58 protein-coding genes, 3 tRNA genes, 1 other RNA gene and 1 pseudogene (1 of these 63 running past the window's edge) are annotated in these 55,955 nt (G+C 54.3%); 28 read left to right on the forward strand and 35 right to left on the reverse strand.

The window, feature by feature from the left end; all coding sequences use genetic code 11:
* Window positions 1-288 (forward strand): annotated as a pseudogene (locus ACP5H1_RS01010) (zinc ribbon domain-containing protein); the annotation flags it as partial.
* A 98-nt stretch (window positions 289-386) separates the two neighbouring features.
* A tRNA-Cys gene (locus ACP5H1_RS01015) sits at window positions 387-475 on the forward strand.
* An 8-nt stretch (window positions 476-483) separates the two neighbouring features.
* Here the strand turns inward: ACP5H1_RS01015 and ACP5H1_RS01020 are convergent.
* The 4 genes from ACP5H1_RS01020 to ACP5H1_RS01035 form a co-directional block, all read right to left on the reverse strand.
* Window positions 484-1,494, reverse strand: a complete 1,011-nt coding sequence (locus ACP5H1_RS01020; RefSeq protein WP_427970764.1) for an ABC transporter ATP-binding protein — start codon at window positions 1,492-1,494, stop codon at window positions 484-486.
* A complete protein-coding gene (locus ACP5H1_RS01025; RefSeq protein WP_427970766.1) occupies window positions 1,448-2,278 on the reverse strand; it encodes an ABC transporter permease in 831 nt (276 codons plus the stop codon). The genes ACP5H1_RS01020 and ACP5H1_RS01025 overlap by 47 nt, the downstream gene beginning before the upstream one ends.
* Window positions 2,279-2,284: 6 nt before the next feature.
* Window positions 2,285-3,496: a substrate-binding domain-containing protein gene (locus tag ACP5H1_RS01030; RefSeq protein WP_427970768.1), complete on the reverse strand. Its 1,212-nt coding sequence runs from the start codon at window positions 3,494-3,496 to the stop codon at window positions 2,285-2,287.
* Window positions 3,497-3,563: 67 nt separating this feature from the next.
* A complete protein-coding gene (locus ACP5H1_RS01035) occupies window positions 3,564-3,734 on the reverse strand; it encodes a CopG family ribbon-helix-helix protein (RefSeq protein ID WP_427970770.1) in 171 nt (56 codons plus the stop codon).
* Window positions 3,735-3,884: 150 nt separating this feature from the next.
* Between ACP5H1_RS01035 and ACP5H1_RS01040 the strand changes: the two genes are divergently transcribed.
* A tRNA-Met gene (locus ACP5H1_RS01040) sits at window positions 3,885-3,992 on the forward strand.
* Window positions 3,993-4,058: 66 nt separating this feature from the next.
* Here ACP5H1_RS01040 and nuoN read toward each other — a convergent pair.
* The 11 genes from nuoN to ndhC are packed head-to-tail and all read right to left on the reverse strand — an operon-like array spanning window position 4,059 to window position 14,390.
* On the reverse strand, window positions 4,059-5,498 hold the full coding sequence (gene nuoN, locus ACP5H1_RS01045; RefSeq protein WP_427970772.1) for an NADH-quinone oxidoreductase subunit NuoN: 1,440 nt from the start codon (window positions 5,496-5,498) through the stop codon (window positions 4,059-4,061).
* Between the two features lie 6 nt (window positions 5,499-5,504).
* A complete protein-coding gene (locus tag ACP5H1_RS01050; protein ID WP_427970774.1) occupies window positions 5,505-7,565 on the reverse strand; it encodes an NADH-quinone oxidoreductase subunit L in 2,061 nt (686 codons plus the stop codon).
* A complete protein-coding gene (locus tag ACP5H1_RS01055) occupies window positions 7,565-9,133 on the reverse strand; it encodes a complex I subunit 4 family protein (protein WP_427970776.1) in 1,569 nt (522 codons plus the stop codon). Before ACP5H1_RS01055 ends, ACP5H1_RS01050 begins: the two co-directional genes overlap by 1 nt.
* A gap of 7 nt (window positions 9,134-9,140) precedes the next feature.
* On the reverse strand, window positions 9,141-9,455 hold the full coding sequence (locus ACP5H1_RS01060) for an NADH-quinone oxidoreductase subunit K (protein WP_427970778.1): 315 nt from the start codon (window positions 9,453-9,455) through the stop codon (window positions 9,141-9,143).
* A complete protein-coding gene (locus ACP5H1_RS01065) occupies window positions 9,452-9,949 on the reverse strand; it encodes an NADH-quinone oxidoreductase subunit J family protein (protein ID WP_427970780.1) in 498 nt (165 codons plus the stop codon). Before ACP5H1_RS01065 ends, ACP5H1_RS01060 begins: the two co-directional genes overlap by 4 nt.
* Window positions 9,946-10,536, reverse strand: a complete 591-nt coding sequence (gene nuoI, locus ACP5H1_RS01070) for an NADH-quinone oxidoreductase subunit NuoI (RefSeq protein ID WP_427970781.1) — start codon at window positions 10,534-10,536, stop codon at window positions 9,946-9,948. The genes ACP5H1_RS01065 and nuoI overlap by 4 nt, the downstream gene beginning before the upstream one ends.
* 11 nt (window positions 10,537-10,547) lie before the next feature.
* The gene (nuoH, locus tag ACP5H1_RS01075; protein ID WP_427970783.1) at window positions 10,548-11,606 is read right to left on the reverse strand and encodes an NADH-quinone oxidoreductase subunit NuoH; all 1,059 of its coding nucleotides are present in this window, start codon (window positions 11,604-11,606) and stop codon (window positions 10,548-10,550) included.
* 6 nt (window positions 11,607-11,612) lie between these two features.
* The gene (locus ACP5H1_RS01080) at window positions 11,613-12,863 is read right to left on the reverse strand and encodes an NADH-quinone oxidoreductase subunit D (protein ID WP_427970785.1); all 1,251 of its coding nucleotides are present in this window, start codon (window positions 12,861-12,863) and stop codon (window positions 11,613-11,615) included.
* 3 nt (window positions 12,864-12,866) lie between these two features.
* Window positions 12,867-13,382 (reverse strand): NADH-quinone oxidoreductase subunit C, encoded by a 516-nt coding sequence (locus tag ACP5H1_RS01085; protein ID WP_427970787.1) that lies wholly within the window; start codon window positions 13,380-13,382, stop codon window positions 12,867-12,869.
* Window positions 13,369-13,986 carry an NADH-quinone oxidoreductase subunit B gene (locus ACP5H1_RS01090; protein WP_427970789.1) on the reverse strand — a complete coding sequence of 206 codons (618 nt, stop codon included), beginning with the start codon at window positions 13,984-13,986 and terminating at the stop codon, window positions 13,369-13,371. The genes ACP5H1_RS01085 and ACP5H1_RS01090 overlap by 14 nt, the downstream gene beginning before the upstream one ends.
* 2 nt (window positions 13,987-13,988) lie before the next feature.
* Window positions 13,989-14,390, reverse strand: coding sequence for an NADH-quinone oxidoreductase subunit A (ndhC, locus tag ACP5H1_RS01095; RefSeq protein WP_427970791.1), 402 nt, complete (start codon window positions 14,388-14,390; stop codon window positions 13,989-13,991).
* Between the two features lie 139 nt (window positions 14,391-14,529).
* Here ndhC and ACP5H1_RS01100 point away from each other — a divergent pair, with 139 nt between their 5' ends.
* The 3 genes from ACP5H1_RS01100 to ACP5H1_RS01110 are packed head-to-tail and all read left to right on the forward strand — an operon-like array spanning window position 14,530 to window position 16,678.
* The gene (locus ACP5H1_RS01100; RefSeq protein ID WP_427970793.1) at window positions 14,530-14,916 is read left to right on the forward strand and encodes a prefoldin subunit beta; all 387 of its coding nucleotides are present in this window, start codon (window positions 14,530-14,532) and stop codon (window positions 14,914-14,916) included.
* A gap of 3 nt (window positions 14,917-14,919) precedes the next feature.
* The gene (locus ACP5H1_RS01105) at window positions 14,920-15,933 is read left to right on the forward strand and encodes a DHH family phosphoesterase (RefSeq protein WP_427970795.1); all 1,014 of its coding nucleotides are present in this window, start codon (window positions 14,920-14,922) and stop codon (window positions 15,931-15,933) included.
* Window positions 15,926-16,678 carry an ERCC4 domain-containing protein gene (locus ACP5H1_RS01110; protein ID WP_427970797.1) on the forward strand — a complete coding sequence of 251 codons (753 nt, stop codon included), beginning with the start codon at window positions 15,926-15,928 and terminating at the stop codon, window positions 16,676-16,678. The genes ACP5H1_RS01105 and ACP5H1_RS01110 overlap by 8 nt, the downstream gene beginning before the upstream one ends.
* A gap of 8 nt (window positions 16,679-16,686) precedes the next feature.
* On the opposite strand, the gene ACP5H1_RS01115 is transcribed toward ACP5H1_RS01110, so the two are convergent.
* On the reverse strand, window positions 16,687-17,649 hold the full coding sequence (locus ACP5H1_RS01115) for a polyprenyl synthetase family protein (RefSeq protein ID WP_427970799.1): 963 nt from the start codon (window positions 17,647-17,649) through the stop codon (window positions 16,687-16,689).
* A gap of 44 nt (window positions 17,650-17,693) precedes the next feature.
* Between ACP5H1_RS01115 and ACP5H1_RS01120 the strand changes: the two genes are divergently transcribed.
* Complete coding sequence (locus ACP5H1_RS01120; protein ID WP_427970801.1) at window positions 17,694-18,401, forward strand: hypothetical protein; 708 nt, start codon at window positions 17,694-17,696, stop codon at window positions 18,399-18,401.
* Window positions 18,402-18,460: 59 nt separating this feature from the next.
* Here the strand turns inward: ACP5H1_RS01120 and ACP5H1_RS01125 are convergent, their stop codons facing one another.
* Together ACP5H1_RS01125 and ACP5H1_RS01130 are read right to left on the reverse strand one after the other, a co-directional pair.
* Window positions 18,461-20,674 (reverse strand): elongation factor EF-2, encoded by a 2,214-nt coding sequence (locus ACP5H1_RS01125; RefSeq protein ID WP_427970803.1) that lies wholly within the window; start codon window positions 20,672-20,674, stop codon window positions 18,461-18,463.
* An 85-nt stretch (window positions 20,675-20,759) separates the two neighbouring features.
* Window positions 20,760-21,227 (reverse strand): DUF371 domain-containing protein, encoded by a 468-nt coding sequence (locus ACP5H1_RS01130; RefSeq protein ID WP_427970805.1) that lies wholly within the window; start codon window positions 21,225-21,227, stop codon window positions 20,760-20,762.
* Between the two features lie 80 nt (window positions 21,228-21,307).
* Between ACP5H1_RS01130 and ACP5H1_RS01135 the strand changes: the two genes are divergently transcribed.
* Window positions 21,308-21,979: a protein-L-isoaspartate(D-aspartate) O-methyltransferase gene (locus tag ACP5H1_RS01135; protein WP_427970807.1), complete on the forward strand. Its 672-nt coding sequence runs from the start codon at window positions 21,308-21,310 to the stop codon at window positions 21,977-21,979.
* Window positions 21,980-22,136: 157 nt separating this feature from the next.
* On the opposite strand, the gene proS is transcribed toward ACP5H1_RS01135, so the two are convergent.
* From proS to dcd, 3 genes are all read right to left on the reverse strand, one after another.
* Window positions 22,137-23,585, reverse strand: coding sequence for a proline--tRNA ligase (gene proS, locus ACP5H1_RS01140; protein WP_427970809.1), 1,449 nt, complete (start codon window positions 23,583-23,585; stop codon window positions 22,137-22,139).
* Between the two features lie 65 nt (window positions 23,586-23,650).
* Window positions 23,651-24,061 (reverse strand): hypothetical protein, encoded by a 411-nt coding sequence (locus tag ACP5H1_RS01145; protein WP_427970811.1) that lies wholly within the window; start codon window positions 24,059-24,061, stop codon window positions 23,651-23,653.
* A 105-nt stretch (window positions 24,062-24,166) separates the two neighbouring features.
* A complete protein-coding gene (dcd, locus tag ACP5H1_RS01150) occupies window positions 24,167-24,718 on the reverse strand; it encodes a dCTP deaminase (protein WP_427971006.1) in 552 nt (183 codons plus the stop codon).
* 154 nt (window positions 24,719-24,872) lie between these two features.
* Here dcd and ACP5H1_RS01155 point away from each other — a divergent pair, with 154 nt between their 5' ends.
* Window positions 24,873-25,652: a DUF1614 domain-containing protein gene (locus ACP5H1_RS01155; RefSeq protein WP_427970813.1), complete on the forward strand. Its 780-nt coding sequence runs from the start codon at window positions 24,873-24,875 to the stop codon at window positions 25,650-25,652.
* On the opposite strand, the gene ACP5H1_RS01160 is transcribed toward ACP5H1_RS01155, so the two are convergent.
* The gene (locus tag ACP5H1_RS01160) at window positions 25,649-26,704 is read right to left on the reverse strand and encodes a class I SAM-dependent methyltransferase (RefSeq protein WP_427970815.1); all 1,056 of its coding nucleotides are present in this window, start codon (window positions 26,702-26,704) and stop codon (window positions 25,649-25,651) included. The two genes, ACP5H1_RS01155 and ACP5H1_RS01160, sit on opposite strands and share 4 nt — an antisense overlap.
* 16 nt (window positions 26,705-26,720) lie before the next feature.
* An RNA gene (rnpB, locus tag ACP5H1_RS01165) (RNase P RNA component) lies at window positions 26,721-27,039 on the reverse strand.
* Window positions 27,040-27,121: 82 nt separating this feature from the next.
* Between rnpB and ACP5H1_RS01170 the strand changes: the two genes are divergently transcribed.
* Together ACP5H1_RS01170 and ACP5H1_RS01175 are read left to right on the forward strand one after the other, a co-directional pair.
* Window positions 27,122-27,988, forward strand: a complete 867-nt coding sequence (locus tag ACP5H1_RS01170) for an NAD(+)/NADH kinase (RefSeq protein WP_427970817.1) — start codon at window positions 27,122-27,124, stop codon at window positions 27,986-27,988.
* Between the two features lie 16 nt (window positions 27,989-28,004).
* Window positions 28,005-28,406: a hypothetical protein gene (locus tag ACP5H1_RS01175; protein ID WP_427970819.1), complete on the forward strand. Its 402-nt coding sequence runs from the start codon at window positions 28,005-28,007 to the stop codon at window positions 28,404-28,406.
* Here the strand turns inward: ACP5H1_RS01175 and ACP5H1_RS01180 are convergent.
* Together ACP5H1_RS01180 and ACP5H1_RS01185 are read right to left on the reverse strand one after the other, a co-directional pair.
* Window positions 28,393-29,706: a tRNA (N(6)-L-threonylcarbamoyladenosine(37)-C(2))-methylthiotransferase gene (locus ACP5H1_RS01180; RefSeq protein WP_427970821.1), complete on the reverse strand. Its 1,314-nt coding sequence runs from the start codon at window positions 29,704-29,706 to the stop codon at window positions 28,393-28,395. The two genes, ACP5H1_RS01175 and ACP5H1_RS01180, sit on opposite strands and share 14 nt — an antisense overlap.
* A gap of 34 nt (window positions 29,707-29,740) precedes the next feature.
* Window positions 29,741-30,217, reverse strand: a complete 477-nt coding sequence (locus ACP5H1_RS01185) for a Holliday junction resolvase-like protein (RefSeq protein ID WP_427970823.1) — start codon at window positions 30,215-30,217, stop codon at window positions 29,741-29,743.
* 72 nt (window positions 30,218-30,289) lie between these two features.
* Here ACP5H1_RS01185 and ACP5H1_RS01190 point away from each other — a divergent pair, with 72 nt between their 5' ends.
* Together ACP5H1_RS01190 and ACP5H1_RS01195 are read left to right on the forward strand one after the other, a co-directional pair.
* Window positions 30,290-31,900, forward strand: a complete 1,611-nt coding sequence (locus ACP5H1_RS01190) for a CTP synthase (RefSeq protein WP_427970825.1) — start codon at window positions 30,290-30,292, stop codon at window positions 31,898-31,900.
* A 122-nt stretch (window positions 31,901-32,022) separates the two neighbouring features.
* The gene (locus ACP5H1_RS01195; RefSeq protein ID WP_427970827.1) at window positions 32,023-32,613 is read left to right on the forward strand and encodes a transcription elongation factor NusA; all 591 of its coding nucleotides are present in this window, start codon (window positions 32,023-32,025) and stop codon (window positions 32,611-32,613) included.
* Between the two features lie 190 nt (window positions 32,614-32,803).
* Here the strand turns inward: ACP5H1_RS01195 and fen are convergent, their stop codons facing one another.
* The 3 genes from fen to ACP5H1_RS01210 all read right to left on the reverse strand — a co-directional run bounded on the left by fen (window position 32,804) and on the right by ACP5H1_RS01210 (window position 36,567).
* Window positions 32,804-33,856, reverse strand: a complete 1,053-nt coding sequence (gene fen, locus ACP5H1_RS01200; RefSeq protein WP_427970829.1) for a flap endonuclease-1 — start codon at window positions 33,854-33,856, stop codon at window positions 32,804-32,806.
* A 38-nt stretch (window positions 33,857-33,894) separates the two neighbouring features.
* The gene (locus ACP5H1_RS01205; protein WP_427970831.1) at window positions 33,895-34,179 is read right to left on the reverse strand and encodes a hypothetical protein; all 285 of its coding nucleotides are present in this window, start codon (window positions 34,177-34,179) and stop codon (window positions 33,895-33,897) included.
* Window positions 34,180-34,344: 165 nt separating this feature from the next.
* The gene (locus ACP5H1_RS01210) at window positions 34,345-36,567 is read right to left on the reverse strand and encodes a CDC48 family AAA ATPase (RefSeq protein WP_427970833.1); all 2,223 of its coding nucleotides are present in this window, start codon (window positions 36,565-36,567) and stop codon (window positions 34,345-34,347) included.
* Between the two features lie 156 nt (window positions 36,568-36,723).
* Here ACP5H1_RS01210 and ACP5H1_RS01215 point away from each other — a divergent pair, with 156 nt between their 5' ends.
* Genes ACP5H1_RS01215 through ACP5H1_RS01235 form a run of 5 tightly spaced genes read left to right on the forward strand, consistent with a single transcriptional unit; the run spans window position 36,724 to window position 41,581 of the window.
* Window positions 36,724-36,975, forward strand: coding sequence for a hypothetical protein (locus ACP5H1_RS01215; RefSeq protein ID WP_427970835.1), 252 nt, complete (start codon window positions 36,724-36,726; stop codon window positions 36,973-36,975).
* Window positions 36,976-37,007: 32 nt separating this feature from the next.
* The gene (locus ACP5H1_RS01220; RefSeq protein WP_427971008.1) at window positions 37,008-38,483 is read left to right on the forward strand and encodes a B12-binding domain-containing radical SAM protein; all 1,476 of its coding nucleotides are present in this window, start codon (window positions 37,008-37,010) and stop codon (window positions 38,481-38,483) included.
* Complete coding sequence (locus tag ACP5H1_RS01225; protein ID WP_427970836.1) at window positions 38,473-39,462, forward strand: flippase-like domain-containing protein; 990 nt, start codon at window positions 38,473-38,475, stop codon at window positions 39,460-39,462. Before ACP5H1_RS01220 ends, ACP5H1_RS01225 begins: the two co-directional genes overlap by 11 nt.
* 44 nt (window positions 39,463-39,506) lie before the next feature.
* A complete protein-coding gene (asnS, locus tag ACP5H1_RS01230) occupies window positions 39,507-40,805 on the forward strand; it encodes an asparagine--tRNA ligase (RefSeq protein ID WP_427970838.1) in 1,299 nt (432 codons plus the stop codon).
* Window positions 40,802-41,581 carry a diphthine--ammonia ligase gene (locus ACP5H1_RS01235; protein ID WP_427970840.1) on the forward strand — a complete coding sequence of 260 codons (780 nt, stop codon included), beginning with the start codon at window positions 40,802-40,804 and terminating at the stop codon, window positions 41,579-41,581. Before asnS ends, ACP5H1_RS01235 begins: the two co-directional genes overlap by 4 nt.
* On the opposite strand, the gene ACP5H1_RS01240 is transcribed toward ACP5H1_RS01235, so the two are convergent.
* A complete protein-coding gene (locus ACP5H1_RS01240) occupies window positions 41,521-42,258 on the reverse strand; it encodes a TatD family hydrolase (protein ID WP_427971010.1) in 738 nt (245 codons plus the stop codon). The two genes, ACP5H1_RS01235 and ACP5H1_RS01240, sit on opposite strands and share 61 nt — an antisense overlap.
* 126 nt (window positions 42,259-42,384) lie before the next feature.
* Between ACP5H1_RS01240 and ACP5H1_RS01245 the strand changes: the two genes are divergently transcribed.
* Window positions 42,385-42,459, forward strand: a tRNA-Val gene (locus ACP5H1_RS01245).
* 21 nt (window positions 42,460-42,480) lie between these two features.
* On the opposite strand, the gene ACP5H1_RS01250 is transcribed toward ACP5H1_RS01245, so the two are convergent.
* From ACP5H1_RS01250 to ACP5H1_RS01265, 4 genes are all read right to left on the reverse strand, one after another.
* Entirely contained in the window at window positions 42,481-43,539 is a 1,059-nt protein-coding gene (locus tag ACP5H1_RS01250) for a site-2 protease family protein (RefSeq protein WP_427971012.1), read from the reverse strand.
* Window positions 43,540-43,605: 66 nt separating this feature from the next.
* Window positions 43,606-44,496, reverse strand: a complete 891-nt coding sequence (locus ACP5H1_RS01255) for an SAM-dependent methyltransferase (RefSeq protein ID WP_427970842.1) — start codon at window positions 44,494-44,496, stop codon at window positions 43,606-43,608.
* Window positions 44,497-44,527: 31 nt separating this feature from the next.
* Window positions 44,528-45,025: a PadR family transcriptional regulator gene (locus ACP5H1_RS01260; RefSeq protein ID WP_427970844.1), complete on the reverse strand. Its 498-nt coding sequence runs from the start codon at window positions 45,023-45,025 to the stop codon at window positions 44,528-44,530.
* Between the two features lie 162 nt (window positions 45,026-45,187).
* Window positions 45,188-47,251, reverse strand: coding sequence for a V-type ATP synthase subunit I (locus tag ACP5H1_RS01265; protein ID WP_427970846.1), 2,064 nt, complete (start codon window positions 47,249-47,251; stop codon window positions 45,188-45,190).
* A 167-nt stretch (window positions 47,252-47,418) separates the two neighbouring features.
* Between ACP5H1_RS01265 and ACP5H1_RS01270 the strand changes: the two genes are divergently transcribed.
* From ACP5H1_RS01270 to ACP5H1_RS01285, 4 genes are read left to right on the forward strand one after another with little or no spacing between them, the layout of a single operon-like run.
* Window positions 47,419-47,727: a V-type ATP synthase subunit F gene (locus ACP5H1_RS01270; RefSeq protein ID WP_427971014.1), complete on the forward strand. Its 309-nt coding sequence runs from the start codon at window positions 47,419-47,421 to the stop codon at window positions 47,725-47,727.
* Window positions 47,724-48,332, forward strand: coding sequence for a V-type ATP synthase subunit E (locus ACP5H1_RS01275; RefSeq protein WP_427970848.1), 609 nt, complete (start codon window positions 47,724-47,726; stop codon window positions 48,330-48,332). Before ACP5H1_RS01270 ends, ACP5H1_RS01275 begins: the two co-directional genes overlap by 4 nt.
* Before the next feature lie 5 nt (window positions 48,333-48,337).
* Window positions 48,338-50,140, forward strand: coding sequence for a V-type ATP synthase subunit A (locus ACP5H1_RS01280; protein WP_427971016.1), 1,803 nt, complete (start codon window positions 48,338-48,340; stop codon window positions 50,138-50,140).
* Window positions 50,137-51,543 (forward strand): ATP synthase subunit B, encoded by a 1,407-nt coding sequence (locus tag ACP5H1_RS01285; protein WP_427970850.1) that lies wholly within the window; start codon window positions 50,137-50,139, stop codon window positions 51,541-51,543. Before ACP5H1_RS01280 ends, ACP5H1_RS01285 begins: the two co-directional genes overlap by 4 nt.
* 73 nt (window positions 51,544-51,616) lie before the next feature.
* On the opposite strand, the gene pyrH is transcribed toward ACP5H1_RS01285, so the two are convergent.
* Window positions 51,617-52,306 (reverse strand): UMP kinase, encoded by a 690-nt coding sequence (gene pyrH / locus ACP5H1_RS01290; RefSeq protein WP_427970852.1) that lies wholly within the window; start codon window positions 52,304-52,306, stop codon window positions 51,617-51,619.
* Between the two features lie 133 nt (window positions 52,307-52,439).
* On the opposite strand from pyrH, the gene ACP5H1_RS01295 reads away from it, so the two are divergent.
* Window positions 52,440-52,835 carry a hypothetical protein gene (locus ACP5H1_RS01295; protein WP_427971018.1) on the forward strand — a complete coding sequence of 132 codons (396 nt, stop codon included), beginning with the start codon at window positions 52,440-52,442 and terminating at the stop codon, window positions 52,833-52,835.
* A 54-nt stretch (window positions 52,836-52,889) separates the two neighbouring features.
* On the opposite strand, the gene ACP5H1_RS01300 is transcribed toward ACP5H1_RS01295, so the two are convergent.
* A complete protein-coding gene (locus tag ACP5H1_RS01300; protein ID WP_427970854.1) occupies window positions 52,890-53,276 on the reverse strand; it encodes a hypothetical protein in 387 nt (128 codons plus the stop codon).
* Between the two features lie 92 nt (window positions 53,277-53,368).
* On the opposite strand from ACP5H1_RS01300, the gene ACP5H1_RS01305 reads away from it, so the two are divergent.
* The 4 genes from ACP5H1_RS01305 to ACP5H1_RS01320 all read left to right on the forward strand — a co-directional run.
* Window positions 53,369-53,668, forward strand: a complete 300-nt coding sequence (locus ACP5H1_RS01305) for a DNA-directed RNA polymerase subunit K (protein ID WP_427970856.1) — start codon at window positions 53,369-53,371, stop codon at window positions 53,666-53,668.
* Window positions 53,669-53,874: 206 nt separating this feature from the next.
* A complete protein-coding gene (locus tag ACP5H1_RS01310) occupies window positions 53,875-54,174 on the forward strand; it encodes a 50S ribosomal protein L21e (protein ID WP_013266345.1) in 300 nt (99 codons plus the stop codon).
* A gap of 18 nt (window positions 54,175-54,192) precedes the next feature.
* A complete protein-coding gene (locus tag ACP5H1_RS01315; protein ID WP_427970859.1) occupies window positions 54,193-54,549 on the forward strand; it encodes a hypothetical protein in 357 nt (118 codons plus the stop codon).
* Window positions 54,550-54,719: 170 nt separating this feature from the next.
* Window positions 54,720-55,955: the 5' portion of a DNA topoisomerase I gene (locus tag ACP5H1_RS01320; RefSeq protein WP_427970861.1), read on the forward strand. The gene runs 804 nt beyond the window's last position; 1,236 of the gene's 2,040 nt are visible here — the first part of the coding sequence; the start codon lies at window positions 54,720-54,722; its stop codon lies beyond the right edge, outside the window.

A 55,955-nucleotide genomic window follows, 5' to 3' on the forward strand; every position in this document is an offset into this window, starting at 1 on the left:
GAGTTTAGGGATAAGCTTTATTTAATGCAATACCGTCGTTTGCAGTATTGGATTTCTTGGCAAGCTAGGAAGCACGGTATGGCGGTTGAGTTTGTTAATCCTAGATATTCTTCTGTTTCATGCCCTAGGTGTGGGCGGAGGATGATGGAGGTCGGTTATAGGTACCTTCGTTGCCCTTCATGCGGTTATGAGAATGATCGTGATGTTATCGCGATTATGAATTTAAATGGGAGGGGTTCTCTGAGCCTCTCGACTGCCCCTCAGATGAGAGATGTAAGAGCGAATCGATGGGGGGAGCCCTCGCCCTTCAGGGCGGGGGGAAGTCAGTTTAAGGCGTTCCAAGGGGGTAAACGCACTTAACCCCACCAAGCACAAGGTCTATCGGAGCCGGGGTGGCCGAGCGGTCCAAGGCGGCGGGCTGCAGTGGCTGCAGAGACCCGTTAACTCCCGGGTTCGAATCCCGGCCCCGGCTCCACCTAGATGCTAAAGGTCCACTACCGCCAGGCCTTCGCGTCTTATGCATATCTTGGTTTCCCCAAGCTTAACATGGTTTCCAGCAATCCCCATTACTCTGATGTTGCCCACCCTGGCCACGGCCCTGCGGACGCCGTCAAGCCCAACATAAAGCTGCTCAACAGTGCCATCTAATGGGATGCCGTCGCACTCGGTATCCCCAATAAGCACAAAGTTATACCTGGCCGCCAGCGCCTTGCCGTTATCGCACGGCTGTGGGTCAATGGCATCACACGGTATTATGTTATCATAGCCCAGGTAAACTGCCGCCTCTGCCTTAACTGGGCTCCTCACCGCGGTCTCCACGTCACCTAGGTCGACAAGCCTCCCGCCGCTCATGAAGAGAAGCCTTGACGCTACCCTAAGGAGCCTGCTTATGGAGTGGCTTACAATAATGGTTGTTATTCCAAATTCCTTCGTCACATAACGTATGGTATCTATTAACTCCTCAACTGACGTCGGGTCCAGGTTGGAGGCGGGCTCGTCAAGGAGCAGGAGCGCTGGCCTGGCTATAACGGCCCTCGCTATGGCGACCCTCTGCATCTGCCCTCCCGAGAGCTCGGTGACCCTCCTGTCAAGGAGATCGCTTATGCGGAGCCTCTCGGCCATCTCCTTGACCAGCCTCTCCCTCTCGCTTTTTGGCACCCCCCTCGCCTTGAGGCCGAACTCAACGTTGTCCCTGACGCTCATGTTATCAAACAGGGCGAGGCTCTGAGGCACGTAGCCTATGTTTCTCCTGTTTATGGGCACGTAAGTGGAGTCGATGCCGTTTATTACAACTTTACCCTTGACAGGCCTGTAGAAGCCAAGAATGGTCTTCAACAGCGTCGTCTTGCCGGCGCCGTTGGGGCCGAAGATTAGGGCGACCTCGCCCCTTCCAAGCTCTAAGTTAATGGGGCCAAGCGTGAAGTTGCCCACCTTAGCTACTAGGTCCTCAAGCCTGAGCGCCGAGGCCAGCCCTGGACCCCCTCCTCGCCTCAAGGAGTATCCTTGCGAGCACAAATATGCCCAAAACCACTACCAGCATGGCTGCGGAGAACTTGGCAGCCTCTATTATTCCAATGCCTACGTAGGCCTCGTAGATGGCCACAGGGGCCGGGTAGACGAGGGACTTACCAAGGCAAACCTCATATGCTACTATGAAAAGCGCGCCCGCCTCGGAGGCGGCCCTAGCCCATGACGTTAGGGCCCCTCCGGCTATGGACCTCCTGATCTTGGGCAGCACTACGCTGACGAAAGTCCTCGCCCTGGAGGCCCCTAGGCTCATCGCGGTGAGCTCAAGCTCCGGGTCAAGCATGTTTATGGCGGACTCCACCACCCGCACAGAGTACGTTGCCGAGACGTATGTAACTGCCATGGCCGCGCCCAGTATTGTGTCGACGACGTTAATGTGAAGCCTGTGAAATATGGGGCCAAGACCCACGTACCAGGAGAACGCAAGGACTATCATGACGCCAACTATTATGTGGGGTATTGCTATGGGTAAGTCTATGAGCGACTCGACAAGGCTCTTTCCCCTGAAGTTGTAGCGGCTCATGAGGTACGCCAGGGGAACTCCAAAGATAACGGAGGCCACGGCGGCTATGGTAGATGTTATTATGGTGACCAGCAGGGCGAGCTCGAAGCTCCTCACCCTAAGCGCTTCCTCAAGCCCAGAGCTGCCAACTAACAGCAGCACGGCTATCGGATACGAGAAGAAGAGCAGGAGGAGGCCTCCTACAATAACAAAGAGCACTATAAAGAGGCTCAGCCTGGGCCTGGCCAAGGCCCCTCACGATGAGCCGGAGGATGGGAATATGCCGCTAAGGTATGACACGTTGGACAGAGGCACTGTGAACGGCTTCAGCGGCGCGGGCACGGCCGAGTAGTTGCCGTAGACCACGCCGGGCACTATTGGGTTGATGCCGTAGCTCTCGAGCACCTTCTGGCCGGCTGGGCTGAATACTAGCAGCAGGAAGTCAACGGCGGCCTGCGGGTTCGGGGCCGAGTACGGTATAGTGGCTGTGTAGACAACAGGGTTGCAGGCGAAGGTCTTAGTCACGCCGAGCTCTGTCCAGGTTACGTTCACCTGGTGATAGAAGTTAACGTAGCTCAGGTTGCCGAGGTTTATGAAGGGCGGGAGGGTTATGTACGTCATGTTGAAGCCCTTCTGCTGGTACGCCTCAGTCTGCGGTATGGCGTTTGATGTGTAAGCTGACAGCACGAACTGGACTGAGTTGTTAGCGTACATCAGGGTGAGGAGGTCTATCTCCGTGTTCCTCATCTGGTACTTAGATGGGTTGTTATAGACTGCGCTCCAGTAGTAGGAGGCGTTGTGCATGAACGCGAGGCCTGCCAGCTTGAGCACACACTGGGCCTGGTAGCCGCTTGGGTCAGTGAACGGGTTCGAGACGCCAACCACGGTGCTCGAGTTTACCGCTATTATGTCAAATATCTTCTCCCAGGTCTGGTTCCACTGCGCGCTGAAGGGCTGCTCCGTCTGAGCCTGCTTCCAGAGGGCGTAGACCTCCCTGCCTGCTGGCGTCTCCAGGTCAACAATTATTACCATCTGTGTCACGCCAAAGGCTATCTCATAGTTGGCGTACTTGGGGAAGAGCACGCTTGGTATAGTGGTGGTGTCGGCGCTGGCCACTAAGCTGAAGACTTGGGTTGTGGCCTCCTTCTGTGCAACCTCGCCGCTCCCTGCAAAGAGTGGCTGGCCTTCCGTTATTGACGGGTTGTACTGCTTCAGCATCGATAGGAGCTGGCCAAAGCTAAACTTCAGGGTGCCTGCTGCGCCGACAGTGAAGGGAGAGGTGGAGACGGGGGCTGTGGTTGTATAGGTTGTTGTAGTAGTTGTAGTATATGTAGAAGTTGTCGCAGGCGCTGTAACCGTCACCGTCCTGTGGGGCGCGGCCACGTACCCGACCCCAGCGCCAACGACAAGCCCTATTACGAGGCCAACAACGAGGTAGATCCATAACGATGCTCCTCTAGAGCTCACAGCGCTACACCAAAGAGGTAAAGGAGAAATAGGCGATATAAAACTCTTCTTAGCTAATATAGCTGTATTAATATACTGATGGCTTGTCTGCAACCTTTGAGGACAGGTAGGCCTCTATGGCCTCCCTAATTATCTCGCTTCTGTACCTCCTTTCGGCCACCGCCAGCTTGTCAAGCTTCATGAGCGTGTCAACGTCAAGCTTAAATGTTATTATTCTTAGAGACCTGACCGCAGGCATTTAAGGCCCCTGAAGCCTGATCTGCGATCTTCCATTAAAAGCCAGCAGCTAAGCTTACTATTCACGCCCTGCGGCGGAAATGTATGTCTTTTTACGAAACTGCCCGGGTACTAAGCTTTAAAAAGAGTCTTATCAAATAACGATACAGGTGCCGCCGTAGCTCAGCAGGTTGGAGCGCCGGACTCATACGGCCCTCGCGCCGAGGTCGGGGCTGGGGAAATCCGGAGGTCCCGGGTTCAAACCCCGGCGGCGGCACCATCTTCTTGAAAAATAGGAGGACAAAGTCCTGAGAGTTGCTAAAGCTTAGGTTAAAACAAAGCGCCTTCAAATGTATATCGAAATTATACCCCTGAAGGTCAGCGGGGCCACGAGGCCAAGCAGCACTACCAGCAGGGAGGCTATCAGCAGTGCAATAGCGTACCTAGCCCTTGGCTTTGGCGTAGCCTCATAGTCCTTGCGGAGCATCTCCCTCGAGGCTATTATATAGTAGACGGAGCTCACGCCACTGTTTATCAGCGCCGCCAGGGCCAGCCAGACGCTGAACCCCACGGCTGCAAGGAACATGTAGAGCTTGCCCCAGAAGCCCAGCAGCGGCGGAACCCCGAGAAGGCTGTAGAGCAGCACAGAGGCCGTGACCGCGCTCAGCGGGCTTGACTTCATGAGGCCTCTCAGGGAGTCAAGGCTTCCTCCCACCTCGCCGGTGAAGGCGAACAGCGGAGCCTTGGCCAGGGCATAAGCTATTGACTGGAGGGCTACAGCGAACAGGGAGAGCCGCAGCATGTACTCATTGCCTACGCCAGCAAAGTAGGAGGCGGCCGCTATTGCGGCGAATATGTAGCCTACCTGCGCCATAGAGCTGTATGCTAGTATCACCTGTAGGTCCCTGGTGGTTAGGGCGGCGAAGTTACCGTACGTCATGGTTGCGACGGCCAGCGCGGCAAGGGTTATTGCGATGATAGTGTGCAGCTGCCCGCCCGAAGCTATTATAACCAGGATCCTGGTCAGGATTGCGAGGAAGCTCAGCTTCACAACAGCAGCCACGAACGAGACGGTCCTTCCGTCGCCCCTGCCGTAGACGCTCGGCAGCCACCAGTGGAATGGGAAGAGGCCAACTTTGAATCCGAGGGCTGCCAGGAGCAGAAGCACCGCGAGGGCCATAAGCCCCCTGGCGTCCGTGGAGAGGCCGCTGGCAGGAGTTATCGAGAACGTGTAAGCGCTGCTCGACACAGATATGAATGCCAGGGAGCCGACTAAGGCAAGGGTTGCTACCATGCCCACGAAGATGTACCTTACGCCAGCCGCCTTGGCGTTCTTAGAGTCCGGAGCGGCTATTATTATGTAGCTGATCACTGAGACCAACAGCCATGATGCTAGTATTACTAGGGCGTTAGTCGCCCCGGCCAGGAAGAATGCGCCGAAGAGGGTCATGGGCACTAGGCTGTATAACGAGGGGCTGCTGCTCCACCCTAGCCCATCTGTGCCCACGGCCAGCAGGAATATCGCTGAGGCCAGCGAGGCGCCTAGAAGCATCAGGGACGTGAAGGAGTCCTGCACGACCAGTCCATGATAGAAGCTAAGCGGCCTGCCCAGAGAGGCCGTGTAGAACGATATCCCCATGGCCACCGCAAACGAGCCCACGCCTACGGCTGCCATCACCAGCGGGGCAACGTTGTCCCTGCGGCCCGACGGCGACGTTAAGGGGGCCAGCAGGGAGGCTGCCAGGGTGACGTAGAGCAGGAATTTAATCGCGCCTATCTCCCACATACCTTCTCACCTCCACGCCATGAACATCAGTATGCCTATAATCACCATCATGAAGAGGTAAAGCGTCAATATGTAGTCAGTTCTGCCCCTCAGGAGGCCCCTGAGACCCCTTGAGGCCAGCTCGCCGGCCTTAGGGAGAACATAATGGTAGAAGAGGTCTATGCCCCTGTTGACTACGTTGAGCAGCCACGAGAGGCCCGCGAAGGAGTCAAGGAACAGGTAGTATATAGCCGAGTTCACGTACCACCTGTTGAAGAGGAACGAGTGTATAGCCTTGAGCGCGTCGCTCTTCTGCAACAGGTATACCAGGCTGTGACGCCTCATGTAGAGCAGCGCGACGCCCAAGATGTCTATTATCACCACGGCGGTTATGACTATTGTCGTAAGGTCTATGGACGGCATGAACGGCGGGGTCACCCTTATGTCGAGGGTCTCACCGACGCCGCTGGCGACCCAGTAACCCACGTAGAACCACGCGGCGCCCAGTACTATTGAGGCAAGGCCCAGTATTGCGTAGGGTATCAGCATTAGTACAGGTGCCTCGTGGTAGTGCTTGCCTTCAGCCTCCTTATTAAGTGGCGGTAGATGGAACGCCCTGACTATAAGCCTTGTTATGTAGGCCGCCGTGAAGACAACCGCTATTACAGCTAGGGCATAGAGGGAGTAGACAGCGGTCCTCTCAACGGCGCCTAGGACAAGTTCCTTTGCGAAGAAGCCCAGGAACGGAGGCACTGCGGCCAGGCTGAGCCCTGCAAGCCACGTCGAGATGCCTGTCGCCTTCATGTACTTCCAGAAGTTGCCCATATCATCTATGAACCTGCTCTCCGAGGCATGGAGCGCGTAGCCGGCCACCAGGAAGAGCGCGGCCTTAAACACTGCGTGCGCTATCAGCATCGCAAGCCCTGCCATCTCGGCGTAGGCCATGGCCGTATAGTTGCCTGTCACCACTGCGAGGCCGCCCGCGGCCACCGCAAGTATCATGTAACCCAGGTACTCCGCGGTTGAGAAGGCCAGTATGAGCTTAAACTCGTGGTTAACTATGGCCATAGTAGCCATCATGAACAGCGTCACCGCCGCCAAGGATGCTACAAGCAGGAAGTACTCATGTACTTGGGCAACGGCGGCGGGGGCTCCAAGGGACGCCGCTACCAGGGCCCCAACGAAGAATATGGGAGCGAACCTGAGCATGTAGTAAACTCCGACCTTAACCATGGTGGCTGCGTGTATCAGCGCTGAAACGGGGGTTGGGCCGGTCATAGCAGTCACGAGCCACTCGAAGAAGGGGAACTGGGCGCTCTTAGAGAGGGCGCCGAGCGTGAACACGAAGAGGAACGTGGCCAGGAGCCCCCTTGACGCTAGGAACGCCATCCAGCTGCCGGCGGAGCTGGCAATAGCCGGTATGCTCATTGACCCCACCAGCGCGAAGAGGCCAGTCATACCTATGATGAAGCCTACGTCGCCTACCCTGGTGAACAGTATTGCCCTAACGCCACTTGTGCTTGGCTCAAAGTACATGGGCTTTCCTAGGGCGGTGCTCCTGGGGACTCCCACCCAGTACTCTTCCTCATCTGTGTACCAGTGGCCTATGAGCGCGTAGCTCGCAAGGCCAGTGCCCTCCCACCCAACGAACATGAGTATCAGGTTGCTCGCGGTTACCGCAAGCATCATGCTGCCCACGAAGAATGATATGAAGAAGAAGTAGCGCTGAACTCCCCAGTCGCCCTTCATGTACTCGACGCTGTAGAGGTCTATTAGGAAGCTGAGCCACGAAACTACGGTGGCCATTATCGCGCTGAGCCCGTCTAGGTAAACGCCAACGTGGACTTTCAGTAAGGAATCCCAGTACCAGGTGCTAGTGGCGTATATGACCTCATGGTCCGCTAGCACGTAGTAGAGCGCAGCTGTTGAAACCAAGGCGCTGGCAAGCACGCTGAGCACGCTTATGACGCTGTAGACCTGCTCCCTCCTCACCCCTGCTAGCCAGAGCAGGGCGAGCAGGCCGGCCCCGGTGAACGGGGCAAGCCAGGTCCATGACCAGGTTAGCCAGTACGCGTGAACCACCGTCATTACTGACCACCTCCAAATCCCGAGAGGAGAACCACATGAGATATTGCGGCGCTAAGGCCTGTCGTGAGCGGGTTTATAGCTAGGAAGAAAACAACTCCAAATACGGCCACGGCCAGCATGGCTAGCTTGAAGCCGTCGACGCGCTCCCTGGCTTCAATCTTCGACCTGGGCTGGCCATAGAACACTCTCCTCATGGTTATAAAGGAGTACGCGGCCGTTATTGTAAGCGCAACTATGAGTAAAAGGCTCAGCCCGAACATTGTGACCAGGTTTATGAACAGCAATGACTTGACAATCCCAAGAACTACGTATATCTCGCTCCACATGCCAATGCTGGGCGGCAGCCCAACTAGGTTCATGAAGCCAAAGAGGGCCAGGGCTGCCACCAGTGGGTACCTCCTCGCGAGGCCGCCCATTTTAGTTATGTCCCTGAGTCCGTGGGCCTCGGTTATGAAGACTCCAGCTGACATGAAGAGCAGGGCCTTACCTATGGCGTGCGATAGGTAGATCAACATGGCGCCCATGATGCCATACTCGTTAAGGGTTGCAAGCCCCAGGAGCATGTAGCCCATCTGGCTTATGCTTGAATATGCGAGGAACCTCTTGAAGTCAGTCTGTCTGAGCGCCACGAGACCCGCGTAGATTATTGTTGTGAACGCAAGGCCCAGCAGGAAGTCACGCCAGCTCTCCATCTGGGTCGGGAAGAGGGGTATGACAAACCTTGCTATAGCGTAGCCCGCAAGGCCTATGAGGTTAGGCGACAGGAGAGCGGAGATGGGCGTTGGGGCCTCCGCGTGCGCGTAGGGGAGCCACATGTGGACCCCAAAGACGGCCATCTTAACGAAGAGGCCGAAGAGCAGCAGCGCGGCTATCAGCGTCGCTGCCGAGCCTATGTACTCAACAGAGCCCACGGAAACAAGCTGTCCGTTCAATAGGGTCAAGTAGTCGAAGCTGTGGGTGAGGTAACCTAGGTAGAGGGCTCCAGTTAGGAAGACCACAGCACCTATGTGGGTCCAGACGAAGTATAGCAGCGAGATCCTCCTCCTGTCACCGTAGCCATAGAAGGCTATGAGCAGGAACGATGATATCAGGCTGCCCTCAAGGAACACGTAGAACTCTACCAGGTTGGTTGAGTATGCAAGGCCCAGCATAGTGGCCGCGAAGATGTTGTAGAGCAGCAGGTAAGTGCCAAGGCCCGGAGGCCTCTCGCCGGACTCCTCCATTTCGCTTATCCTAGTCTCCATGTACTTTATGCTGTAGATCACCACGAAGGAGGTCACTATGGAGAGCCCTATGATCACGGGCGCTGATAACCCGTCTATACCAAGGGCTATAGTGCCTACTGAGTACCTAGTTAAGTTGAAGTAAAGCGGGTCCACCAGGCTCCCCGCCTCCAGAGTCCCTGAGGCGTAGCCATAGATGACAATGATGAGGGGAATGATGAGGGAGGCGGCCGACAGGTAAAACATCGCGTGAAGCCCAGGCCTGCTCCTGAGAGGCCAGGCTATGATGCCAAGCAACATGGGCAGGATAACTGTTATCCAGAGCAGCGGGTACGGAAGTATCATATGGCACTCACACCTCCGACTCCTCTAAGTCGCTGGATGAAAGCGACCTATACTGTCTAAGAAAAGCTATGAGTATGGAGACCACTACCACCACCTCCACTGAGACCACAGAGATAACTATTATGCCAAAGTAAGCTGCAAGGGTCGCGAAGCCCGAGAGCAAGGGTATGACGAGGAGCAGCAGCCCATTGAATATGACCTCGACTGACAGCAGCTGCCTAAGCAGATTATTTGACGCGGTCAGGCCGTAGGCTCCAATCGCCATTATAATGGCTGAGGTCACGAAGAGCGTGGCTCCTACAAACGAGTCCACTAGGATCACTTCCTACCACCTCTCCTGGCTATAGAAATAGCCTCAACAACCGTGGCCGCCTGCCCTATGAATATGAGGGCCAAGACCGGCAGGTACTCCTTAAGGGCTCCAGCGGCCGCCGCTGATGCCGACAGTGAGGGGGGAACCGTAAACAGCCTGTAAAGCTCTGATATAATGACCACTATTATTATAAATGTTGCCAGCGCGGCGGCCACCGTAAGCCCCCTGAAGGAGTCGAAGGACTCCTGCCCCTGGGGCCCTATCATGCTTATCGATATTACTATAAACATGACTGCTGCCCCAACATAAACAAGGACCAGGTAAGCGCTGACCAGGCCAAACCCAGCAACTGCGAGCAGGGCGGCTGTAAAGGAGCCCAGTATGGCAAGCGTTATGCTGGCGTAGACCAGGCCCTTAAGCCTTACCACGAGTATGGCAGACGCTATGGCCATTATAGAGAGCACTATTGTGTATAGCGGCAGGTCTATGGACTCTCCGCTCACGAGTTCCCACCTCCCCCCGCTAGTTGGCTTGAACTTCCCTGATTTGAGCTTTCTTCAACGCTTACTTTGACGAGCCCTCTCTTCTCGTCAAACACGTAAGTGACGGGAACTCCCTCCTTAGCTGTTATGAATTCCGGCTCCTTCTGGAACTCCTCCACGTTGAGTATCATGTCCTGCATGTTAAGGTAGACAAGGTCATGGTATGGTACGTGGTACAGGGCCTCAGCCGGGCATACGTCAACGCAGTAGCCGCAGAATATGCAGCGGTTGTAGTTAATTACAGGATACTTCTTCTTCATTACCCTGTTCAGCTTTTTGTCCTTGACATCCATGGTCACCATTTTTATGGCCCTTGCTGGGCATATCCTGGCGCAGGAGGCGCAGCTTATGCACTTGTCAACTATAAGGACTATGTAGCCCCTGTAGCCTTGTCTTAGCTTAATGTACTCGTGGGGGTAGAGCAAAGTTATCCTGTTGGGGTCTATGAAGTACTTAACTCCCACTATCAGCGCTCCCAGGTTTCCAGCTATGGCTCTGCCCAGGAACGTGGCCCTTGGAACCCTCTTAAGTGACGGTCTTGCAGGCATAACTTATCACCTCATGGGTGCACCCCAATAAACGCCTCAAACACGCTCAGGCCAAAAGCTGCTATTGCCATGGGTATGAGCACCTCCCAGGCCAGGCTCAGCGCCTGGTCAAGCCTGTACCTTCCGTAGACCGCGCGCAGGAAGCTCATTATGGCCATAATTATAACGGCCTTAACAACCACTATGAGGCTTGGCACAAGGTAGCCAAGTACTATGCCTGGTCCTGGCCTGTAAGGCGCCCAGCCGCCCAGGAACACCAGGGCTATCAGGACTGAGAAGGCCCAGCGCCTTATGTAGGCCCCTCCCATGTTAAGGCCGTAGAGGAGGCCTGAGTACTCCGTGTACGGCCCAGCGACGAGTTCGCTCTCGGAGTCAGGTATCTCGAAGGGGAAACCGCTGGTGGACATGAGAATAGCTATGAAGGCGTCAAGCAGGGCTAAGGGGTTCAGAAGCCCGAGCCAGCGTCCGTTGAACTGATAGTTAACAATGGTCACTAAGTCAAAGGTGTGGAGCAGGGGTACTACTGAAAGAAGTGATATAACAGCTATGAGTTCATAAGCTACTACAATGAACGACTCCCTCAGGCCGCCCAGCACGGAGAACTTGCTGTTGCTGGCCCATGACATCATGACCACGAAGATAGGGGATAAGGTGGACAGGGCGACAGCTATAAGTAGGCTGTAGCTCATTGGAATGGGCCAGTAGCTGGGTATCGAGGTCATGGGCACTGCCACCATGGGCAGAAGCGAAAGTATCATGGACATGTTAGGCGCCAGTATGTATGACATGAAGTCAACGGCATTTGGCACTATGATCTCCTGCATCATGTACCTTACTAGGTCAGCTATCAGCTGCGGGGCCCCTCCAGTCCTTGGGCTTATCTCCAGTGGGCCGTACCTCATCTGAACCCTGGCTGCGGCCTTACGCTCAAACCATATGATGAATATAACCACCACAAGCGCTACCACAAGCCCAGGTACTATGACAAACTGATAGACGGGGGGATAGAAGATTATGTAGTGCAGGATCCCCCACCCTATATCATAGAGCACCCTAGCGGCCGTTATCATACTCCATCACCTGTCCCATTCAGGTGGGAAGTAATCAAAACTACCGTATATTGTAGGCAAGTCCATGAACCTGTGCCCAGGCATAACGTACTTGAACGCTATCACGTTTCTGAACGAAGGCGACACTACTCTTACTCTGTACGGGACGTCCTTCCCATCACTCTCGACATAGTAGAACATCTCGCCCCTTCCGGCCTCAACCCTGGCTGCGGCCTTACCGGCAGGGACCTTGAGCGTCGCGAACAGGGGCATCAACTTGACCCTGTACTTGCCAGCGTACGGTATGTTACCCTCGTATACGTCCTTATAGAGCTTAGGCGCCGCCTTCCAGAACTTGTCATGCATGAAGCCCTCCCTCGGGTGCTTCTCCAGCCAGTCCACGGTCTGCTCTATTATGTTGAGGCTCTGCCTTATTTCCTCGACTCTCACCCAGGCCCTGGCGAGCGAGTCCCCCTCCTCAAACACGGGTATCTCAAAGTCAAGCTCTGGGTAGGCCTCGTAGGGCTCGATAAGCCTCACGTCATACCTGATGCCGCTGGCCCTCGCGTTGGGCCCTACTATGCCAAGCTCCGCCGCCCTGGCCTTGGAGATCACCCCAACGCCTTCGAGCCTCTTCCTTATGTTTGGGTTGTTCAGGAATATCTTGGCGTACTCGTTTAGCCTGTTCCTCATATACCTGACGGCTTTCCTTGCGTTATCAGGGAAGTCGTCTGGCATGTCCCTTCTTACCCCGCCGAAGACTGGGTAACTGTGGGTTAGCCTTGCGCCTGTGAGGTCCTCGGCGAGCTGTACAAAGACCTCCCTGTCGCCGAAGGCCCACATGTAGAGCGTCGAGTGACCAAGGAAGACGCCAAAGATCCCCATGCCGTAGAGGTGGCTTGCTATCCTGTTTATCTCGCAGAGGAGAGTCCTGAGGTACTTAGCCCTCTCGGGCGGCTCTATGTCAAGGAGTTTCTCGACGGCCTCAACGTAGGGCAGGGTTATGTTGCATGCGTCCAGTATTGCCATCCTCTCGAAGAGCGGTATGTTCTTTATCCAGTCCCTGCCCTCGGCCAGCTTCTCCATGGTTCTGTGAACGAAGCCTATGTCTGGGTCAACCCTTACCATCACGTCACCGTCGAGCTCCACTATTATCCTCATGTGGCCTGAGCCTGGGTGGGCCGGTCCTATCTGGACCTCGTAAACGTTCCTCTCGACCGGCCTTACCTCCATGCCAGGCAGGTGCGGTACGCCGCTGCTTGACTCCTGCGCGGACATGGCTTACCACCACTTAGTTGCCTTAAAGCCCTCATAGTCGGCTTCTATGTTGTCGCTTTCCTCCTTTACTATGAAGTCCTTGCGCAATGGCTTAAGCGCAGCCACCACGGGCGTCAGGAGAAGTAACCTAAGATCTGGGTGGCCGTCAAAGGTTATCCCAAACATCTCATACTCCTCCCTCTCATGGAATTCAGCGCTTAGCCACACTGGCGTGAGGCTTGGGCAGTGAGGGTTATCCCTGCTCACGTAGGTTGACAGAGACACCATGAACCTGGAGAGGTCCTCGTTAAGGTAGCTGGTCAGGTGGTACATGATCTTAAACTGCTTCTTGGCCGGGTAGTCCACAGCCCCAACAGATATCACGTGGTCAAAACCCATGTCCTTCAGCTTCTTGGCTGCGTCGACCAAATGCTCGACTGGAACAACTATATCAATGTAGCCCTTGGACGGCTCGACCTGCGGCTTATAGTCCTTCAGCGCCTCAAGGATATTCTTTTGAAGCTCCTCAGCTGTAACCACCGCCCTCACCCCTCCATCCACAGAGGTCCTCCTTAGGCAGGATGTACTTCAGGTCCTTCCTAACCCCCTCAACGACCCACTTTGAGGCAACGCCGCGGCTTCTTATGATCTTCTGAAGTTCTATTATGGATCTGGCCACGGCCTCGGGCCTTGGCGGGCACCCTGGTATGTAGATGTCCACAGGGACTACCTGCCATGGCCTAACTATGTTATAGCTGTTGTAGAAGATGCCGCCGTCAAGTGAGCAGGCGCCCATGGCTATGACAAACTTGGGGAAAGGCATCTGTTCCCACGTTATCCTTACAGTGCATGCCATCTTCTTTGTTACGGTGCCCTCGAGTATTATCAGGTTGGTCTGCCTTGGGCTAACCCATGGAAGCGAGCCGTACCTCTCGTTGTCAAACCTGGGGCCCCAGGCGGCTCCTATTTCACAGCCGCAGCAGCTGGTCATCAGGTGAACGGGCCACAGGCTGAAAGCCGTGGCCCAGTCAACGACCTTAGCTATGGTCCCCTTAATAAGGCTCTCCTTGGCCAGCTGGGCCGCTACCTCAAGGTTACCTACATAAGCCTTGCCCTCCTTTGCTCTCTCCTGCACCTGAGCCATCTCTAATCCCTCCACTCCCCTATCCTCCTAGACACATATGCGCCATATGCCAACAGAGGGGCAAAAACAGCCACCATTACAAGGTAGAGCAGAAGAAGGTCCCGACTATACTCTGAGGGAGCGGACGCTAGGAATGTTAACAGTACGACCGCTGGCTCTACGGCGAGGAACATTATAAGGTAGCCGAAGTACTGGTAGGAAAGCCTGGACTTGCCAACCCCCCTCGGCGGGTTGGAGGACTCGAAAAGCTTGTACTTGTAGGGCTCCTTGGACTCTATGTAGCCGGCGGGCCTAAGCAGCATGCGGAGGAGAAGTATTGTGCCGACCAGCACGGCTAGGATTATTGTTGGCACTATTATGAATGAATTGGCGGCGAGCACTAAGGGACTGTAGGCTATAGACAATTCCCTAACTCACCAAATCTGTTAATTAATGACCAAATATAAATTCCTTGCTTGCCTTAACGGCTTTGACAGTCAAAGCCTTGAGGCTCACGAGTAGAGCATAATAACCTTAGCGAGGAGTTTTTGCTAGGTGCGCGAAGTGGTAGAGAGGGTGCCTCCAGAGGCCGAGGTCAAATACAACAAGTACCTTCAGCTTAGGGACACCTATAACGCAATAGTTCAGCAGAGGCTCGCTGCCGAGTCGTCTCTAAGCGAGATAGAGAAGGTAATAGAGACCCTCAATGAGCTCTCGGACAGCGCGGAGGTCTATAAGATGGCAGGCTTCGTCCTTGTTAAGTCAACAAAGGGCGACCTGCTCAAGGAGCTGCAGGACCGCAAGGAGAACCTGGAGCTTAAGATTAAGGCGCTTAAGAACCAGGAGAACCTAGTGAAGGACGAGCTTGACAAGGTGGCCGGAGAGCTGCAGCGCCTGCTGCAGGGGGCTGCAGGGGGTGGCGGAGCCGCGGGCCCCGCAGGGGGCTCTTAACCCTTGCGCACAGGGCCTGGCAGCCTGGGTTCGCAGGAGCTTTATGAGGAGCTCATTAAGTTAGCTAAGGGCTCTGACGTCAAGGTATTAATGCACGGCAACGCTGACCTTGACGCCGTCGCCTCCGCTTTCCTGGTGTGCAGGCTCCTGGAGGGGGTCTCCAGGAGCTGCTGCCTCTACTCGCCTCAGGGCCTGAGCAAGCAGTCCAGGGATCTGTTGGCTTCACTTTCGCTTAACATACCCCTGTGCGACAGCCTAGACGACCAGGCAGGGGTGCTTATAACAGTGGACGCCAGCAACGTCTCACAGCTTGGAGTTAACACTGATGCCCTGAGAGGGGCAAAGTTAGTCGTTATAGATCACCACAGCCCGGGGAGCCTGCACACGATGGCCACCCTTCTAATAAGTGACGAGAGCGCCCCCTCGTGCGTCGAGGTCGTCCTTTCGCTTGCTGCTCCTGGGAGCCTTAAGCTGAAGCCGGCCGAGACCACACTCTTACTTACGGCAATACTTGAGGAGACCTCCCTCCTAGAGAGGGCGTCAATAAGCACTTTCAGGCACATAGTTAAGTTAATGGAGATGGGCGCGGACTACGCCTTTGCTGTTGGCTTCTTGAGGCAGAGCAACGATGAGCCTATAGACAAAAGGGCCGCAAGGCTTAAGGGCCTTTCAAGGGCGGCGGTTAGCGTTGTCTGCGGCCAGCTGGCGGTAGCGGTGACCCACGTAGGTTCCTTCGAGGCCGAGGTGGCCAGGTCTATGATATCTCTGGGCGCCGACGTCGTGGCTGCAATTAATGGCGAGAGGGCTTCACTGCGGGTCTCGAGGCGCGCCCTTAAGTTCAACATTAGGGCCTCTGAACTGGCGGCTTTCATAGCTGAGAGGTTAGGCGGCGAGGGGGGAGGCCATGATGGGGCCGCGGCTCTTAGGTTAAAGTCTCCAAACCAGGCTACTATTGATAAGGTGCTAGGCCTCGCGGTTAACTTTGTGAGGCAGCGCTGCGGTGATTCCAGTGGTTGAAGGAAACACCACTAAAAGGGCGAGGGTCTACGCTGATGTGAGGGAGGAGGCCTCAGGGGTTCCGTCGCTGTTAGAGTCCCTGGGAGTCCTCGTAATAAGAAGGCAGCTACCCGAGGGAGATTACATAATACCGCCAGACATAGTCGTCGAGAGGAAGAACGCCAAGGACTTCGTCTCGTCGCTGTTTGACGGGAGGCTCTTCGACCAGGCCTCAAGAATGAGGAACGATTATGAGGAGGTCTTCTATATAATAGAGGGCGACTTCTCCAGGGAGCTGCGGTACTGGAGCGACAAGGAGAGGCAACTAATAGGGGCCCTTGCAACGCTTGTGGTAAGTTATAACGTTAAGCTTCTCTGGAGCAGCTCTACTAAGCAGACGGCCGAGTACCTGGCGTCGTTGGCCTCCAAGTACCTTACTAAGGGCAGGGGCTCAAAGCCTGTCATTATAAATAAGAAGCCCTCTGCGCAGTCGCTGAGGGAGTGGCAGCTCTATATAGTCGAGTCATTTCCAGGCATAGGGGCTAAGACCGCCGAGAGGATACTTGAGAAGTTCGGGTCGCTGGAGTCATTTTTTAACGCTAGCCTGGCGGAGCTGGCGTCTATTGAGGGCGTCGGTGAGTCCAAGGCTGCCAGGATAAAGGAGCTCCTTAAGGCGCCCTTTAAGGTTGAGAGAAGGGTCACCACTCTGGACAAGTTCTACGGAAACCCCGCAGACGCTAACAGCCCTTCTGACGAGGATAAGTAAGCTGAAGATCACGGCCGTTGGTCAAACTTACTTAGCGAGAGGTTGGCTGATTCTAGCATCTTAGATGCCATAAACCATGGCAGCTCAGCTATCATCTTAGTTGCTGGCCCTGGCGGCAGAAAGCTCAAGGAGCTGATCGACCTCTTAAGAACGTCGTTGAGGTACTCAACTCCCTTCTCTATAACTTCATCCTCTCCACGGGCCTTCAGTTCAGCCTCGGCCCACCTTAGGAAGAGCCTCTCGCTGGGGTCTAGCTTATCCTTGGCCCCCCTTGCGTAGTTAGCGAAGTCCGTTATGTCATCAGCTAGCTGATAAGCGATGCCAACAATGTTGCCGTAGTTCCAGGCCCTCTCGGCGTACTCCTCATGGTCGGCCGCTATAACACCTAAGGTTGAGGCCAGCGAGAAGAGACTGCCGGTCTTAAGCGATGCAAGCTGCAGATACTCAACTGGTTCTAGATTGAGAGAGGAGTAGGCATCAATGATTTCGCCTCTAACCATGGATTCCCATGCAGTGATGCTGTAACTCAATGCTAAGGGACCGTACTGCTCAACTAGCTTTAGCGCAGTAGGCACTAGTAAAAGGGAAACCATGGCGCTCTTGCCAATCCCATAAAGTACCCAGGCTGAGGGGCCTCCCCTCCTTTCAGCGTCCTTATCTATAATGTCATCAAGCGCAAGGCTAGCTCCTTGAACCAGCTCTACTGCAATTGCGGCATCCTTCGCCCTGTCAAGATTGCCTCCGGCGGCCTCTGCAAACAGCATGGTCACGAAGCCTCTAAACATCTTGCCTCCCTTGACTATATATGAGGCAAGGCCCTCGAGCCCGGCCATCTCAAGCCTTGACACGATGGAGTTTAGCTCAGGTTCTATCATAGTTCTTATGCTCTCCCACTTGCTTAGGATCGCTCTGAACTCCTCTTCAGAATACTCTTGGTTCACTGCTAGGCCTCCGTGAGGTAGGTTTGCCACGTAACTTTATAACTTATACTTCTATATATCGCTTGGCACGTCCAATGAAGGAGCAGTGGGAAACCGTAACTGACGGCTCACTGCTGCTGGGGGTGGCCGCCCTCGTCCTCGACTTAGTGGAAGGCTATTATATAGCAGAGGAGGGCCTTCTCGACGCTAAAGTGTCCTCAAAAGTACTTGATGTAGCGTCAATAAGGGAGGGCCTCAGCAGGGGCAGCCTTGAGCTCTACGTAAATGCTGACTGGGTGGAGCCTCAAGAACTTGACTTCAGAGGTGCTAAGATTTCAATTAAGACCACAGATGCTGGCCAAGGCAGCCTTTTATCGCTGCGGCAGCTCTATGAAGAGCTGCCGCGAGAGCTCATCAGGTTGGACTACTTCTCGCTCTACTCGCCTCTGACCTCAAGGACTGACAGAGATGGCACTGAATATATCGTTATCTACACGGCAGATGGCAGGGCCTTCGTCTTTGAGGGTGAGAAGTTCAGGGTTTCACTGCCTGGGCTCAGGCGGTCACCGGCGGTGGTGCACACTCATCCCGCAGGTCACTGCGGCCTGTCAAGGAAGGACCTCGAGAGCGGCCTTGACCTAATGATGGACAGAGGCCTTATAATGGGCGCTGTGACCAGCGACAGGTGCGCCGCGATAATGTATAGGCTTGGACTTCTAGAGGAGGACGACGTTATAGGCGTTAAGGAGGGCAGATTTGAAAGCCTCAGGTCGTTAAGGTTCACGCGGATAAGCATAATATGACGTGGTCTCCAAGCTTACATATAGTAAACCGAATAGTGAAAAGCGTAAGGTAAGGAGGGTTAAGGCCCTAGTAGGTCTGAGAGGCTTGGTAGCTTCTGTGGGAGCCCCTTCCTCTCCCTTATCTTCTTTATTAGGTCATCAAGCATGCTGTCAGGTACAGGGGCCCATCTGCTGAACTCCGTGCCCCAGAGGGCCTTTCCTGCAGTGGACCCCCTCAGCTCCGCCGCCAGGTCAAAGCTCTCAGCTATTGGTATCTCGGCGAGCACCCTGGTGCCACTCGGCGTGTTCTCCACGTCGATGATCTTTCCACGCTTCTTGACTATTATTGTGGTTACCGCGCTTAGGTACTCCATCGGTATTCTTATGTCAAGCTTCTGTATAGGCTCCAGCAGCGTCGGCCTCGAGGTAAGTATGCCAGCCCATATGGCGTTCCTCACGGCTGGGTATATCTGGCCAGGTCCCCTGTGCACTGGGTCCTCGTGTACTTCAGCGTCGTGAAGTACTACCTTAATGCCCCTGACGGGCTCAGCCGCCAGCGGGCCCTCCTTTACTGCTATTCTGAAGCCGCCGATTATGGTATCCTTGACATCCTTGAGGTACTGTACTCCTGACGTCATGTCTACGAAGACGTTGATGTTTTCATCTATGGCCCAGATTCTCCTGGCCTCGTCGTAGTCCCAGCCGGCCTGCTCCTTGAGTATCTTGGCCCTGTCCCTCGAATCCTGGTCCTCCCTCACGGCACCCCTGTGTATGAGGTCTATGGTCTCATCGTTTAGCGGCTCAACGCTCAGGTAGAACCTGTTGTGTTTGTTGGGGCTCTTGCCCTCGAAGACCTGGCTCTTCTCCCTCACGGACTCCCTGTAAACTATTATCGGCTGGCTAGCCTTGACTTCAAGACCATAAATCTCCTTCAGCATCCAGAGCGCTATCTCTAGGTGGAGCTGCCCCATCCCTGAGAGGAGGTACTCGCCAGTCTCCTCATTGATCTTAGCTACCAGGTTCGGGTCCTCTATGGTGAGCTTTCTCAGGGAGTCCACAAGCTTAGGCAGGTCCTGAACCTTGGCCGGCTCTATCGCTATGGTCACTACAGGCTCAGCTATGTAGTGTAGCTGCTCGAACGGGGCGCCCTGCGACTTATACTGGCTCTCGACAAGCGTCTCTCCAGCCCTAAGGTTATCTATGCCCATTATAGCCGCTATGTTGCCAGCCGTAACCCTCTGCGTCAGCTCCCTGAAGGGGCCCATGTAAAGGCTTACCTGCAGCACCCTGCCCGTGACGTCCTGAGACACCACGTAGAGCTCCTTACCGGGCTCGAGGGTGCCTGAGAACACCCTGCCCGTGGCCACTAGGCCTGCCTTCTCAACATGAATGGCATTTACATAGAACACGACCGGCCCGTTCGGGTCAGCCTCTAGCATGGCCTTTCCGAGGTCGCTGTTAAGGTCCCCCTTCCATATCTTTGGAATCCTGTACTTCTGCGCCTCCTTTGGGTTGGGAACAAACTTGACGACCATGTCCAGCAGGGCCTCGTGCAGCGGGGCCTTCTTAGTAAGAACGGCTATCTTGTCTTTATCATCGCTTGAGTAAGCGTCTATGATCTGCTGGAAGTTTATGCCCTTCTTGGAGGCTATCGGCACAGTTATGCCCCACTGGTCCTTGGCGCTCCCAAAGGCTACGTTCCCGGCCGCCGGGTTCAGCTTCCACTTATCCTTGAACTCAGGCTCAGCGTACATGTCTATGAGGTTGTTGACGTCCTTTATTATCTCCACGAGCCTGTCCTGCAGCTGGGAGGAGGTTAGCCTCAGCTCCTTTATGAGTCTATCTATCTTGTTTATGTAGAGTACGGGCCTCACCCTCTCCTCCAGGGCCTGCCTTAGAACGGTCTCCGTCTGGGTCATGACGCCCTCTGCGGCGTCAACAACCACAATAGCCCCATCAAGTACCCTCAGGCTCCTTGTGACCATTCCTGTGAAGTCTATGTGGCCTGGAGTGTCGATTAGGTTGATCACGTATCCCTTGCCGTTATACTCGTGGTATAGGCTTGCGTTGGCGGCCTTTACAGTCATCTGCCTCTCCTTCTCTACGTTGAGGTAGTCCAGGGCCAGCGCCTCGCCGGCAACCCTCTCAGATATGATTCCGGCGCCTGCCAGTAGGGCGTCGCTGGTCGTGGTTTTACCATGGTCTACATGTGCTATGACGCCTATGTTTCTTACCTGCTCTATGTTGCTCATTATCTTCTCGATCTCTGAGACCATTTTAACTCGAGCGCCCATGGATTATTCCACCTAGTAGCCAATCGCAAGTTACGGTCGCATTTGAGGGTTAAAAACAATTCTTAGACTAAAAGATGGCCTTTGGTTAGATGTTATTTTTGTGGGAGTTACCAGTAATGAGAGGCAAATAAGTTATGTACACGTGCAGGTCATCGCCGCGCGCAAGTCGTGAAACTAGCTCCCTGTTAAGGTCTGCGGCCGCCTTGTTACTCCTCACCATGATTGTCGAGCCTTCAACGTAATCACTCTTCCTTATTATAATCTTCATGTTGTTAGAGGCAGTTATCCTCGGATCCCCGTGTCCTATGACAGCGTCGCAGAGGTCGCTGGAGCATAGAACGACAAGCACTGCATTGTTAGGATCCCTCAACCCATTCCTAAGCCAGTCGGGGAGGCTGGAAGCGCTGGCCTCTGACGACACGCCAATTATGCAGTCGCCCCTTGGGGTCAGGGTCCCCTCTTTAGTTATCTCTATCGTAGTCCTGTGCCTGGCGGTTACATTAACGTGGCCCTTAGCCCTGAAGTGAAACCATCTGCTCGCGAGCTCGCTCACCGAGGGCCCTACTTAAGCAAGGCTTCCTTGTGGAATAAAGGCAAATTAGGCCAGCAGTTAAAGTATTTACAAGGTAGGTCTTGTCCGGCTTAAAGCAGGACGCCTTTGACGTGGCCAGAAGGAAGCTTGTAGATGACCTTAAGCTAAGGGGGTATCTGAAGAGTCAGGCCGTCGAGAGGGCCATGTTGAGCGTTCCAAGGGAGCTCTTCGTGCCTGAGGGGGTCAGGGACAGGGCTTATGAAGACAGGCCGCTTCCCATAGGCTATGGGCAGACCATAAGTGCGCCGAGCGTGGTAGCTTACATGACTGAGCTCTTAGAGGTCTCGGAGGGCATGAAGGTCCTCGAGGTTGGGACGGGGTCAGGTTATCAGGCGGCGATCCTGGCTATGATTGTAGGCGACAGGGGGCACGTGTGGACTGTGGAGCGCATAGCGGAGCTTGCAAGTAGAGCAAAGGAGACCATAGAGTCCCTGGGCCTCGGAGGAAGGGTCACCGTAATCGTGGGCGACGGGAGCCTAGGATATCCACCGGCGGCGCCCTACGATAGGATAATAGTGACCGCGGCGTCCCCAAAGGTCCCAAGGCCGCTCGTGGAGCAGCTCGCAGAGGGAGGCCTCATGGTTATACCCGTGGGAAGCAAGGAGGAGCAGGCGCTTACTATAGTTAGAAAGAGGGAGGGTCAGGTCTTTCAACAGAGCGACATAGAGGTTCTTTTTGTCCCCCTGGTCGGGGCTGAGGCATGGGATCATTAGCTCCACCTGGCCAACAAACGTTTTAGATCTACGTGCTTATCTGCAACCTGCGATGATGTGTGTGGTGGACTCCGAGCCTCTACGGCTATGAGGACAAGGAGCCCGCTGAGCCCCTTAAGCCTGCAGGTGGAATCTCACACATTTTCTCATGAGCAAATTAGTACTGCCTTGAGAATCTCATGTAGGTCACAGCAGGCCTTCCGCACACGGGGCACGTGCCCTCTGCCTTCTCGTAAGGCCACGGCGTTCCTAAGGACTTGGCTTGGAGCTCATTCATTACTTTAACTGCGCACTCCTCGCTGCCACACCAGGGCACCTCCACAACTCCACCCTTTTCGTTGATAGCCTTCCTGGCCTCGTCAAGGCTTGAGACCCTGCTCACGTGGTCCGCCAGGAACTTCCTGGCCCTCTCGATAAGGTAGGCGCTTATTTCATCAAAGGTCTTCTTTATGCTCCCTACAGCCTCGCTGAGGGGCACGGTCCTCTTCTCAAGGGTATCCCTCCTGACTATTGTTATGGTGTTCCCCGAGGTCTCCCTAGGGCCTATCTCAACCCTGACGGGAACGCCCTTTGCGTCCCAGTAGTAGTACTTGTCGCCTGGGGTTGTGTCTTCACGGTCGTCAAGCTTGGCCCTTATGCCAGAGCTTAGTAATTTTGAAAGCACGCCGCGCGAGTACTCAAGGACCTTCTTGCTGTCCTCTTCCGATTGGGAGGGAATCGGGATTATGATGACCTGCGTAGGAGCTATGTCAGGAGGAAGCACGAGCCCCATGTCGTCTCCGTGAATTGCTATTAGTGTAGCCACGACCCTGTCGCTGACGCCATAACTTGTCTGCCATGGGTAGTCGAACTTTTCGTCCCTTGTCTGGATTCTAAATGAGAATGCCTTAGTGAAGTTCTGGCCTAGGTTGTGGACTGTACCTATCTGCAGGGTCCTGCCATCAGGCATCACGGTGTCAAAAGCTATGGTGTAAAGAGCGCCGGCAAACTTATCCCAGTCAGGCCTCCTTGAAATTATGTAAGGTATTCCCAGGGAGTCAAAGAACTTCTTATAAACTTCTATGGCCTCTTTGACCTGGTTCTCTGCATCCTTGAAGCTCTCATGAACTGTGTGGGCCTCCTTAAACATGCTTATTTCTCTTACCCTTATCAGGGGGCGCGTGGCCTTAGTCTCATACCTGAAGACGCTGACTATCTGGTAGAACTTCCTTGGAAGCTGCTTGTAGCTCTGCACCCACAGGGACTCATAGTAAGTTATCGGGGTCTCGCTTGTGGGCCTCAGTGCGAGCTTCTGGTCCAGCTCCTCAAGGCCTCCGTGAGTGACCCAGTAGACCTCATCCTCAAAGCCCTTTACGTGCTCGCCTTCCTTGGCCAACATCCAGTCGGGTATAAGGAGCGGGAAGAGGACCTCTTCATGGCCAGTCTCGTCAAGGAGCTTCCTCAATAGGTCCGTTACCCTTCTCCTTATCTGAAATCCATAGGGCATCCAGACGCCCATTCCCTTGACGGGGTACCTGCCATAGTCGTAGATCTCCGCCTTATCCAGTATCCAGTCAAACCACTCCGAGAAGTTGTTGTACCATCTCTCCCTCTTGGTTTTTACCATAGCTAAATCGCCAGCGCCATAAAAGGTAGAGCTAACTTATAAAAAATCATAAAGGAGCCTAGGGCTTAGGCTGTAGGCAACACGAAAGCCACTATTATAGCCACTAACAGTCCGTAGATGGCAATTCCCTCGCCGAGCACGACGAAGAGGAAGGCCGTTCCGAATATCTCCCTCTTCTCGGCGACAGCGCTTATAGCAGATGCTCCGGCGACGGCTACCGCATAGCCGCCTCCGATACCAGCAAGCCCCACTGCCAGCCCAGCTCCGATAGCCTTACCAACAACTGACATGTAGTAGGGCGACGCCTGGTCGGCGGTGGCGGCAGCCTGGGCGTGGGAGACCGCAAGCCCTGTTGCTACGGCTGCTGCCAAGGAGACTAGGGCCACTAGGATCAATACGGCCCTGTACTTAGGCCTTGACCAGGCCTCCCTGAGCACTAGGCTTAAGCCCTCTAAGTAGCTCTTCCTGGAAACCATTAGCCGACACCAACAAAAGCTTAGCTTTAACAGTTCTATTTAAGTGCTGAGCCGAGAGAGATCCGAGTCTCCCGTGGTATACCACTGTGAGTAGTAACATGGCTGCTACGTTTTCGCCTGCATTTCCCCAAAGAACTGCGGGAGCCTGACCCCTCTCTGTCCCCTGTACCTCCCGCTGTAGGGCCTCGTCGAGGGGGTCTCCATCTTGACCAGCACAAGGTGCAGGAACCTGTCGCCCACGTAGAGCTTCACTGGGAACTCGCTCCCTATGACCTCTATGGTTAGCTGTCCCTCAAAGCCAGCGTCAACGACGGTGCTGGGTATGTATATGCCCGTCCTGGCCCATGTGCTCCTGAGGTTCACAAGGCCCGCCACGTAGGGCGGCAGCTTTATGTACTCCGCCGTGTGGAGCAGGTAGTGCCTGTGAGGTATAATGATGAAGCTTCCTCCCTCCCCGGCATCCCTGCAGTCGTAGAACTCTCCCGGGTCCCCCGGCGACCTGGGGTCCAGCACAGTTCCAGTGCTCCTGAACTCGCAGTAGGTGCTCCCCAGCCTGAGGTCAAGGCCGTTCTCCCTTATGACTTCGCTGTCCAGCGGCTCGACGCCCAGCTCCCCTGCCCTTATGAGCGTCTCAATGTCCCTGTCGCTGAGTATCATAGATGACTCCCCTTTGCTCATATTTATTTTAGGACTGCAAGGTAGTTACATCTTTAGGGTCGATATTACCTTACTCTGTCTCTAAGGAAATTATAGACAACGCCGTTCAACGTAAGTAACCTGGATCTTAAATTTTAAATCTTTGAATATCTAGTTGGCCTGGGAGCGCGACTTAATGGGTAGGGATGAAATACAGAACAGGAAAGTGCTGATAACTTACCCAACGCATCCAATGTTCCTATGGGCTTACCTCGCAGTGGCCTTGATTTTAGCGGTCCTCTTCTCGAGGTTTCCGCTCTATGTTGCAGAGGCCTCTTATAGCAGCAACTCCCTAGAGCTGGCATCAATAGCCATAGCACTTATAGTATTAAGTCCGATACTGAGCTTCATAAACCTTGTAATTAAGAAGCTTAACACTGGAGTCATTGCCAGCGAAATTGAGCTTAACTATGTCGAGTTCTTTGGAATACCGATACCGATACCGAGGCTTAGGATGCGCGAGGTGAAAACGCTTTTAGCCATGAATGTAGGCGGCGCCCTTGTGCCAATAACTACATCCGCCATATTCTCATACCTGCTGGTTAACTCCCCTTACAAGGACATGTTCGTGGCTTCCGCCGCCATAGATGTAATAGTGGTCGCAGTGGTTACATATGCGCTGTCAAAGCCCATGCCAGGCGTGGGCATTGTGGTGCCCGCCTTTATCCCGCCCTTAATAGCGGCCTTCGTTGCCATAGCCACAAGCGGCTTCGGAGTTCCAGCGGCGGCCGCCGCCTATATAGGCGGCTCCCTGGGCAGCCTCCTTGGGGCTGACGTCATTAGGCTATCGCGAAGCTACAGGAATCTAACGGCCACAGTACTAAGTATAGGCGGCGCTGGGGTATTTGATGGGGTGTTCATGAGCGGCGTCCTTGCGTTTCTCCTGGCCATCTAGAGGCTGAGCGGCCTAGGGCGTTCGGCATAGCCCTTTACTTCAAGGTCGACCACGTATATGGACTTGGAGGGGCTGTACTCTATGGCTTTGCGCGAAGATAAGACGGTGAATTCCTTACAAGTTCTTGAAGCCTCCTCAGCTATTGTCCTGATCGCCAGGTCCTCGCTTTCAGCTAGGTAGTAAACATGAAGTAGGGACCCACTTGTGAGGGAAAGCTGACAGGCGGCCTCTATGAACTTAGGTGAAGAAGTGGGGTTGTTCATTATTATTCTGTCAAAGCCCCCTTTAAGCAGCGATGGCAGGGCGCTGGCGTCGGACCTTGTAATAGTCACGTTGCCCTTAAGCAGCTTCCTGTTAAGCCTAGCATTAGCGCCCGCCAGGGCAGCCGCGTAGGGGTTAAGGTCATTAGCTACCACCGAGGCCCTCCTCCTGGACGCTATTAACAGTGAAAACGGCGCCACGCCGCAGAACATGTCAAGCACCCTCTCGCCACTTTCTACTAGCGATGATATCCTAAGCCTTTCCCCGGAAAGCCTGGGGTTAAAGTACGTCTTGGCGACGTCCACGTAGAGCCTGAGGCCTGACTCCTTGGTTATGGTCAGCGTGTTGCCATCGCCGTATATTAGCACCAGCTGAGGGAGCCTCAGCTCGCCGGTCGTTCCAAGTTTTAGGAACACGGAGGTCACCCTAGGGTACATTCTCGAAATCGCCTCGGCAGCCCTTACGTAAGTTGGAATCCCGATGCTGGAATTGTAGTTCAATAAAACGATGCTGCCTATAATTAGGAAGCCAGATAGCCCTGGCACTTCGTCGGAGAGCCTGGTGGGCCTCTCCCTGGTATCGAAGCTTTCTTTACAGGGCCTGGCACTTACACCCTCAGTTAAGAGCGCGGATATAGCCCTCTCGACGTTGTTAACCGGTACTGCAAGCTCATTACTTTCAAGTCTTCTAGGTTTTAAGTTGGTCAGGAGCCCTGCTAGCCTGAGTATCTTCAGCGTCCTCTCGGCGTCCGTTGACTTAATTGCTATGCAGTCATGATATTCGCTGGCCAAGTTGGCAGCACCTGGGAGGCCGAGGCTATAACCCGCCTTCTGTACTTCGGCGGCATTTGACTCAGCGGTCCCCAGGGCCTCCCGCGGCCCCTCACAGGCCCTGGCCTTGCTCCGCCGGGGACGGCCGTTTCACCGCATCCCCCGCGGTCCTCGACCGGTTACTGCGGGCCTGTCGCCAGGCCCGCCTCGCGGAGTCATCGCCATGCCGTGGGGGCCGTGTCGTCTCTGTGCCGTTGCCCAGGGGTCTGCCCTGGCCCCTTGCGGGGTCCGGCTGCCGCTGGGAGGGCGGTGTTTCCTCAGGCCCTCTTCGGGCCCGTGGCCGCCAGCCTCGGCCTCCCAGGGTTTCATTAAGCGTCGGAGACGCAAGTAATAAGGGTTGGCTGCGAATGAGATATCTGCGGCAGTAAGTGAGGCGGCTTGACAGAAAGGGAAGCGGTTGGAATAGTTGCTAGGCCATCAAGCGACACCGCTGAGGGCCTTGCCCTGAGGACAGCCGAGGTCCTTAGGCAGCTCGGGGTGGAGCCCCTTGTTGAGGCAGAGACCGCCGCCGCCTACAGTAACACCTTGGGGAGGCTGAGAACCTTTAACATAGAACGCAACCCGCCCCATAAGGTGATAGTGATAGGCGGCGACGGGACCCTGCTCAGGGCAGCGATAAGATCTGGGAGCAACGAAGTTATTTTCCTCGCCGTGCGCGCAGGCAAGCGCGGTTTCCTCTTAGACGTTGACGAATCAGTGCTAAGCGAGAGGATTAGGGACTTCGTTAACGATAACTATGAACTGGTACTCCACCAGCGCATTAAGGCTTACGTGAACGGTAACCAACTCCCCTGCGCCGTAAATGACGTCGTTATATTTACTTCGGAGGGCTCTATGGTCAGGCTTGACGTCTATCATGATGGGGAGAAGCTTAGGGAAAGGGTTATGGGGGTTGACGGCGACGGGCTCATAATATCCACTACAACGGGCTCCACCGCATATAGCCTTAATGCTGGGGGGCCCATAGTGGACCCTCGGCTTGACGTAATCATCATAACGCCCCTCAACCCTGTGCAGCTATTCTTAAGACCTGTGGTTATGTCTAGGAGTAACCGGCTCAGCATAATCATGAGGGGCGAAAGCGGGCCCGCTTACCTGGTTCTTGATGGCCAAGTCAAGGTTAACCTAAGGCCAGGTGACAGGGTTAACATTTATCCCTGCGAGGCCCCCCTGAAGGTGGCCAGGTTTGAGTGGTGGTCGAACTACTACGAGAGGCTCTTCGCCCGCCTGCTCAGCTATTGGTAAGGGCGTCAGCGTAGCTGTGCTAGACACAGCTGCGCTGCTGGCGTCAGTCCAGCTGCACCTGCCCTTGACGTGCGTTACCACCGAGGAGGTCTACGAGGAAGTCAGGGATGAGGAGTCCAGGATGGCTTTAGATCTCTCCACTGGGACGGGGAAACTTCTTGTCATCACGCCCTTAACTGAATCGAGAGGTAAGGCCTTAGAGTATGCCAGAGCTGCTGGAGTGCTCGGAAAGCTGAGCGCCGCTGACCTAAGCGTGCTCTCCCTAGCCATAGAACTAAGGGATTGTGGCAACAAGGTCTCTGTGGTGACAGACGATTATGCCCTTCAGTTGGCCTCTGTCCGTGCAGGACTCGACGTAGTGAGGGTGAGGTACAGGGGCATTAAAGAGCTCAGGAAGAGCAAGGCTAACTTACGATAACTCCCCTCAGGTCAAAGTATGTGGCGCCCGTGATCTTAACGTCTACGAACTCCCCGTAACTTCTTAATGTGCTCGCCGGCACTGCCACAGGGAAGTAGTTGTCAAGTCTTACTGTGCTGAAGCCCTCTCTGAAACTTCTTGATGCCAACAGCCCCCTGAACCTGCCGCCCACGTAACTGCTGTAAATTTCAGTGCCTACCCTCTTAATTACTTCCTGTATTCTTAGGCTCCGCTCCTTCTTGACGGGCTCAGGCACCTGGGGCATGGAGGCCGAGGCCGTCCTGGGCCTTATGCTGTACTGGGCGAGGTAGACCCTCTCAAACTTGAGTTCCTCCACCAGCCTGACGCTGTTCATAAAGGCCTCTTCATCCTCACCCGGATGGCCTACTATGATGTCTGTGGCAAAGAGCGAGGATGGATACTTAGCTTTAACCTTGCTATGAAGTTCCTTGAACTCGGCCACGGTGTACCTGCGGTTCATTATTTTAAGCACGCGGTCGTCGCCGCTCTGGACTGGTATGTGAAAGAACTTGAAGACTCGCTCATCGCGGTAAACGTCCAACAGGTCATCAATTATCTCCATGGCCTGGTTAGGTGTCATCATGCCAATTCTGAGCCTGTACTCGCCTGGCACCTTATCAAGTATATCTGCTATGAGGTCAGGAAGCCTTGGCTTACCGGGCAGGTCTACGCCATAGGCTGCTGCGTCCTGCCCGGTGAGCCTAATTTCCCTTGCCCCGCCCTGCACCAGGTCCCTAACTACACAGACTATGGCCCTAGGAGGGTATGACTTCAGGTACCTCCTAGCCAGCTTGGTCTCACAGAAGCTGCAGCTCTCAAGGCAGCCCTCGGAGATCATTACCGTGGCTACGCTGTCCCTCGTTGGAGGCTTTGGCAAGAAGTTTACGTCCCTCTCGCCATCTAGCAGGTAGACGGGCCTGTCAAGGGTAGCCGCGTCGAGTATTCTAGTCACATTCTGAGGAGATACCAGGCTGGCAGCAGGGGCCGTCCTCAGGATCAGGGAGGGCCTAGCCTTGGAGAGGCAGCCGCTCACTATGAGCTTCTTGCCCTGAAGCGACAGGCCATTCAACTCCTTAAGCCTTTTCACTATTTTGGCTTCCGTGTCAAGTCTCACTGCGCAGGTGTTAACTATTATTACATCTGCTTCCCTCGGATCGCCGCACTCCTCATAACCGGCGCCTCTAAGGATACTCCTCATTATCTCGCTGTCAAACTCTGACAGGGCGCAGCCATAGGTCTCAATGTAGTACTTGGTCGTGGAGCCCACCGAAACCTTCAAAGTGGTCTGAACTTTTCTGCTTTAGTTATAACTGTTAGCGCCTTAGAAGGTCTTCAGCTCTAACAACCTCGAACGAGACCCTGCAGCTCTCCACGGCGTCTTTGACAGCCTTCTCCCTGTCTGTCAGCTTCGAGTCGCCGCTCTTAAGCTCAACAAACCTTACGTGAACTCTCTTGCCATCTTCAAGCCCATCAAATACTACGAAGTCTACTGGACTTCCGAGGAACCTCACGTCCTTTGGGTTGAACTTAAATCCAGGCAAAATAGGGGCTAGCTGTTCATATATTTTGCCTGCGGTGACGGCCGAGCTTCTCTTGGCGGCGTCCTCCCTGGCCCTATCTACTATAGCTGCGGCCATCTCTTGGGCTCTGGCGTCAGCGAGCTTATCTATGTTTATTTCCAAAGCCTTCAAGGACCTCTGAGCTAGGGTCAGCCTAACGGTCTGGACCACTATAATTATTAGTTCTGCCAGCATTATTGAAGCTATGAGATAATACAGGATCTGCATCATCCCACCTTGCTCTAACCGCGGTTGGAGCGCTTACCGTTAAAAGAGCTACTAGTCCAGAGACTAGGAGGCACAGTGCCAGAGACGAAATACGCGTTCATAACTGGCGGTGTGATGTCGGGCATAGGCAAAGGCATAGTGTCGGCCTCTACGGGCCTCCTGCTGAAGTCCCGCGGATACAGGGTTGGCATAGTTAAGGTGGATCCTTACCTTAATGTTGACGCAGGGACTATGAATCCATATGCCCACGGTGAGGTCTATGTCACTGAAGATGGCGGCGAGACCGACCTAGACCTAGGCCATTACGAGAGGTTCCTTGGAGAGAACCTAAGCAAGAAACACAACATAACTACTGGCCAGGTCTACTATAACGTCATAATGAAGGAGAGAAAGGGCGAGTACCTAGGCAAGACAGTGCAGATAATACCCCACATAACTGATGAGATAAAGCAGCGCTTATCTTCAGTTGCCCGCGAGACGGGGGTTGATGTATTAGTTGTAGAGATAGGTGGCACTGTAGGCGACATAGAGGGGCTCCCGTTCCTAGAGGCGGCCAGGCAGATGTACGTTGAGCTGGGCTCAAACAACGTTGCATTCGTTCACGTTGCCTGGGCCCCAGTGCTGAGCACCACGGGGGAGCAGAAGACAAAGCCTGTGCAGCACAGCGTTTATGAGCTTCGCAGGATAGGGATCCAGCCTAACATGGTCGTGGTTAGAAGTCCAAGATCCCTTGAGGCTGAGTCCCGTCAGAAGATAGCGCTTTTCTCTAATCTATCCCCCTCGGACGTGATAAGTGATCATGATGTAGACTATGTCTATGAGGTCCCGCTGCTCCTTGAGTCGCAGGGTTATGCGGCTAGGCTACTGTCGAGGCTGAGCCTTCAGGACAGGGAGCCAGATCTCGAGGCCTGGAAGTCCTTTGTTGACAGGCTCAAGAGCATCGATAAGACCGTTAACATAGCCATGGTGGGCAAGTACACCAAGCTGAAGGATAGCTACATCAGCATAGTCGAGGCGCTGAGGCACGCCGGGGTTGCAGTTGGCGCTAAGCCTAACTTGGTCTGGGTCGAGGCCACAGAGGTTGAGGAGGGCAAGATAAAGGTTGAGGACGTTCTGTCAACCGTTGACGGAGCTGTTGTGCTGCCTGGATTTGGGAAGCGCGGCGCAGAGGGCAAGATAAAGGCCATTAAGTACCTGAGGGAGAATGACATACCAACGCTAGGAATCTGCTTTGGGCTCCAGCTGTCAGTGGTGGAGTTTGCCCGTGATGTGATAGGTCTCGAGAATGCGAATAGCACGGAGATAGACCCAAGCACTCCTTACCCTGTGGTTGACCTGCTTCCATGGGAGCGCGACGTTAAGGAGCTCGGGGGCACGCTAAGGCTTGGGGCTTCGCAGATAAACCTCGTCAAGGGCACTCAGCTCTACGAGCTGTACGGTAGGGACGTGATATATGAGAGGCATAGGCACAGGTATGAGGTTAATCCCAAGTATGTTGAGAGGCTGGTCGAGGCGGGCCTTATAATAAGTGCCTGGAGCCGGCAGGGCCTAGTTGAGGCGGCAGAGCTGCCGCGTAAGGAACACAAGTTCTTCATAGGCACGCAGCCTCACCCGGAGTTCAAGAGCAGGCCCCTGTCACCTAGCCCACCTTATGTGGGCCTACTTAGGGCCGCCCAGACAAAGTGATAGCAAGCCAGCACCGGGGGACATGCACCTAACCGTAGTTAAGGGCCCTCGGTTATAGCATTAATTTTAAAGTAAACGTTTAAGCTTTCCTGCTCACATGTAACTCTTTGGTGTAACAGAATATGCAGATACCCTTAGACAAGATCTGCGTCAAGAGCGGGGTGCTCTGTGACAAGTGTAAGGCTAAGATAGACTCTGGGAAGTACCAGGGGTGGGAAGTCGACGTGATGAGGGCCCTCCTAAACCTCGAGTCAAACTTTAGGGAGCTGAAGAACGCCTCCTACAGAAAGTCCGTGATAGTAGGGGACACGCTCTACATAGTGCTGGACAACGTTACTGCGGTCAGCAGGCAGTTAGCCAGGGCCCTGGAGAAGGAGCTTTCAAGCCTTAACATCAGGAGGATATTCATCGTGCCAGGCTCAAATGACCCAAGGAAACTCATAGAGAGCCTGCTGCCCTCCCAGGTGCTCTCCGTGAACACCTACTACGCGCCGGACGGCTCGACCTACTATATAGCTAAGCTGCCCTCAAATGAGAGGTGGAGGATATCAGAGTTAGAGCAGAGCACTAAGGCCGTCTTCAAGTCACTGAGCGGCAGCGACCTCTACATAGAGTACGAGAACGTAACCGTGCCAGGCCGTCCTCGGGACCTTGAGGAGGGCAAAATAGATAAGACGAAGCTCTCTGAGGTCCTGCGTCGCATAGGTAGCTAAGCGGCAGGCCGCAGACCCTTATGAGAAGTCTTAACCCAGGGGCAGGGAATTTATAAAGTCCTTGATGGACCCTATGCTGGCGTTGGCACGCGGCCCTGAGCGAGGCGACGTTTCTAAGCCCGCGAGGATCGCCCGAGCCATGGCGGGCTCTCCAGGTGTCAAAGAGCCTCGCCCTAGCGTTGGGAAGAGCTCAGCCAAACCACATGTCCAGCCTAGACTGCTTCCCCCTCAGATTTTCCTTGAATGCCTTGGCAAGCCTTTCAGCAGCCTTGACGACCCTGTCCTCACTGAAGTCGTGCTCTCTGACCAACAGCTCCTTAATTTTTTCAATGTCAGGCTCCTTGAACAGTATCCTGTAGTCGGAGCTCACTGGAGGCTTAGCAAAGTAATCAAATATCTTGAATGGATCAACATCTCCAGGAAGCTGTGACTTTATGGACTCCAAAGCCTTGGTGACATCCTTCACGCCCTTGACGAAGTTAAGGGCAGTCTTAGGTCCATAGCCTTTGATGCCGTCTGGGTCAAAGTCCGTCCCTACCAGTATGCCTAAGAGTATTAGTTGCTCCCTAGTTATGCCCAGCGCCTTAAGCATGGCGTTGAGGTCTATTATCTCGGGCTTAACCTCGACGTACTCGTCCTTGTTAGGCAGCTTTCTTTTGCCTGTTATTGCCAGGTTCCTGACCAACCTGGGGGCGCCGAAGAGCAGGCTGTCGTAGTCCTGGCTTCCTGCGGCCCAGGCGTCGCCCTTTTGAGCCAGGTGGGCCGCCTGCGCCTCCCCGTCAGCTGGCGCCTGAACCCAAGGTATGCCCATATAGTCGAGCAGCCTCTTGGCCTCGCTTACCATGTCGCTGGAGAGCTCAGAGGTCGCCTGGGCGTACTTCCTGGCCTCCTCAATGGAGCCGGACTCCTTGGCCTTAGCGTACTTCTCCGCCGCCTCCCTCTTCCTTGCGACCCTCTCCTCTATCTCTCTCCTCTTCATCTCTGGCGGCTTGCCGTCAAAGACGTAGACCGGCTTCAGGCCCTCCTCCACGAGGTTTATAGTCCTGTAGAAGAGCCCGCTCAGGTGGCTCGTGACCCTCCCCTGCGAGTCCTTGAGTGGGGTGCCATCGGGCTGCCTTATTGCAGAGAGGAACTGGTAAAGCATGTTGTAGCCGTCTAGGGCAATCACGTAGCCCTTGAGCGACTTCAGGTCGACTTCGCGCCTTGCCTGGTCAGGTATAATGTCCCTTATGTTAACGCCCACTGAGGCCCCCTTGTATGTTAGGGGCCCCGCGAAGCTATCTATGTTTGCTGCCCTTCTACGCTTTTGGCCTCCTCAGCATTTTCATGATGTCCTACAAACTCTATCTGCCTGTCCTCTTTGGTGCTGGAGCTTACCCTGACAAGTCCCATGATTTCAAGTTTGAGGAGGATCTTTGTCAGGTCAGCTAAGGAAATGGAGTACCCGTTCTTGATAAGGTAGGATAACACCTCCTCGTCAGTCACTGGAACTTTGCCGTCACTAGTCATCTCCCTTAGGGTTTCATACACTATGTTTATCAGAGGCTGGTTGTACCATACGGACAACCCTGTTCACCGTCTGCGGAGTAGCTTAACGCTGTCCAAACAGGTCAACCTGTCCGAGAGTAGTTTAAAACTTTACTTTTAATTATAACGTGTTATAGCGAAAGGGGTCGCGGCAGCCTAAAGTTAAGGCCATAAATGTCGTCGGCCTTTTCTAAATTTGAATAATTACAGCGAGAGAGAAGGCTGCGATGGCCTCTGTGATGACACGCTTATCTGCCTTGCTGTTTCGAGCCACCTAAGGTAGAAGTCTATCATGTACTTAGTCACGCTGGGTCTGACCTTGTTAAGGGCCTGCTCGAAATGCTTGAACTTCACTATCGGGGAGTTTATATCCTCCCTCATCGCGGTAAGCGCCGCTTCCCTCACAAGCGCGGCTAAGTCTGCGCCGGTGTAGCCGTTGGTCATCTTTGCCAGCTCGGCTAAGTCGACGTCCTCAGCTAAGGGCACGCTGCGCGTGTGTATCTTCAGGATCTCTAGCCTGCCCCTCTCGTCTGGCGGGGGCACGTATATGAGCTTCTCAAACCTGCCAGGCCTGAGCAGGGCTGGGTCCACGAGGTCAGGCCTGTTAGTGGCCGCTATTACTACCACGTTCTCAAGGTTAGTTATCCCGTCTATCTCTGTGAGCAGCTGGCTCACTATTCTCTCGCCAACGTTGCTGTCCTCCTCGGTCCCCCTAAGGCTCGCTATCGACTCTATCTCGTCAAAGAACACGACTGCCGGCGCGTACTGCCTGGCCTTCTTGAATATCTCCCTTATGGCCTTCTCGCTCTCGCCGACCCACTTGCTCAGCACCTCGGGCCCCCTTATGGCTATGAAGTTGGCCCCGCTCTCGGTGGCGACGGCCTTGGCAAGCATTGTCTTTCCGGTGCCCGGCGGGCCGAAGAGCAGGACCCCCTTGGGGGGCTCAATGCCAAGCCTGCTGAAGGAGTTAGGGTACTTCAGCGGCCACTCGACTATTTCCCTGAGCTCCTGCTTAACGTCCTCGAGGCCACCTATGTCGCTCCAGTGGACCTCAGGCACCTCAACTTCTATCTCCCTCAGGCCGCTGGGAGTTACCTCCTTGAACGCAGCAAGGAAGTCCTGCATTGTGACTACCATTCTCTCTAACAGCTCCGTAGGTATCTTCTCCTGGTCTATGTCTATTTCAGGCAGGTACCTCCTTAGGGCATGCATGGCTGCCTCCTTGGCCAGCGCAGCTAGGTCAGCGCCGGTGTAGCCCTTGGTCATCTCAGCTAGCTTCTCAAGGTCCACGTCGTCTGCCAGAGGCATATGCCTGGTGTGTATCTGAAGTATCTCAAGCCTTCCCTGTTTATCTGGTACCGGTACCTCTATCTCCCTGTCAAACCTCCCGGGCCTCCTGAGGGCCGGGTCTATAGCGTTGGGTCTGTTAGTGGCCCCTATTACTATAACCTGCCCCCTTCCCTCAAGGCCGTCCATTAGGGCCAGGAGCTGCGCGACGACCCTTCTCTCTACCTCACCTATGACCTCGTCCCTCTTCGGCGCTATGGCGTCAATCTCGTCAATAAATATGATGGCTGGCGCGTTCTTCTTAGCCTCCTCAAATATTTCCCTCAGCCTCTGCTCGCTCTCGCCGTAGAACTTGCTCATGATCTCAGGTCCGTTTATCGCAACAAAGTACGCGTCGCTCTCGGTGGCGACGGCCTTAGCCAAGAGCGTTTTCCCAGTGCCCGGGGGTCCATAGAGCAGCACGCCCTTGGGGGGCTCAATGCCAAGCCTGTTGAAGAGCTCTGGGTGCCTCAGGGGCAGCTCCACGAGCTCCCTAATTCTGGCTATGACTTCGTGCAGGCCCCCTATGTCCTCATATGTAACCTTCGGGAACGATGTGGTTATGGGCTTCTCAAGCACGTCGACAACAGTTTTCTCAGTTACCACTACGATGCCTCTCGGCTTGGTATCTATTACCACCAGCTGCACGGCCTGCCCTATTACAGGTATCTGGACTATGTCGTTCTCAACGAGCGGAAGGCCTATGAGCTTCTTCTTCACGTACTTCTTGAAGCTGTCGTCTATCGATATTGAGTGTATGGTAGGCGCTAACTTAACCCTTATGGCCTGTTTAGGTTCAGCCTTCCTAACTATGACCTTGTCGCCTATGTTGACGTCCGCATTTCTCCTGAGGCTGCCGTCCATCCTTATTATGTCAAGCCCTGCGTCCTCGGGCAGCGCTGGCCACACTATGGCGGCCGTCTTCTTCTTGCCCTCTATCTCTACTATGTCACCGGCCTCAACGCCCAGCTCCTTCATTATATCGATGTCTATTCTTACCCTCTTTCTGCCCGAGTCCCTTGGCTTAGTCTCCGAGACCCTTAGGACGACTTCTTTAGATGGAGGCCTCTGTTGGTTTTGGTTGCTGTTGTTTTCAGCCAACTAAGCGCACCTCCAATATTCCTCCTGTGTCGGGCCTAATAAAATGGAGCTCTTTACATTAAAAATAAAAACAAAGATAAAAATAAATTAGATTAATACTAATATTAGAGGACCTTTTTATAGGCGTCCTTCAGTTATGGGAGGCGGAGATAGCATTTGCAGGCGCAACAGAAGAAGTTTACACTTGATATCAACAGTTATCATATAATTAGATGGGATCCAAAGGTCCAGGGAGAGGACGATCTCAGGAAAATGTTGGCTGACAGCCTGAAGAAAGGGGCCAAAAGGGTGGCTATCATAGTTAAATCAGATGACGTAGACTATATGATAAAGGCTAGAGAAGTCATAGCTGGCTTCATAGCTCAAACCATAGTCATCTTTAGGGAGAAGGAGGTGGAGATAGCTTGACGTTTGACGTTGTGATAACTACGGATAGAAGCATGATGACGGATCACCATCACCACGAGTTCCTGGGGTTCATGACGACGGGGCCCTCCTTTGGGGTCCCCGAGTGGGTATGGAGGTGGATAGCGGCACCAAAGCCCAAGGTGGATAGCCTGGGAAGGCCTAAGGTGGCGACCTACGGGCTCAGGAAGATAGAGGCCGCCCTTATCGACGCCGGTTTTAACGCCGCGGTGGTGGACCCTGACCATATAAGCAAACACCTGGACACAATGAAGGTCCTCATGATAGGCCACCACGACTTCTTCGCCTATGGGCCGCCCAGCAGCGAGTGGTGGACTATAACGGGCAGGGAGCCCTTCAACAGGGTCAGCTTCAGGAGGTTCATGGAGAGCCCGGCCGTCAGGGAGGCCAAGAGGAGGGGCGTCAAGATAATAGTTGGAGGCCCCGCGGCCTGGCAGTGGCTCTGGAGCACTGACGAGTGGAAGAAGTGGGGTGTTGACACGGTAATTGACGGAGAGGCTGAGAGGGTAGTTTCAGAGATCGTGGACAGGGCCATCAAGGGCCAGGAGCTTCCGGACTACATATATGTAGGGCCGTATGACACGCCTGCCACCGCAGATGAAATACCTAAGATAAAGCACGCCAGCGTCAATGGACTAGTGGAGATCATGAGAGGATGCCCAAGGGGGTGCAAGTTCTGCAGCGTAACCCTAAGGCCGTGGAGGTTCATACCGGTCGACGACGTAATAAGTGAAATAAAGGTTAACATGAGCGAGGGAGAGAAGGGCATCATACTTCACAGCGAGGACGTCCTCCTCTACTATGCTGATGGTATAAAACCAAGGCCTGAGGGCCTGATAAAGCTTCACACCGCAGTAAGGCAGCTTACCGATGAACCCATAGGCTGGAGCCACGCGAGCCTGGCGGCCATAAAGTACGCCGAGGACAACCACAAGCTCATATCTAAGCTGACCGAGATAATGTTCTCAAGCGAGAAGCAGAGGTACCTAGGCGTCGAGGTTGGCGTAGAGACGGGCAGCGTCAAGCTCGCCAGGAAGATCATGCCAGCCAAGTCAGCCCCCTACCCGACTGAGAAGTACCCAGAAGTCGTGGAGGACGCATTCGCGATAATGCATGAACACAACGTGATCCCCGCCGCCACGTTAATAATTGGCCAGCCGGGCGAGGAGCCTGATGACGTAGTAGCCACCACCGAGCTCGTGGAGAAGTTGAGGCCTTACAGGAGCCTTATAGTGCCCATGTTCTTCGTGCCCATGGGGGCCTTCAAGAACATGGAGTGGTTCAGGAGGAACATGGTGAGGCCTGAGCACGTGGAGCTCCTCAGGGCCACGCTCAGGCACAGCGCCTACTGGGCCAGGGATATAGTGGACAGGTTCTACCTTAAGGGAACCAGGTACCTCCTAGTGAGGGCAGCGATCAAGTGGATCATAGGGTATATAGAGAGGAAGGCCGAGGAGGCCGCTAGGGCTGTGGAGCAGCGTGGAGCCTAAGGTTAACGGCTCGGGGAGCGCTAAGAGGTACCTGGTCTTTATAGTTATACTCTTCGCGCTCCTTGTGCTTGCAATCTTTAATATAGTAGGGGGCGGTCTCGAGCACTTAGTATACTATTTGTCGCGCAGCTATGATGCAGTTCTCATGGCTGCCGCCATCATATTTCTCGAGGAGTCCCTGAAAAGCGTCAGGTTTGTCATAGCTGCCAGGTCGAGGGGGCTGAGGCTTTCTCCCTTAAGAGCCTGGGAGGCCCACTTCTCAAGCCTCTTCATAGGAATGCTGACGCCCGCGTTCTCAGGGGCCATACCTACGGCTACCGCAATAATAGGCAGCGCCACGGGGGCGCCTCCTTCAGAGGCGCTGTCAGTGGCGATCTCAGCCACGTTCATAGACTCCGTGGTGCCAGCCGCTGTATCGTTGTACTTTGCCTGGTCACTCATGCCTAGGTCTGTGGTGGTGCTGCTGATCTCGATAACTATCATAGTTATCTGGGCCATGGTGATATCGAGAAGGCTCACAACCTGGTTTCTATCCGAGGTTTCAAAGAGGTTGAATTCTAATGCTGCAAGATTAATAGAGGGGGAAATCGAGAACATGCGGGACTCCCTAAGTCACATTATAGCGTCAAGGAGATCAATGATACCGATGCTGTTGGTGTCAGCAGCCTCCTACATTATAGAGGCGTTCTCCATCTATGTGCTTACTCTGGGGGGCCTTCACGGCTTCCTTATAGACCTCGAGGCCCTGATGATTTCATATGTAGGAGGCAACGTGCCCATGCCTGGCGGCGAGGGAGGGGTTGAGTACTCCTTAGCATTGGTGCTCAGAGGAGTAGACGCAGTGCTGTGGAGGACCGCCTACATAATAGTTGCTATGGTCCCCATAGTGCTGCTCGGAAGGATAGTGTCTGAATATGTAGACTACGGAAGCCTCGTTTACTCTCACTACAGGGCAATGCTCAGGGGCCGCGGGGGATAAGTGCCACATATATAAGACCTACGCGGCATCCTCTGCAGGGGCACATGATGTCTGCGAGCTTCATGAGCAGCAGGGAAGTAGTTGCTAGCGGCGACGGCAGCAGGGTTAAGTTAAGGGGGTGGGTGTATCGCAAGAGGGACCTTTCCTCGAAGATATTCATTGTAGTTAGGGATTCAGAGGGCATAGTTCAGTGCGTGGTTGACAGGAGCAACGAGGAGCTCTCAAAGGTTGCAGAGAGGGTGACCATAGAGTCCTCCGTGGAGATAGAGGGAGTAGTTAGGAGCGACCAAAGGGCCCCTGGGGGCAAGGAGGTGAACGTGGAGAGGCTGAACATAGTGGGCCTGGCTGACGACTTCCCCATAAAGGGAGGGGAGAGCGTAGACTACCTCCTTGACATAAGGCACCTGTGGCTCAGGTCAAGGAGGCTAACCCAGATTATGAGGATACGCGCGACAGTCCTTGAGGCCCTGAGGAACTACTTCATTTCAAACGGCTGGTGGGAGGTCAGCCCTCCCATATTGACCCAGAGCGCGGTGGAGGGCGGGGCCACGCTTTTCCCAGTGGACTTCTTCGGCAGGAAGGCCTACTTGAGCCAAAGCGCGCAGTTTTACCTAGAAGTCATGATATTTAGCCTTGAGAGGGTGTGGTCGCTCACTCCAAGCTTTAGGGCCGAGAGGAGCAGAACCAGGAGGCACCTCTACGAGTACTGGCACCTGGAGGGCGAGGCGGCATGGATGGACATGCATGACATGATGAAGTTCGTCGAGGGCCTAGTAAAGAGCGCCGTTAAGGCAGTCCTGGATAAGAGGCAGGAGGAGCTGCAGTTCCTCAGGAGGAACCAGGAGCCGCTAGAGGAGACTTTAAAGTCTTCATTTGAGGAGGTAACCTATGACGAGGCCATAGAGAGGCTGCAGAAGAAGGGCTTCAACATAAAGTGGGGCGATGACATAGGTGCCGACGAGGAGAGGGCGCTGACGCAGGACCTTAGCGTGCCCTTCTTCCTCACCATGTTTCCAAAGCATCTCAAGAGCTTCTACATGAAGACGTGTGATAGGAGGCCAGAGGTAGTGTTAGGCTTTGACCTCGAGGCCCCTGAAGGCTATGGTGAGGTAGTTGGCGGAAGTCAGAGGGAGGACAGGTACGACGTCCTGCTGCAGAGGATAAAGGAGAACAACCTAAACCCTGACGACTATCAATGGTACCTCGACCTTAGGAGGTACGGTTCGGTGCCCCACAGCGGCTTTGGCCTAGGCGTGGACAGGCTGGTGATGTGGATAACGGGCCTAGATCACATAAGGGACTCCATACCGTTCCCGAGACTTCGCGAGAGGATATACCCATGAAGGTCTGTGGCCTCCTCTCTGGGGGCAAGGACAGCAACTACGCCTTTTACATGGCTTTAAGGGAGGGCGCCGAGGTAAGCTGCATAGTTTCCGTAGTCCCGGCTAGAGGGGACAGCTGGATGTTTCACAGGCCCCTGGTTGAATTTGTGAAGCTTCAGGCTGAGGCGATGGGGTTCAGCGACAGGTATCATCCCATAGGTGTGAGCGGCGTTAAGGAGAGCGAGGTCTCAGAGCTCAGGGAGGGGCTTAGGAAACTTAAGGCAATGTACGACTTTAACACCATAACGGTTGGTGGCATAGCGAGCAGGTACCAGTATGAGAGGTTTAGAGCAATAGCTGAGGATCTCGGAGTGAAGATTTATGACCCTCAGTGGGGCATGGACCCAGAGGAGTACATGAAGGAACTCGTGAGAAGGGGCGTAGTCTTTGTTATAAGTCAGATAACCACCGAAGGCCTTGATATGAGGATGCTCGGCGTGCCTGTCCAGGAGCTCTCCCAGGTGGAGGAGATATTAAGGCTCTCAAGGAGGTATGGCTTCCATCCAGCCTTCGAAGGAGGCGAGGCCGAGACGTTTGTAGTTATGGCGCCTCACTTTAAGAAGGGCATATGTCTAAGGGCTTCCAGGGAGAAAGTAGCAGAGTACCAGTACGTTCTAAGCGTTTCTTCCGCTCAGCTATGTGATGACGTGGCAATCTCCGTGAATTCAGAGGTATATCATGTATTCAGAAGGCGTGACGAGTTAGCCTCAACAGCGTTTAGAAGCTCCTCAAGCTGAACAGACTTTAGGTTGGCCACCTCTTTGGCTAGGTCAGGGATCATAAGCGGCGTGAGCCTAAGTCCATGGTAATTATATGGGCCGTCGCTCTCAAATACCATAAAATCTATGGGCGTAGCCTTGGCCACATCCTTAAGCTTAGGCTGAACCTTCAGGGCAACGTTTATCGAAACGAAGTAGCCTCTGCCGGTTATTTCAGGTATCAGGTTAAGTGGGCCGCTGTACCAGTGAAACATAACCTTGGGTACGCCAATCTCGACAGCTATTGAGAGTGCGTCGCGCCATGCGTCGGGCGAATGCAAGTTGAGCAGCGCATCAAGCTCCTTGGCTGCCTCGGCATAAGCTCTGAGGACCTTTACCTGGGACTGCATGGTATCTATAGGCATAAAGTGCCTGTCAAGGCCTACCTCCCCAAGGCACCTTATTCCGTGCCTGGTGGCAAATCTTAACAGATCCCAGGCCTCAGATATGTCGTGGTCCTTAAGTGACCACGGGTGAAAGCCTGCGCAGGGCACCACGTTGGGGAACCTTTCGGAGAGCTCAAGTACCCTGTTGAACGACTTCAGGTCCTCGGACACGGCTACTATCTTTAAGTCTTTAATTGCCCCGAACAGCTCCTCTACTTCCTTATCAGTGAACTCGCTAAGGTGGCAGTGCATGTCATAGTACAGGGGCATCACCCAACCTCTCTGTGAGGCTATACTTAAAGGCCTTTAGTTTATTTTCAATGGCTCCGACAGCTAAAAGGCCTTTAAGGGAGGCCACAGAGGTTTCTACAGGGCCCGGCAAGGAGCCGAGGTCGTGGGCCCGTCGTCTAGACTGGATAGGACGCCGCCCTTACACGGCGGAGGTCGCCGGTTCAAGTCCGGCCGGGCCCATCAGTTTAAAATGGGCTTGCGCTATGCAGGTATCGGAAGAGTTAGCGCCAACAGTATGCCGTATATTATTATGGCAACCATGCCAGACCATGAAAGCCTGGAGGTCTCTATCGCGGGCCCAGGGTGCCTGCCCCTGGTGAGAAGCAGTAGGAACAGCGCTATTATCCCGAAGAGGCCCAATGTGGGTAGGTAGAGGCCGGCGATCAACAGTGTTACTACAAACACGAGCGAGATCAGCATGTGGCCTCTCTCGCCCAGCGCCGCCCTCAGCACATGGCCTCCATCAAGCTGGCCAACAGGGATTAAGTTAAGGAATGTCACAAAGAACACTATATAGGCGGCGAAAGAGAGAGGGGACATCTCCACTACATAACCAGATGGCGTATGTATGAACGCTAGAAGGAGGTCCATAATTACAGGTACCGCAGGCAGGGAAGAGCTGGGAGGCACCGCGGCGGCCGGCACCAGGGCAGACATGTGAAGGCCCAGCAGCGCTAGCGGTATCGCCGCAAGGAATCCAGCTAAGGGGCCGGCCACCCCTATGAGGGCTAGCTCATCAGCGGTGGCGGGTATCCACTTCATGTTTATCACGGCCCCCAACGTACCAAGGAAGCCGAGCTGCAGCGGCGGCGCGGGTATTAGGTAGGGCGGGCTTCTTGGCACGTCGAACCTTCTCATGAAGGCCCAGTGGCCTGCCTCGTGTATTAGGAGGGGGCCCAGCAGCCCTACCATGTAAAGCAGCGGGGTTAAGCTACCTCCGCCTGGCAGCCCCGTCAGGGCCATCCCTGATACGTAGACCGTCACTATCGTGAACGCCGCAAGGCCTATTAGTAATGCTAAGTTGGAGCCGCTGCTGTACTTGGTCACTATCAACGTAAGCGAACCATCGCTCTCCTTCCTAAGGGCCGGCGCCAGGCCCATCCTAACAAGCTCCCTGTAGAGCGACTTGAAGGAGTGGGTCAGATCACCCTTAACTCCTATAACCTTATACTTAACGGCCCCTCCTTCAAGCTCCGTGCGCTCGGCCAAGTCCATGTACTTTACCGCGACCTGGTACGCAGGGTCGTGTTGATAGTCCATCCTTTCCAAGTTCCCCGGGGTACAGGGAGCCTCCGGATTTAATTAAACCTACTTCATGACACCGTCTCAGGCGATGCTAGAATATATGGCCCTGAGCGCCTCGGTGTACGCACTACATGCGTCAAAGCCCTGTAAAAGTCTATTGTGCGATATCATGACGTCCTCAGGAACCGAGTAGGCATACCGCAGGAACTCCCTCTCGCTCACGTGCAGCTTAGACGGCACCACAAGGCTTCCAACATCGAGGTCAGGGATGGAGTCCGCGCTATCAAGAGTAGAGTGTTTTACTACGATATTTTCACCTACAGAGACCAAAAGTACCATAATGTTCATCAGTTCATCCAGCCTGGCCCCTATCAGCCTCCTGAGCGATTCCTTCAGCTCCTTAACGGCCCTGGAGGGGCTTAAGCTTAGGCCTTCGGGGGACACGTCAAGGAGCAACAGGGTGTGAAGGTCATGACATAAGTTACCCAGCAGTCCCAGCGCTGCCTCCTCTGCGCCTACACCTCTCCAGGGGCCTGGTACTGTTACAGTTCTGCCGAACTTGTAGAAGTGAAGGCCAAGGAGGGACTCAACGGAGCAGGGGCCAGAGATGCCGCTTACAACTTTGGCCTCGACCCCTCTCTTCAGGCTTTCCACCACTAGCGAGCTGTGGGTAGTCGCTATTAGAGGGTCCCCAGGAACTACGATAACTACCTTGAGCTTAGAGGCCAGCTCTACAATATTTGATGACTGCTCCTCTAGCTCAGACCTTGAGGCCTCTCTCACGTTACTGTTAAGTTTTCTGATGGCAGTGGGAAGCCATTTACTTGAAGGCATGGTGTAAGTCTCTACTATAACAATATCGGCGCCTTTGATAGCCTCCTCGGCCTCGCGCGTCAGCTGGGACTCCCTTAGGCCGCTACCTACAAGGATCAGCATAGGGGCTCCTAATATCTTGAGAGGCGCGAGCGCCACTTAAAAGCTTCTCAAGGTATGAAAGGCCTCATCATGTGCTGCTGGGCTGACCGGCAGCTTTAGGACCGCCGCATTCGGACTGAGCGCTCTCGATGAGCTCCTTGGCCCAACTGCTGACGCGATCGCACAGAAGGCTTGCGTCCTCGTTATATCCATGTTCTCTCAGGCGTCTTATCGAGTTCTTGACTATAAAGCTGAGGAAGTTCATGTAGAGGTCGCTCTTCTTTAGCAGCAGCTCCCTGAACTCCTCCCATCCCTTATCGGTCAGCGTATAGGTTATCTTCTTGCCGCCTCTGACCTTGTTCTCCTCAATGTTAGCTATGTCGACAAGCCCGAGGTCCTTCATGTAGCTCAGGAGCGGGTATATGGAGCCCGCGGCAGGCTTCCACTGATTCATGGTAAGCTCTCTAATTCTCTTTATTATCTCATAACCATGCATGGGTTTCTCTGAAAGTATGAACAGCATGAACCATATTAGCGTGTCTCTGTACTTCACTGCGCCTTTAGTCTCCTCTTCAGCTTCAGTCATGCAGGATCCCGTCTTCTTGCAACTGTCCTATTTAAGTGTATAAGTGTAACAAGCATATATATCTTTTGCTATCTAAAGGTTGTCTTAACTTTCAGGCGCTCAGCCCTGGTGTCACTCCTCACATCTTCTCGGTAATACCAGCTCTCCTCACAGCGCCTCGCTTTAGCTGGAGGCGGGAAGGATTACAAAGGTAACTCCGGGCACCCTTATTGGGTTGAACGGCACTCCAAGGCCCCTATAGAACTTGTTGAACCACTCGTAGAAGTGAAGCCTCAGGTCGTGGGCGAACGCCACTATGCCCTCAAGCCCTGCCGTCAGCAGGTTGCCAATTATGTATATCACTGCCGCGGCGGCTATCGTGTAAGGCGTTGGGTGCGCTGTGAGGACCACGTATGTAAGCACCGTGAAGCCCACCATGAGTCCTGTGTGGGCCAGGCTGAGGCCCATGATCCTCAGGAAGCTTATAGTGTTGCCAAGGGCCATTATCAATCCCTCAAAGACTCCTAGGAAGCTCTCATATGGGTCAAGCCTGAAGCCCTCGCCTACGGACGCCTTATACAGGCCGTCCCCCAGCACAAGCCATACTATGGAGGCTATGCCGCCGTAGAAGACAAAGGCCTCCATGGGGCCCCCGTGGCCCAGGTCGAACACAGCAAGCTCTATTACGTAGCCTGCTCTGTAGGCATTGAAGTACAGTAGGAACGGCAGGTCCGCCACGAGGAAGAGCAGGAGCAGTGGGGCTCTCCGGGCAACCAGGTCCTCATAGTCATGGCTTATCAGGTCGTCGGCAACTCCAAGGGCGTTGCCGAACACTAACATAAAGCCGCCTATCCAGAACGACAGGTCTAGGATCTCATCAAAGAGCTGTATAGTGTAGTTGCTGCTTGGGTGTTCATAGGCCTCGGCTACGGGCGACTCGAGCGGCGGCACCTTGAAGCCCAGCGATCTCCAGAGCGAGTCCAGTCCAACTAAGTGGGCCGAGATGGGGCCGAAAAATTCACCAGCGAAGAAGCCAGCTATCATGCCAGCGGCCCCTAGCACGGCAACCACCTTGCCGAGGTTCCTGTCCCTTGGAAGTATGTAAAGCGCCGCAAAGAGGAGCACCATGAGGCCGTGACCTATGTCAGGGAACATGAGCCCAAATATTATGGGCATTGTAATCGCGAGGAAGAGCGTTGGCACAATTTCATTATTTGATGGAGTCCCGTACATGTCAACTATGCTCTGGAACCACCTGAAGTAGCCTGGAAGCTCAACCTTTGAGGGAACGTAGCTCTCGCCCCTCTTAAATCCAAGGCTTAGGACCATGTAAGAGCCGTTACAGCACACGTCGAGCGACTCCCTGAGCTTTTTAGAATCCTTAGCGTCCACGAAGCCGTGGATAAAGGTGATGGTCTCAGTTTTGGCAGAGTAGCTCAGTATCTTGAAGACCTCAGACAGCGCCGAAACTTCGGCATAGTACTCCTCAAGCTCCGGCAGCCTCCTTTTTATCTCCCCCCTTATGTCTTCCAGCTCAGAGCTCAGCTTGGAGAGCTCGCCGCTCACCTGGGAGGCTGCTTGGGAGGGCGACCCGGGAAGCTCAGGTGGTAAGACTAGCTGCCTCCAGCCAAGGGACCTCGTGAGCTCGGCCGTCGCGTCCCTGACCTGGCTGGGCTCGCCTGCCACGGCAAACATCGCTGCATCCTTGCCTATCAGCTCGACGGCATAGAGTAGCCCTCTCTTATTAGCTACACTCATGGCATTGTCCAGCTGCGCAACGCTTACTATGCCGACTGAGGCCTTTATGCTGCTCCCTTCCCAGGCAGACCTAACATCGGAGGACAGCCCCTTGAACGGCTCAAGGGCCGAGGCTATGTTCTGGAGCTCAGCTATGCGGGCGGTGAGCTCCGTGGCCCTTGCTGAGAGCTTCTCGAGGTCCTTCTCGAGGTTTACGTGGACCTTAACTACGTTATTGAAGGTCTCCTCCCAGCTGCTGACCTTTATAGTTACGTTGACGTTGCTTAATGGTGCGAGCCCAGCGGCCTTAAAGAACCCCTCAAGCCTTGACTTGAGCTCCATGGACTCTGTCATCAGATGCCTGTAGCTGCGGTTGACGTACCTTGAGAGGTCCCCTGAGGGCTCCTCTACGTGAAATATCCCTAAGGAGGCTAAGGCTGCCACTGCGCGGTCGTACTGCTCGTTAGGTATCGCTATAAGCACCTCTTCAAGCCTGTTTGCAATTATCATAGTTTTCTCAGGAGCCCTCTGTGCTGAAGGGCATTTTAAACTTCACAGGGAGACACTACTACGTACCCTTAAGGGCTGCAAATTGTAAATTAAATTAAAATAAAAATTGAATACATCAAAAGCTTTAAAACTAGCTCATCTTAATGAGAAGCAAGGGCCCATTGTTGATGTCAGTGGGTGAGGAGTCAAACGTTGTAGTAGTTGGTGACAAGGAGACATTACCTCTTTTCAGGATGATAGGCATGGATGTGATTGAAGCTCACGACCAGCGAAGCGCTGAGGAGGCGGTCAGGCAGGCCGCCTCAAGGGGTACAAGACTTATCATAGTGCTCAAACATGTGGTATCTGACGAGGATTCTTTAAGGAAAGTGGCGCGGCAGCACGACGCAACTCTACTTGTGCTTCCAACTAAGTGGGCCAAGTCGGAGCCTATTAATATAGAAAAGCTGCTGGCTGAAGCCCTTGGTTTAGGGTGAGCAAAGTGAGCATGAGCGGGAACCCAGACAAGGTGGCTGCCGACATCATTAAAAAGAAGTTAGCCAGCTTTGACTCAATGCTAAGCGAGGCAGAAGGCGCCGCGGAGAAGCTGCTCCTGAGCGCCTATAATGATGCTGAGAGGAGGCTCAGGGACTCCATAGAGACTAAGGCCGCGGAGCTTAAGGAGAGGCTCAGGAGTGACGTGGCTGCCGCAGACCTTCAAGTTAAGCTTAAGGAGGATGAGATAAAGGACAGGACAATAAGCGAGGTAATAAATGAAGCTATATCAAGGCTGAGGTCGGACAGAGGCGAGTGGTACACTAGGTACATAAAGTCTGTAGTCGAGGAGCTTGCCGAGGAGTCCAAGGAATACGGCGGCTTTATCATACAGGTTAATAATGATGACAGGAAGCTGATCTCTGACATGATAAAGGCTTACCCTACCCTTGAGCTTTCTGAGAAGATTGCGGACATAACGGGCGGCCTCATAGCTACCTCCAAGGACGGCAGTTTAAGGGTGGACTACTCTATTGATCAGTTTATAAAGGAGAACCTCTCGTCTTTGAGGGGGCTGGCCTCAAGGACATTATTTGGGAGTGAGTGACAATGGTGGTAAGGGGAAGGATATACAGGATATCGGGGCCGCTAGTTATAGCTGAGGGCATGACAGGGGTTCAGATGTTTGAGGTGGTCAGGGTTGGCGAGGAGGGCCTCATAGGCGAGGTCACTAGGATTAGGGGCGACATGGCCTATATACAGGTCTATGAGTCAACTAGCGGCCTTAGGCCTGGCGAGCCCGTGGAGGGAACTGGTGCCCCGCTGAGTGTAGACCTGGGTCCTGGACTTATTGGCAGCATATTCGACGGCGTCCAGAGGCCGCTTCCGGGCATAGTGGCAACGATAGCTAGGACCAACCCCGCGAGGAGCATATTCGTCGAGAGGGGGGTCAGCGTACCTCCAATACCAAGGGACAAGAAGTGGCACTTCACGCCATCAGATAGAGTTAAGCCTGGCGACAAGGTTGGCCCAGGCGACATAATAGGTGTAGTAGAGGAGACGCAGATAATCCAGCACAAGGTAATGGTACCTCCTAATGTTGAGGGAACCGTGAAGTGGATAGCTGGCGAGGGCGACTACACAATAGTGGATCCCATAGCTGAGGTCGACGTTGGCGGCGGCGAGATAAGGCAGCTGTACCTGTACCAGAGGTGGCCCGTGAGACAGCCAAGGCCCTATGTGCAGAAGCTCGAGCCGACAGAGCCCCTCATAACTGGGATGAGGATCATAGACCTCCTGTTCCCCATGGCTAAGGGAGGCACCGGCATGATACCTGGAGGCTTCGGCACTGGGAAGACCGTGACCCTGCATAACCTAGCGCAGTGGTCGTCAGCCAACGTCATAATATATATAGGGTGCGGCGAGAGGGGCAACGAGATGACTGAGGTCCTTGACAAGTTCCCAACCTACAAGGACCCGTGGACCGGCAGGCCGCTCATGGAGAGGAGCATCCTGGTGGCGAACACGAGCAACATGCCCGTGGCGGCCAGGGAGGCAAGCATTTACGTGGGTATAACCATGGGCGAGTACTACCGTGACATGGGATATGACGTGCTCCTAGTAGCCGACTCCACCAGCAGGTGGGCTGAGGCCCTAAGGGAGATGGCTGGAAGGCTAGAGGAGATGCCTGCAGAGGAGGGCTACCCGAGCTACCTCGCCTCAAGGCTGGCGGAGTTCTACGAGAGGGCGGGAAGGGTCAGGACCCTGGGAGACCCCAGCAGGTTCGGCAGCGTCACCGTCATAGGCGCCGTCAGCCCGCCGGGCGGCGACTTCACGGAGCCAGTTACAACGCACACCAGGAGGTTCACCAAGGTGTTCTGGGCCCTTGACACGGCCCTGGCCTACAGCAGGCACTACCCAGCGATCAACTGGATAACGAGCTACAGCGCGTACTCTGACACGGTTGCCGAGTGGTGGCACAAGAACGTGGATCCGCGCTGGAGCGAGTACAGGCAGGAGGTGATGAACATACTGATAAGGGAAAACGAGCTCAGGGAGATAGTTAGACTCATCGGAACCGAGGGCCTCAGCGAGCAGGACAAGCTAATACTTGAAACCGCCAGGCTCATAAAGGAGGGTCTGCTGAAGCAGAACGCCTTTGACCCCATAGACACGTTCACGACGGTGCAAAAACAGATGGCGCTGATGCGGATGTTCGTTGAGTTCTACAGGGCTGCCAGCGATGCAGTGAAGAGGAACGTGCCCGTGAATAAGATAAAGGACTCGCTCGGTAGGATGTACAGCTACATGATGAGGGCCAGGTTCACGATACCAAATGATAAGGTAGATGAAATAGACAAGATAACGCAGGACATCGTTAATATTATAAATAACATCGGAGGTGGCCAGGCATGAGCGTCCTGGGGGCCAGGGAGTATAGTAAGATCTCCGAGATCAGGGGTCCCCTGCTCATAGTAGAGGGTGTCAGCAGGGTAGCCTTTGATGAGATAGTTGAAGTCGAGCTCAGCAGCGGTGAGAGGCGCAGGGGCAGGGTGCTTGAAGTAGCCGGCAACACAGCCGTAGTTCAGGTCTTCGAGGGAACCACTGGCATCTCAACCACAGGGGCCAGGGTCAGGTTCCTGGGCAGGACCCTTGAGATGCCCGTGTCGGCCGACATGCTTGGCAGGACCTTCGACGCGCTTGGGAAGCCCATAGATGGAGGCCCGGACATAATAGCCGAGGAGAAGTACGACATTAATGGTTCGCCTATAAATCCAGCTGTCAGGGCCTACCCCGAGGACTTCATTCAGACAGGCGTAAGCGCCATAGACGGCATGAACACGCTTGTGAGGGGTCAGAAGCTTCCTATATTCAGCGGCACCGGCCTGCCCCACAACGAGCTTGCCGCGCAGATAGCCAGGCAGGCCACTGTAAGGGGCGAGGAAGAGGAGTTTAGCGTGGTCTTTGCTGCCATAGGCATAAAGTATGACGACTACATGTTCTTCAGGAAGTTCTTCGAAGAGACGGGCGCCATGAAGAGGGTGGCCATGTTTGTCAACTTGGCCGACGAGCCCGCGATGCTAAGGCTCGTGACGCCGAGGGCCGCGCTGACGCTCGCCGAGTACTTGGCCTATGAAAATGACATGCACGTTCTGGTGATACTAACTGACATGACTAACTACGCGGAGGCCCTTAGGGAGATCAGCGCAGCAAGGGAGGAGGTGCCGGGCAGGCAGGGCTACCCTGGCTACATGTACAGCGACCTGGCCAGCATCTACGAGAGGGCAGGCAGGGTTCACGGCAGGAAGGGAAGCATAACCCAGATGCCCATACTCACTATGCCTAATGACGACATTACGCACCCCATACCTGACCTCACCGGCTACATAACTGAGGGACAGATAGTTCTGAGCAGGGACCTCTACAACAGAGGCATATACCCGCCGATCAACGTGCTCATGAGTCTCTCGAGGCTGATGAAGGAGGGCATAGGCGCCGGCAAGACGAGGGAGGACCATGCTCAGGTCAGCGATCAGCTCTACGCTGCCTACAGCAGGGGAGTGGAGCTCAGGAGCCTGGCAGCCGTGATAGGCGAGGAGAGCCTCAGCGAGACGGAGAGGAGGTTCCTGAGGTTCGCCGACCTCTTTGAGAAGAAGTTCCTGTCGCAGGGCCTTAGGGAGAACCGCTCGATAGAGCAGACTTTAGACATAGCGTGGGAGATACTGGCTGAGCTGCCGGAGGACGAGCTGACTAACATTAGAGAAGAGATGATAAAGAAGTATCACCCCAAGTACAGGTCACAGGAGGCCTCCTCTTAAATTCGACGGAGTTCTGCCTTACCCTAGCACATAGCTCATTATTTTACTAGCTTTATTATTATTTGGCACTACTTCAGCCGACCAGCGTGCCCAGGTCTTCCTGGTTTAGTAGGATTCTTTGTATAACCTCTGGGTTCTTCCCATCCACGAACCTCACCTTTATTCGGCTTCTCCTGACAACGCTCACAGCTACCGAGTCGAAGAGCTCATAGGTGCCGGCCAGGCTCCTTTTGTCCCTTATGATGTCCTCAAGCTCATCGTATGTGGCGGCCTTCAGCAACCTCGCCCCAGGCTCCCCTGGGGCGCCGCCGGCGTAGACCCCTGCCACGCCGTTAAGCAGGTTTAGCAGCAGGTCCGCGCCTATGGTTTCAGCTAGGACTGCCGCTACCGCGTTGGTGCTGTGTCCTGGCTGAAGGCCCCCAAGAACGGGTATGAGGCCCTCCTCGAACACCGTGAGGGCCTCCCTGACGTTCCTTGGTATCTCTATGGGCGAGTACGGGTAAAGCGCTGAGGCGACAACCATCGCATTCAGGACTGCAGACTCTATGCCTACCTCGTCAAGTATGGACTCGGGAACGCCCAGCTCCCTAAGCGCTGTTATATAGGACCTGGCAGTGGCCCCTCCACCTACCACTATGCCTAACCTCCACCCAGAGCTTCTGACCCTCTCAACAGAATCCCTGAGACGCCTTAGATATGGGGGCGAGGGAGGGCTTACTAAGGATCCACTGAGCTTCACCACAGCTACCTTCCGCTCACTCATGTTATCAGCCTCAGCCGCCTAGCCCCGTTCACCTCTCACCGCTTTTAACCTACATCATCGGCAGAATTCTGTGGTTACATCAAGGCTAAAAGCTCACGCGTCTCTCGCTACCTTGGTGCCTAAGTTGGCGTCTGTGACCCTCGAGGTTGACATGGGCAAGTACAAGAGCGTGAAGGTACCCTTGGACGTCGCTGAGAGGCTCATAGTGGACGTCAGCAAGAGGCTAAACATAGAGTCTAAGGACGTTATGGAATCTCTCAGGATAGTGAGGAACTTCGACGAGTTTTACGAGTTTCAACAGAAGAAGTTCAAGGACTACGTGGTGCCAGATAAGGACATAAGTGACATGATAAAGGGCGCTGTCGTTGTAGATAGCCTGAAGCTAATAAAGGAGGGGTCCTCTAGAGAGGTGGTCGTTACGTTTGACAGGAGGGTCAATGAGAGCGTTATAATTGACTCGCTGAGGTCCCTAGGCTTTGATGTAGAGGTCAAGAGGTTCGACCTAATGCAGCTCCTCAAGGCCAAGTAGTTCATAGGAGGTATGAAAGAAAAGGGGTCCTCCTGCCGAAACTTTAAAGGGCGCTCAGGAGCTGGCCTCTGGCTCCTTTCGCGGCTCGCTCTCTTCCTTGCTCTTTGAACTTTTCCTCCTCTTCCGCGTTGAGGACTTCTTAGTGATTGACTTGGACCTTGAACCCCTCCTCCGCCTCTTCTTTACGCTCTCGCCGACCTTCTTGAGGGCATCCTCGACCTTCTCAAGGTAGAGGGCCTTAGCTTCGTCTACAGTTATCTTGCCCTCCTCCGCCTCCTCTAATATGTCAAACGCGTCAAGCATTATTTGTAGAAGCTCTGGGCTGCTGACCTTGTACTCTAAGGCCTCCGCCTCCTCAGCAGTCCTCTCACTCTCAGCCTCGCTGCTCTCCTCGGTGGTGACCTCTTCGGTTTCCTTCGACTCCTCCTGGTCCTCGCTCACGGGGCCCCTCCTCAGCGATTTGGTTAAGTGCTGAAGCGTGAGTTAAAAATTTAAAACAATACAACAAATGTTAGAAAGAGCAGGTGCCTCTGATGCCTGAGCAAGTCAAGCTGCACCCGACGAGTAAGGAGGAGATAGTCATTGGGCCTCCTTACCTTACAAAGTACGAGAGGGCCAAGATCATAGGGCTAAGGGCCCTTCAACTCGACAACGGCGCTCTGCCCTTGGTGGATGTTGATAAGATTAACGTAAGGAGGGACTCAGTGGAAATAGCGGCCTATGAGCTGGACCATGGACTTCTTCCAATATCTATCGTGAGGTACACGCCCTCGGGGGCTGTTCAGATAATACCTGTTAAGCTCCTACTGCAGGATCAATCATCTCAGGCCTAAGGCAAGCGGAAGGCTCTTTAAGTGCAGGTCCTATTACATGGAACGGTTGACTTCGTTTGCGCTGCGCCTGGAGGCTGTCAACTGCGTAACTTCGCTTAAGTCATAAAGTCAAGCCATAGAATCTCTTGGCATAAAGTAAGTAGGTAAACAGGCAACAACGCTTTTAAATAGTTAAAGGCAGGTAAAAGAAGGTTTGGTGGCACTGCATGGTCAAGGCGCCTAAGGGCTACAGGCACAGGACAAGGAAGCTCTTAACCAAGGACGTGCGTGAGAAGGGCGCGATACCAAGGGCCAGCGTGATGTTTTATCCATATAAAGTGGGTGACAAGGTGGCCATAAAGATAGATCCCTCGTTCCACAAAGGTATGCCCCATAGGCGCTACCACGGACTTACAGGCACTATAGTCGGTGTCAGAGGCAGGGCCTACGTGGTCTCTGTTCCTGTGGGCGACAGCGTGAAGACTATAATAACGTACGCCGCTCACCTCAGGCCCCTTAAGGCCTGAGGGAGGTGCCCCTTAACCATGTTAAGGAGGATAGAGAGCAGGAGGTACCTGACTTACGCTGAAGCGCGCAAGATCCTTGAAGACAGAATCGCCGAAAGTGGCGGCGCTCTAAACCCGACTCAGGATAGGACGTGGCAGTACCTCAAGCTGTTTGGAACTACAGACCCGGCAGCGGCCAGGGAGGCGGTAGACGCGCTGGTCAAGGAGGGCCTAGATGAGTACCTCGCCGTGCAGCTTGTCAATATGTGCCCCAACGAGGATGGCTATATAAATGCAATACTTAGCTCTAAGGAAGGTCTTGAAATAAAAGAGGAGCTCTTAGCTAAGGTTAAGGAAGCGCTCTCCAAGGTGTGCCCTCAGTCGCCTTCAAAGTAAGCGTTGGCCTATAGACAGGTCATAGGTCTATCTGGCTATGGCTTGGATCAGGTTCTGACGGCCCCATATAAGGATAAGCGGAAGCCGTTGCGCGGCGCTCTTACCTTAGAGGGCTCCTTATCTCCTTTTCTTCCCATTTTGGGCCCTTAACTTAATGTAGGGTAGCTAGGTTGCGCTCCAGCAGGGACTGCAACATACCGCAGTACTATGACGTTATAATAGCTGAGAAGCCCAAAGCGGCTGACAAAATCGCTCATGCGCTCGGGAGCCCGTTCAGATGCACCATAGGCAGGGTCCCTGTTTACATACTTAATGTGAACGGCGCTAACATAGTCATAGTTTCAAGTGCAGGGCACATGTTTGGACCGTCAACCGACGTTGAGGGCCTTCCAGTTACTATGATAAGGTGGGAGCCCCTCTGGCGCTTTGACAGGAGGTCGAAGTACCTGAGGCCCTATTATGAGGTTCTCTCCAGGCTTGTGCCCAAGGCTAGGTATTTTATAAATGCGTGCGACTATGACATAGAGGGAAGCACCATAGGCTACAAGATAATAGAGGCCTTCGGCGACAAGTCGAGGGCCAAGAGGATGAAGTTCTCTAGTCTGACCGCAGCGGAGCTCAGGCAGGCCTTCAAGAGGCTTCAGCCGCTTGACGTTAACAACGCTATGGCAGGTATAGCTAGGGCGGAGCTTGACTGGCTCTGGGGCATAAACATCTCAAGGCTATTGATGAAATCGTATAGGGAGGTGACGGGTGAAAGGCTTTCCCTTAGCGCGGGCCGCGTGCAGACCCCAACTCTAGCGGAGGCCGTGAGGAGGTGGGTCAAAATAAATACGCACGTGCCGGTTCCTCAGCCCTCAGTGACTGCAAAGCTGCTCCACAAGGGTGTCGAGTTCACGGCATACCCGCTGGGCTGGTCCGTTAACACAGTGACGGAGGCCAGGGATGTCGCTAAGGAAGTAAGGGAGGGCACGTACATGGAGGTGATATCACTTAGCAGGGCCTCAGAGAGCGTCAGGCCGCCGCCTCCCTTTAACCTAACAGACCTGCAGAAGGAGGCCGCAAGGATCTATGGCCTCTCCCCATATAAGGCACAGGAGGTAGCGGAGGACCTCTACCTGGCTGCCCTGATAAGCTACCCAAGGACCAACAGCGAGAAGCTGCCCCCCACGCTTAACTACAGGGAAGTGCTTGACAGCATAGGCAGGCAGCCCAAATACAGGGGGCTCGTGGGGGACCTGCTCAGGGAGACAGGAGGGGTTCTGAGGCCGCGGGAGGGACCCGCCGACGACCCTGCGCACCCAGCCATATACCCCACCGGTGAGCAGCCTACGAGGCTTGACAAACTTCATGAAGCTGTGTATGACCTTATTGTCAGGAGATTCATGGCCACTTTTGCGCCGCCG

This window comes from Acidilobus sp., from assembly GCF_049973875.1.
In the GTDB taxonomy this organism is placed as follows: Archaea; Thermoproteota; Thermoprotei_A; order Sulfolobales; family Acidilobaceae; genus Acidilobus.

Excerpts from the sequence above, each read along its gene's own strand:
- ACP5H1_RS01035 (WP_427970770.1), bottom strand. The coding sequence starts at position 3,734 with ATGCCTGCGGTCAGGTCTCTAAGAATAATAACATTTAAGCTTGACGTT.
- nuoN (WP_427970772.1), bottom strand. The coding sequence starts at position 5,498 with ATGTGGGAGATAGGCGCGATTAAATTCCTGCTCTACGTCACCCTGGCA.
- ACP5H1_RS01050 (WP_427970774.1), bottom strand. The coding sequence starts at position 7,565 with ATGACGGTGGTTCACGCGTACTGGCTAACCTGGTCATGGACCTGGCTT.
- ACP5H1_RS01055 (WP_427970776.1), bottom strand. The coding sequence starts at position 9,133 with ATGATACTTCCGTACCCGCTGCTCTGGATAACAGTTATCCTGCCCATG.
- nuoI (WP_427970781.1), bottom strand. The coding sequence starts at position 10,536 with ATGCCTGCAAGACCGTCACTTAAGAGGGTTCCAAGGGCCACGTTCCTG.
- nuoH (WP_427970783.1), bottom strand. The coding sequence starts at position 11,606 with ATGATAACGGCCGCTAGGGTGCTCTATGATATAGGGTGGGGGATCCTG.
- ACP5H1_RS01080 (WP_427970785.1), bottom strand. The coding sequence starts at position 12,863 with ATGTCCGCGCAGGAGTCAAGCAGCGGCGTACCGCACCTGCCTGGCATG.
- ACP5H1_RS01090 (WP_427970789.1), bottom strand. The coding sequence starts at position 13,986 with ATGGCTCAGGTGCAGGAGAGAGCAAAGGAGGGCAAGGCTTATGTAGGT.
- ACP5H1_RS01120 (WP_427970801.1), top strand. The coding sequence starts at position 17,694 with ATGAAGGAGCAGTGGGAAACCGTAACTGACGGCTCACTGCTGCTGGGG.
- ACP5H1_RS01125 (WP_427970803.1), bottom strand. The coding sequence starts at position 20,674 with ATGGGCGCTCGAGTTAAAATGGTCTCAGAGATCGAGAAGATAATGAGC.
- proS (WP_427970809.1), bottom strand. The coding sequence starts at position 23,585 with ATGGTAAAAACCAAGAGGGAGAGATGGTACAACAACTTCTCGGAGTGG.
- ACP5H1_RS01145 (WP_427970811.1), bottom strand. The coding sequence starts at position 24,061 with ATGGTTTCCAGGAAGAGCTACTTAGAGGGCTTAAGCCTAGTGCTCAGG.
- dcd (WP_427971006.1), bottom strand. The coding sequence starts at position 24,718 with ATGATACTCAGCGACAGGGACATTGAGACGCTCATAAGGGCAGGGGAG.
- ACP5H1_RS01185 (WP_427970823.1), bottom strand. The coding sequence starts at position 30,217 with ATGATGCAGATCCTGTATTATCTCATAGCTTCAATAATGCTGGCAGAA.
- ACP5H1_RS01195 (WP_427970827.1), top strand. The coding sequence starts at position 32,023 with ATGCAGATACCCTTAGACAAGATCTGCGTCAAGAGCGGGGTGCTCTGT.
- ACP5H1_RS01220 (WP_427971008.1), top strand. The coding sequence starts at position 37,008 with ATGATGACGGATCACCATCACCACGAGTTCCTGGGGTTCATGACGACG.
- asnS (WP_427970838.1), top strand. The coding sequence starts at position 39,507 with ATGATGTCTGCGAGCTTCATGAGCAGCAGGGAAGTAGTTGCTAGCGGC.
- ACP5H1_RS01235 (WP_427970840.1), top strand. The coding sequence starts at position 40,802 with ATGAAGGTCTGTGGCCTCCTCTCTGGGGGCAAGGACAGCAACTACGCC.
- ACP5H1_RS01240 (WP_427971010.1), bottom strand. The coding sequence starts at position 42,258 with ATGCCCCTGTACTATGACATGCACTGCCACCTTAGCGAGTTCACTGAT.
- ACP5H1_RS01250 (WP_427971012.1), bottom strand. The coding sequence starts at position 43,539 with ATGGACTATCAACACGACCCTGCGTACCAGGTCGCGGTAAAGTACATG.
- ACP5H1_RS01260 (WP_427970844.1), bottom strand. The coding sequence starts at position 45,025 with ATGACTGAAGCTGAAGAGGAGACTAAAGGCGCAGTGAAGTACAGAGAC.
- ACP5H1_RS01265 (WP_427970846.1), bottom strand. The coding sequence starts at position 47,251 with ATGATAATTGCAAACAGGCTTGAAGAGGTGCTTATAGCGATACCTAAC.
- ACP5H1_RS01270 (WP_427971014.1), top strand. The coding sequence starts at position 47,419 with ATGTCAGTGGGTGAGGAGTCAAACGTTGTAGTAGTTGGTGACAAGGAG.
- ACP5H1_RS01285 (WP_427970850.1), top strand. The coding sequence starts at position 50,137 with ATGAGCGTCCTGGGGGCCAGGGAGTATAGTAAGATCTCCGAGATCAGG.
- pyrH (WP_427970852.1), bottom strand. The coding sequence starts at position 52,306 with ATGAGTGAGCGGAAGGTAGCTGTGGTGAAGCTCAGTGGATCCTTAGTA.
- ACP5H1_RS01305 (WP_427970856.1), top strand. The coding sequence starts at position 53,369 with ATGCCTGAGCAAGTCAAGCTGCACCCGACGAGTAAGGAGGAGATAGTC.
- ACP5H1_RS01310 (WP_013266345.1), top strand. The coding sequence starts at position 53,875 with ATGGTCAAGGCGCCTAAGGGCTACAGGCACAGGACAAGGAAGCTCTTA.
- ACP5H1_RS01315 (WP_427970859.1), top strand. The coding sequence starts at position 54,193 with ATGTTAAGGAGGATAGAGAGCAGGAGGTACCTGACTTACGCTGAAGCG.